This window comes from Geitlerinema sp. CS-897 (assembly GCF_028368005.1).
Lineage (GTDB): Bacteria > Cyanobacteriota > Cyanobacteriia > Cyanobacteriales > Geitlerinemataceae > Baaleninema > Baaleninema simplex.
Genome location: NZ_JAQNCQ010000374.1, coordinates 1 through 42,662 on the forward strand (window position 1 = coordinate 1; position 42,662 = coordinate 42,662).

Annotated in this window: 25 protein-coding genes and 1 pseudogene; 20 read left to right on the forward strand and 6 right to left on the reverse strand. The window is 52.0% G+C overall.

The genetic code is table 11. The features are described 5' to 3' along the window. From hpsE to POG22_RS23600, 3 genes are all read left to right on the forward strand, one after another. A partial coding sequence (hpsE, locus tag POG22_RS23590; protein ID WP_498907346.1) for a hormogonium polysaccharide biosynthesis glycosyltransferase HpsE occupies positions 1-959 on the forward strand: 959 nt, incomplete at its 5' end. 23 nt (positions 960-982) lie between these two features. Continuing rightward, a complete protein-coding gene (locus POG22_RS23595) occupies positions 983-2,143 on the forward strand; it encodes a glycosyltransferase family 4 protein (RefSeq protein WP_498907347.1) in 1,161 nt (386 codons plus the stop codon). A gap of 193 nt (positions 2,144-2,336) precedes the next feature. Continuing rightward, entirely contained in the window at positions 2,337-3,521 is a 1,185-nt protein-coding gene (locus POG22_RS23600; protein ID WP_498907348.1) for a glycosyltransferase family 4 protein, read from the forward strand. A 97-nt stretch (positions 3,522-3,618) separates the two neighbouring features. On the opposite strand, the gene htpG is transcribed toward POG22_RS23600, so the two are convergent. Then, positions 3,619-5,595 (reverse strand): Hsp90 family chaperone protein, encoded by a 1,977-nt coding sequence (htpG, locus tag POG22_RS23605; RefSeq protein ID WP_498907349.1) that lies wholly within the window; start codon positions 5,593-5,595, stop codon positions 3,619-3,621. A 134-nt stretch (positions 5,596-5,729) separates the two neighbouring features. After that, positions 5,730-6,578 (reverse strand): sulfotransferase family protein, encoded by an 849-nt coding sequence (locus tag POG22_RS23610; RefSeq protein WP_498907350.1) that lies wholly within the window; start codon positions 6,576-6,578, stop codon positions 5,730-5,732. Positions 6,579-6,752: 174 nt separating this feature from the next. On the opposite strand from POG22_RS23610, the gene POG22_RS23615 reads away from it, so the two are divergent. From POG22_RS23615 to groL, 14 genes and pseudogenes are all read left to right on the forward strand, one after another. Next, complete coding sequence (locus POG22_RS23615; RefSeq protein ID WP_498907351.1) at positions 6,753-9,761, forward strand: glycosyltransferase; 3,009 nt, start codon at positions 6,753-6,755, stop codon at positions 9,759-9,761. Positions 9,762-9,803: 42 nt separating this feature from the next. Continuing rightward, positions 9,804-11,057 carry a sulfotransferase domain-containing protein gene (locus POG22_RS23620; protein ID WP_498907352.1) on the forward strand — a complete coding sequence of 418 codons (1,254 nt, stop codon included), beginning with the start codon at positions 9,804-9,806 and terminating at the stop codon, positions 11,055-11,057. A 55-nt stretch (positions 11,058-11,112) separates the two neighbouring features. Next, positions 11,113-12,711: a tetratricopeptide repeat-containing sulfotransferase family protein gene (locus POG22_RS23625; protein ID WP_498907353.1), complete on the forward strand. Its 1,599-nt coding sequence runs from the start codon at positions 11,113-11,115 to the stop codon at positions 12,709-12,711. 34 nt (positions 12,712-12,745) lie between these two features. Then, positions 12,746-13,012, forward strand: a pseudogene (locus tag POG22_RS23630) (hypothetical protein); the annotation flags it as partial. A gap of 45 nt (positions 13,013-13,057) precedes the next feature. Then, the gene (locus POG22_RS23635) at positions 13,058-14,563 is read left to right on the forward strand and encodes a sulfotransferase domain-containing protein (RefSeq protein ID WP_498907368.1); all 1,506 of its coding nucleotides are present in this window, start codon (positions 13,058-13,060) and stop codon (positions 14,561-14,563) included. A gap of 25 nt (positions 14,564-14,588) precedes the next feature. Further along, a complete protein-coding gene (locus POG22_RS23640; protein WP_498907354.1) occupies positions 14,589-16,406 on the forward strand; it encodes an ABC transporter ATP-binding protein in 1,818 nt (605 codons plus the stop codon). Between the two features lie 46 nt (positions 16,407-16,452). Next, positions 16,453-17,445: a glycosyltransferase gene (locus POG22_RS23645; RefSeq protein ID WP_498907355.1), complete on the forward strand. Its 993-nt coding sequence runs from the start codon at positions 16,453-16,455 to the stop codon at positions 17,443-17,445. Between the two features lie 227 nt (positions 17,446-17,672). Then, complete coding sequence (gene rpmB, locus POG22_RS23650; RefSeq protein WP_026097996.1) at positions 17,673-17,909, forward strand: 50S ribosomal protein L28; 237 nt, start codon at positions 17,673-17,675, stop codon at positions 17,907-17,909. 436 nt (positions 17,910-18,345) lie between these two features. Then, on the forward strand, positions 18,346-23,610 hold the full coding sequence (hpsA, locus tag POG22_RS23655; RefSeq protein ID WP_498907356.1) for a hormogonium polysaccharide biosynthesis protein HpsA: 5,265 nt from the start codon (positions 18,346-18,348) through the stop codon (positions 23,608-23,610). Between the two features lie 49 nt (positions 23,611-23,659). Then, positions 23,660-24,388, forward strand: coding sequence for a type IV pilus modification PilV family protein (locus POG22_RS23660; protein ID WP_498907357.1), 729 nt, complete (start codon positions 23,660-23,662; stop codon positions 24,386-24,388). 84 nt (positions 24,389-24,472) lie between these two features. Beyond that, a complete protein-coding gene (locus POG22_RS23665; protein ID WP_498907358.1) occupies positions 24,473-25,549 on the forward strand; it encodes a PulJ/GspJ family protein in 1,077 nt (358 codons plus the stop codon). A gap of 50 nt (positions 25,550-25,599) precedes the next feature. Then, positions 25,600-26,175, forward strand: a complete 576-nt coding sequence (locus POG22_RS23670; RefSeq protein WP_063716291.1) for a pilus assembly FimT family protein — start codon at positions 25,600-25,602, stop codon at positions 26,173-26,175. A 79-nt stretch (positions 26,176-26,254) separates the two neighbouring features. Continuing rightward, positions 26,255-27,262, forward strand: a complete 1,008-nt coding sequence (locus POG22_RS23675) for a glycosyltransferase family 2 protein (protein WP_498907359.1) — start codon at positions 26,255-26,257, stop codon at positions 27,260-27,262. A gap of 251 nt (positions 27,263-27,513) precedes the next feature. Continuing rightward, positions 27,514-29,196: a chaperonin GroEL gene (groL, locus tag POG22_RS23680; protein ID WP_498907360.1), complete on the forward strand. Its 1,683-nt coding sequence runs from the start codon at positions 27,514-27,516 to the stop codon at positions 29,194-29,196. 739 nt (positions 29,197-29,935) lie between these two features. On the opposite strand, the gene POG22_RS23685 is transcribed toward groL, so the two are convergent. After that, positions 29,936-30,313, reverse strand: coding sequence for a hypothetical protein (locus POG22_RS23685; RefSeq protein ID WP_498907361.1), 378 nt, complete (start codon positions 30,311-30,313; stop codon positions 29,936-29,938). 36 nt (positions 30,314-30,349) lie between these two features. Between POG22_RS23685 and POG22_RS23690 the strand changes: the two genes are divergently transcribed. From POG22_RS23690 to POG22_RS23700, 3 genes are all read left to right on the forward strand, one after another. Next, positions 30,350-32,377, forward strand: coding sequence for a PAS domain-containing sensor histidine kinase (locus POG22_RS23690; protein WP_498907362.1), 2,028 nt, complete (start codon positions 30,350-30,352; stop codon positions 32,375-32,377). 122 nt (positions 32,378-32,499) lie between these two features. Further along, positions 32,500-33,711 (forward strand): RNA-guided endonuclease InsQ/TnpB family protein, encoded by a 1,212-nt coding sequence (locus tag POG22_RS23695; RefSeq protein ID WP_498907363.1) that lies wholly within the window; start codon positions 32,500-32,502, stop codon positions 33,709-33,711. A 28-nt stretch (positions 33,712-33,739) separates the two neighbouring features. Next, positions 33,740-35,083: a GTP-binding protein gene (locus POG22_RS23700; protein WP_498907364.1), complete on the forward strand. Its 1,344-nt coding sequence runs from the start codon at positions 33,740-33,742 to the stop codon at positions 35,081-35,083. Here POG22_RS23700 and POG22_RS23705 read toward each other — a convergent pair. From POG22_RS23705 to POG22_RS23715, 3 genes are read right to left on the reverse strand one after another with little or no spacing between them, the layout of a single operon-like run. Next, positions 35,080-37,857 (reverse strand): two-partner secretion domain-containing protein, encoded by a 2,778-nt coding sequence (locus POG22_RS23705; RefSeq protein ID WP_498907365.1) that lies wholly within the window; start codon positions 37,855-37,857, stop codon positions 35,080-35,082. The two genes, POG22_RS23700 and POG22_RS23705, sit on opposite strands and share 4 nt — an antisense overlap. Before the next feature lie 18 nt (positions 37,858-37,875). After that, complete coding sequence (locus POG22_RS23710) at positions 37,876-40,161, reverse strand: carotenoid oxygenase family protein (protein WP_498907366.1); 2,286 nt, start codon at positions 40,159-40,161, stop codon at positions 37,876-37,878. A gap of 2 nt (positions 40,162-40,163) precedes the next feature. Next, a complete protein-coding gene (locus tag POG22_RS23715) occupies positions 40,164-42,434 on the reverse strand; it encodes a carotenoid oxygenase family protein (RefSeq protein ID WP_498907367.1) in 2,271 nt (756 codons plus the stop codon). Positions 42,435-42,662: the final 228 nt, after the last annotated feature.

Genomic DNA, 42,662 nt, shown 5'->3' on the forward strand with positions numbered 1-42,662 from the left:
CCTCTCCCCCTCCCGACTTCACCGTCGCCATCTGTACTTATAACGGCGAAACTCGTCTTCCCGAGGTTCTCGACGCTCTCCAGCAACAGGAAGGAACGGAGGAAATCGCCTGGGAAGTGTTGGTGGTGGACAACAACAGCGACGATGGCACGCCGGATGTGGTAAACCAGTATCGTAAAACCTGGGGGCGATTGCGATACGTTCGCGAACCGAAGCAGGGAACGGCTTACGCCAGACAGCGGGCGATCGCAGCGGCGAACAGTCCCGATTTGGTGGGATTTCTCGACGACGACAACATCCCGGCGAAAGACTGGGTGCGTCAAGCCTACGAGTTTGGCTGTCAACATCCCGAAATTGGGGCGTATGGGGGAAACATTCATGCCAAATTGGATGAAGAGCCGCCGGAGTATTTCGATCGCCTCAAAATCCTCTTAGCCGTGTACGATCGCGGAGATCGACCCTTTTGCTACGCCCGCGATCGCAAACCTCGCATCGTTCCCGCCGCCCCCGGTTCGGTGGTTCGCAAACAAGCTTGGCGGGATTGCGTTCCCCAGCGACTGCTGTTACAGGGACGAGATGAAAAAAACAAAACTTATATCGGGGCTTGTGAGGATTTGGAAACGCTTTTTTATATTCAAAACAGCCGTTGGGAAATTTGGCATAATCCCAAAATGACAGTGTTTCACCATATTCCTCCCCATCGCCTCGAACGGGAGTATCTCCTCAAAATTTCTCGTACTTCAGGATTGTCGAATCACGCTCTGAGGACTGCCCGACTGTTTCCCAGACACCGTTTTTTAATGGTTTTTACGATTCCATTTTATTGGATTTCAGATACCTTAAAATTAATCATTTTTTGGATAAGATATCAGCATCAATTTTCAAAAAATATTTTTAAGGCTTGTGAATTTCAATCTCGTATCGGTCGATTTTTGAGTCCGTTTTTTATTGTTTTTTAATTAAAACTCTATCGAGAGACGCTATGAAAATTGCTTACGTGACCATGTACGACGTTCTCAATCGCGAAAGCTGGCCGAAAACCCAGTTAGGAATGTGTCAAGCTGGGTATTCCATCGCCCAAAACTTAGAAATATTAGGCTGCGCGATCGCCTACGTGGGAGGACTCCGTAAAAAACCCTCGATCGTGACGAAATTAAAATGGGAATATTATCGGCGATCGCAAAACCGAGATTACTACCGCTGGGCGGAACCTGCGATCGTCAAAGATTTCGCCCAACAGATCGATCGCCAACTCCAAGATCGCGAGTTCGATGTGATTCTCTGCGGAGAGAATGCTCTTCCTCTCACCGATTTAAAAGTTTCTAAACCGCTCGTTTTATGGACAGACGCACCCTTGGCGGCGTTAATTAATTACTATCCTTATTTAAGCAATCTCTGTCAAGAAACGCGAGATAATATTTATACGTTTGAAAAACGCGCTCTCGATCGCTGTCAGAGAGTAATTTACGCCTCAGAGTGGGCGGCACAAAATGCCATCGAAACCTACAACCTCCCCAAACACAAAGTTCGCGTCGTTCCTTGGGGAGCGAATTGGGACGTACCGACAACTCGGCGAGAAATCGAACTAGAAATTTCGCGGCGATCGAGTCAATCTTGTAATTTGTTATTTTTAGGTGTTGAATGGGATCGCAAAGGAGGGGAAATCGCGTTAGAGGTCACTCGAACTCTCAATAACATGGGTTTGAACGCAACGTTGACGATTGCAGGAAGTCCGCCTAAATTGCCCCTTCCTGAATTTGCTAAATATGTCGGCTATTTGAATAAAAATACAAAATACGGACGAGAAACATTAAAAATTCTTCTCGAAACTTCTCATTTTTTAATTCTTCCCACACAAGCCGAATCCTATGGCATGGTATTTTGTGAAGCTCACCAATTCGGATTACCTTGTTTGACCACAAACGTCGGTGGCGTTCCCTCGATCGTGCAACATGGCATTACCGGATTTACGTTTCCTAAAGATGCCGAGATTTCTCGCTATTGCGATGCGATTTTTAAAACGTTTAACGATTCGAGTGGATATTATAAAATGGCGATGGCTGCGTTCGATCGCTATGAAAAACTATTAAACTGGCAAAGTGCCTGTCAAACAGTCAAGAGTATTTTACAAGAATTAATATAAACACCAGATCCCCGGCATCTCAAAGATGCCGGGGATCTAGCCGATACTCCATTCTTTCAACAGCGGTTTAGCCAACCCTGACAAACCCCTCTCTGTGTCCTCTGTGTCTCTGTGGTGAAGACTTCTTGAAACCCAGCTTATCGGCAATCATAAAAGTAAAACTGTCAATGAATTCAAAAAAAACTTAATTTCAATGCCAAATCTCGCCTATTTAACCGAATTCGATCTCACAAACTTTAATCCACAACACTGTCCGAGAGACAAACTAGGACATTGGGGAAAGTGCGATCGCATCTATCGCGCCTTAACCCATCCCAAAACCCCAATCTATCCCGTCGGAAATCTCGATAAAACCCGAGAACGTACCGCCATTCTTCCCAAAGTCAAACGCCGCGTTTATCAAACCCTATTCAAAACTCAATATTTCACCTGGACAGAACCGAAATTCAATCAAAACTATGCCCGACAATTTCAAGAAAAGCTGAATAAATTCAATACAAATATCGATATTCTTTTGACTTCAGACAGTAATCTAATCGCCTATCTCGACAGTCCCAAACCCTTTGCAATTTGGACGGATACCCCCTACGCCGGACTCACCAACTTTTACCCAGCTTATCAAAATCTTTGCCACGAAACCCAAAAACAGCTTTACAACATGGATCGATTGGCGTTAAACAAATGCCAGTGGATTTTTTTCGCCTCGAATTGGGCAGCAAATATCGCTATCAAAACCTATCAGCTTCCTCCCGAAAAAATTCATATCGTTCCCTTTGGCGCAAATTTCGACGTAAACCCTCAACTAAAAGACATCGAAGCGGCGATCGCCTCGCGTCCGCAAACCCCCTGTAAACTTCTATTTCTCGGTGTCAATTGGGTTCGCAAAGGAGGAAACCTCGCTCTCGACGTCGCCAAAACCCTCGATCGCCACGGAATCCCCACCGAACTGACGATCGCCGGATGTCGTCCCCCCAGAGAGACCTCTCTTCCACACTTCGTTCGCTGCGTGGGATTTCTCGATCGCACTATAGAAAGCGATCGTCAAACCCTCGATCGCCTCTTCGCCGAATCCCACTTCTTTATACTTCCCTCCACCGCCGAATGTTACGGCCATGTTTTCTGCGAAGCCAACGGGTTCGGCGTTCCCTGTCTCGCCAGCGATGTCGGCGGAATTCCGACGATCGTTCGCGACGGAATCAACGGAAAAACCTTCCCCCTAGACGCCTCCCCCTCCGACTACTGCGACTTTATCGCCGAAGTCTTCTCCACCCCCAACCGCTATCGCAGCTTAGCATTATCCGCTTTCAACGAATACCAAACCCGCCTCAACTGGGATGTCGCAGCGAAGCGGGTTCGGGAGATTTTGATGAGGAGATGAAGAGGTGGGGTAGGGTGTGTGACGCGGCCGAAAAATTCGGCTGAAATCCGGTCAATGAGACCTTACCGCGTCACGTACCGCCTCCACACAACACCAATTAAACCGCTTTATTCGTCAACTGGGTGAGAACCTGGTTCGATCGCATCACGAACTGCTTCATTCCCTCCGCATCGAAACCTTTCTGAGACATCAACGCCAAATCGTAGACGTGATGACAAATCAAATTCGCCAACTCCGCAGACGGCGAACTTCCCTCAGAAACGATCGCACCCTGACTCAACGACGCTAAATTTTGAATCATCGGGTGAGACGTGTTGACGACCAAAATATGCTCTTCAGGAAACTCCGCTTTTTCCTGTTGCAACATCGCCGTCATATCCCGCAAGCGACGCATGGCTTCCGGTAACAACACCATCGCCGGAGGCGTACCTTGAGGATCGTCGGCTTTCAGCGATTCCGTCCGAATCGTCAATTTCGGCTTGTTCAACGCTTTCTCGAACAGTTCCTTAATCTGTTCGCTGCGGGTTTTATTGGTGTTGGGATCGACGATTTCCGTATCTTTGTCTTGGCTGACGAGATTTTCGTCGAGTTCCGAATCCACCCGAGAAAACTTCACCTCAGAGCGATCGCGTTCCAAATACCCGATGAAGTGAGTGTCGATGAACGAATCGAGATAGAGAACTTCCAAACCTTGGCTTTTATGAAGTTCCACATACGTCGCTTGCGACGCCGGATCGGTGCAGTAATAGACTCGATTTTCGTGGCGTTTCTGATTGCGTTCGAGGTACTCCTCTAACGTGGTGTAAGACTCGCCATCGTAGACGATTCCACCTTCAGCCGAAACATCTTGCCACGCATCTCCTTCTGTTTCCACTTGAACGGTGGGTTTCTCCTCATCGCTACCGCTCAAATTCGCCGTCGTGCGATAAATCAGAATATCTTCGACTTGCTTTTTAAACTTCTCGTCGTTGATATATCCGAACTTGACAAAGGTTCCCAAATCTTTCCAGCATTTGACATACTGGTCTTTGTCTTCCTGGTACAGTTCTTTGAGGCGATCGGCGACTTTCTTCGCGATGAAATCGGCGATTTTGCGAACCTTGCGATCGACCTGTAACGCCGACCGAGAAACGTTGAGGGGAATGTCGGGACTGTCGATGACGCCGCGCATCGGCATCAAAAACTTGGGAACGATTTCCTCGCAATGGTCGCTAACGAAAACCTGGTTGCAGAACAATTTAATATTGCCCTGGGTGACATCGACATCCGGTTTCAGTTTGGGGAAATAGAGAATTCCGTTAATCTCAAACGGGTAATCTGTTTTCAGGTGAACCCACAACAGCGGTTCGTCTTGGAACGGGTACAAATAGCGGTAAAATTCGAGATAATCTTCGTCGCTGAGGTTTTGAGGGGACTTGCGCCAAATGGCTGCTTGTTGGTTGAGAACTTCCCCTTCAAATTCGATGGGAACCGGCATGAAATCGCAGTAGGTTTTCACCAGTTGGCGAACGCGAGAAGATTCTAGATATTCCGTTTCCTCGTCTTGTAACGTCAGGGTCACGGTGGTTCCGACTTCAGTGCGATCGCTGTCCGTCAACTCGAATTCCGGCGAACCGTCGCAAGTCCAGTGAACCGCTTGTGCGCCATCTTTGTAAGAACGCGTGTCGATTTCGACGGTTTTGGCCACGATGAACGAGGAATAAAACCCGAGACCGAAATGGCCGATAATCGGTTGGTCTGCGCCACCTTGATATTTTTGCACGAATTCTTCGGCACTGGAGAAGGCGACTTGGTTGATATATTTTTTCACCTCGTCAGCAGTCATCCCGATTCCTGTATCGGTGACGGAGAGGGTTTTCTTATCTTTATCGACGGTAATGGTAATTTTAGGATTGTCCGTGTCGCCGTCGTATTCTCCCGCAAACGCCACCATTTTTAACTTTTCGATCGCATCGACGGCGTTGGAGACGAGTTCCCGCAAGAAAATCTCATGTGCGGAGTAGAGAGATTTCTTGATAATCGGGAAGATGTTCTCGGTATGGATTGTAATGTTGCCTTTCTCGAGGACAGTCATAGTACCGTTAGATGAAGGTAAACGTTGCTTCGATCTTTATCTTCTGAGATTTTCGGCCGTTGAGCTTCAGGCGTTCTCCGTCCCCATCGATTCGGTTTTCCCCACCTTTTCCTTAAAACGAGGCGATCGCTGCGTTAGGTGTCGGCGTGGCTGGGAGGGGAAGACGGAAGATCGATGTAGAGGTGAGACAGTCCGGCTTCGGCGATGCGATCGAAGACGTATTGCTTTTGGTCGTCATCGAAGACGCGATCGAAGCGATCGGACTTCTGCGGTTGAATGGCTTGAGAGACTTTATGCTTCCATTTTTCGCGATCGCGCAACAGCGACGCGGAAGTCGTTTGGTAGTTCGTCAGCATACTCGGGTCGAAGGGAACCCCCAAAAACTCGCAGAGGGGAACGAGAACGGCTTCGGGATCGCAGACGAGGTCTTCGTAACGCACTAAATAATGATTCTCTTTTTGAGAATAGGTTAAACTCCGCTGTGCCGTTTCGATCCAGCGATCGACGCAGTAGTCTAAACTACTCGCGCCTTTCCACCACTTCGGATACTGACGAGACACTTCGTACATCGACGCCGCAACTTCCGGTCCGTTGCGAATAATATGAATGACTTTTGCATTCGGAACGTAGCGTTCGATTTCGTCGAGATGGTCGATATGTTCGGGCGTTTTTTCGACAATAACGCTTTTTTGAGATTCCCAAGCTAAATCGTGAAGCAACCCAAAAAATACGCGTGTATACCACCCAATCCAACCCACTTTAGGCAACCGCCGAGCCATCTCGGGTCGGTTGAGATCTTTGGTAAAAAAGGCTTCGAGAACGGGGTAGAGTTGTCGGGAAACAATTTTGTATTTTTTTCGCCTCGGTTCTCGATGGGGTTGCAAAAAAATAAAATATTTCGTTTCTGGAAACGACATAATTTTCGGATGAGCCGCCAATAGACTTTGGAGCAGTGTCGTCCCCGATCGCGGACAGCCAACCACAAATACTGTTGGTTTTGCTTTAAAAAAACTTAACATCAAGATCCGAATTTTTCCCGATTTCAATTTATATAATTGCACGTAAGATCGTGGAAGAGTGCATCTTTTAACTTTAACTCCAAGATCTACAGCGAAATCCGAAGAGAACGTGCGAACTTCAACTTGTTTTCTGCCCGCATGACCTTAACGTCTGTCATTATCGCCAGCGATCGCGACGAGATCTCTCTTCTCCACGAGACCCTCGACTCTGTTTTACACCAAACGATCGCCGAGCAGCTCGAAGTGATTCTTCTCCACCGGAAAACCGAGGATAACGGTTCGGACTGGCTCTCCACGATCGACGACTCGCGCGTGCGCGTGGTGTCTGCGGGAAACCGAGATCGGGTCAGTTGTTGGAATCTCGGACTTCGAGAAGTTTCGGGAGACACCATCGCCTTCATTACAGTCGGCGATCGCTGGACTCCGGACAAACTCGAACGACAACTCGACGCCCTCGCCAACCATCCCGAGGCGGAACTCGCCTACAGTTGGGTCGAATTCGCCGACGAAACCCTCACCTGGAAAAACCGCCACCAGGAACTTCAGGGGAACCTCTGGCCGTACCTGCTGGTGTGGGATTTCCTCGAAACCCCCTCCAATCCCCTCGTTCGCAAAACCGCCTTCAACGCCGTGGGAGAGTTCGACGAAAACCTCAACACGGCTGCGGTATGGGATATGGGGTTGCGGTTGGCCCGTCAGTTTCCCTTCGCCTGCGTTCCCCACGTCGATGTGGTTCGTGGAGACTGGGGCGATCGTCGCGACTTGCAACAGTGGGAAACCGACAGTCTCGCCGTCCTCGATCGCGCCTTCGCCGGAGAAACCGAATCGATTCAGTCGCTCCATTGGAAAAGCCAGACCAATCTCTACAAACATCTGGCATACTGGGCGTTTCGCCGTCCGTTCGTTCCCAAAAACCGCGAACTCGCCTCTCGCTATTTGCGCTATCTGGCCGAGAGCGATCCGGCATTTCGGGACGAATCGGAGTTCGTCAGTGCTGCCCTTCTCGCCGCCAACTCGAACTTAGACGAAGATTGGTTGACGGAGGTGGGAAAAACCTTCGATCGCAGCTTTTTTCTCGAGGCGATCGCGCGATCGCCCTACCCGAAAATCTCCGTCGTCGTCCCAGCTTACAACTGCGAAACGACCGTCAGAGCGACCCTCGACTCCCTCTTCAACCAGACCTTTAAAGACTTTGAAGTTCTCGTCGTCGATGACGGTTCGACCGACAAGACCCTTGAAATCTTACGTCTCGTTGAAGACCCGCGTTTGAGGATATTTTCCTATCCCAACGCAGGGCCCTCTGCCACCCGAAATCGTGGGTTCAACCAAACCCTTGGCAAATACATATCATTTCTCGACGCAGACGACCTCTGGATACCCGACAAACTTGCCGCACAATTCAACGCCTTAGAAGCCAATCCCGATGCAGCAGTAGTCTATAGTTGGACAGATTACATTAACGAGGCGGGACAATGGATTCGAGCCGGGAGTCACTTAACCGTCAATGGTGATGTTCTCTCCCACCTGTTGATTGGGGATTTTTTAGAAAACAGTTCTAATGCTCTGATCCGTCGTGAAGCCGTAGAAGCCATCGGTGGTTTTAACGAAGCGTTAATCAGCGCTCCTGACTGGGATTTTTTCCTGCGTCTAGCCGAACGATTTTTATTCATCTGCGTTCCCCAAGCTCAAATCTTGTATCGTTTGAGACTACAATCAATGGCTGCCAACGTCGTCCGTCACGAACGTTACTGCTTAGAAGTCCTCGATCGCGCCTACCGTACCGCACCCCAAGCCTTTCAATCCCTGCAATCGCGGAGTTTGACCAACCTCTATCACTATCTCACCTATCGCGCCCTACAACCCCCCTGGACGGCCGAAACTTGCCAAGCTGTCGTCGGCTTCGTCGAAAAAATTCGCCACCACGACCCCTTTGCCTCCGAATACAGCCATCTCCTCGCCAATATCGCCGCAGCTGCCACGGTTCACAGTAACCTATCCCGTCCCATTGCCCAGCGACTTTACCCCGACACCGATCCGGGGTTTCGTACTGAAGATCTGTTTCAATACACGCGATCGCACCCCTATCCCGCGATCTCGGTGATTATCCCGGCCTACAACGCTGAAGACACCATCGCAGAAACCATCGACACCGTTTTACAACAAACCTTTACAGATTTTGAAATTATCGTCATCGATGACGGATCGAGCGATCGCACCGTCGAAGTGATAAAAAGTATCGACGACCCGCGCGTCAACGTGTTTTCCTATCCCAACGCCGGCCAAGGTGAAAGTCGCAATAGAGGCGCCTGTCACGCTCAGGGAGAATTTTTTGCCTTCCTCGACGCCGACGACCTCTGGACGCCCCACAAACTTGAAGATCTCTATAACGCCATCGTTAAGTGGGAACAACCAAGCGACCCCGAACGGCAATATGAAAACCGCAAACCCGCCGTCGCCTACAGTTGGGTCGATTGGATCGACGAAGACGGCAAGTACATCGCACGGGGATGCGATTATACTTGCAATGGGTACATCTATCCCAAGTTATTGCTGAGTGACTTCATCGCAGGCGGCTCCAACGTTTTAATGTGGCGGGGTGCCTTTTACCAAGTACAGGGATTCAACCCGGATTTCCCACCAGCCGAAGATCGCGATATGTGGCTGCGTCTGGCGGAAAAATTCCATTTCGTCGCCGTCGAAAAACCGCACTTGCGTTACCGCCAAGTTCCAACCTCCCAATCAGCCAACGTCGAACGCATGGAGCGATCGCAGTTACGGGTACTCGCAGCGGCGTTTCGTCGCGCCCCGACGCAACCGCCCTTTGTCGAAGATCCCGATATCCTACCTGCCTACGAGCGACAAACCTACGCCAATTCCTATAAATACCTGACGTTTAAAGCCCTCGATGGCGAACCCACCCAAGCCAGAGGAAAGTTAGCGGCTCGGTTGTTTTGGACGATCTTAAAAAACGAGCCGCAGTTGTGGCAAGAGCGACGGTTTGTCTTAAAGTTTTGGTTGCGAATTGCAGCGACAGCGTTCCTTCCGCCCGCGTGGACGCAACGCATTCTCGATCGCTTTCCCACCTTTCCCAAACTGCATCGCGAACTCTTGTTTTATACCAAAATGGACGCCATCGTAGATAACTAGATTATGGGCAGTCAAAGCATTCACATTTGTACACGATCGATCGTGAGACACAGGATTCGAGAACTCGGGGAACGAATACGGTTTGTCCTGACTGTCTCGTTCCGACCCGCAGCAGCGTATTTGCGATGGGGGCGCTTCCTCGAAGCCGCCCAACGGGAGACACAAGCAGAACTCGCTTATCGCAAAGCACAAATCCACAACCCTAGCGATTTCACGACAACTCGCGCTCTAATCGATTTATTAAAACGGCGAGAGGCTTGGAACGACATCGCAGAGGTTTACCTACAAGCCTTAGCGGCACAACCCAAAAAACGCTGGTGGTACGAAGGTCAGCTTTGGACAACTTTAGAACGTACCGGACAGCTTCCGGCTGCTGCCGAACGGTTACAGAAAGCCGTACAGAACGTCCCCGATAACTTCGTAGTTCGTCTCAACCTCGCTGAAACCCTGACTCGACAGGGCGATCTCGACGGTGCGATCGACTGTTACGAAACCGCCAATCGTATGAAGTTTAAATGGTCGTATCCGAATTTAGTTTGGCGTCCCCAGCAATTTCTCGAACCTCGCTTTATTATTATTGGGGCTGCCAAGTGCGGTACGAGTTCTCTCTACTCGTATTTAGCCGCACATCCCAAGGTCTTGCCTGCAGCCGTTAAGGAAATTAATTTTTGGTCGCAACGGTTCGATATTCTGAGAGAGAGCCAGCCCGATCGAAGTTTAACTTGGTATCTGGCGCATTTCCCCGCCGTCGCTGAAACGGAAGGATTTGCCACCGGAGAAGCGAGTCCGAGCTACTTTGCCTCTCCAGAAGCCCCTAAACGCTTGTACGAAGCTTTTCCCAAGGTTCGACTGGTAGTTTTACTGAGAAATCCTGTCGATCGAACCATTTCCCAGTATTACGACCGAGTCCGTCGCCACCAAGAACACCGACCTATCGATCGGGCGATCGAAACGAGTTTGTCAGGTCAGTTCGCGACGGAGTCCGAATCCTTTTTAGCAGATATATATTTGCGACACAGTCGTTACAGCGAACTTTTGCGAAACTGGTGGAATTGGTTCCCTCGCCATCAAATTCAGGTGATTCGCAGCGAAGATCTTTTCGAGAGACCTAACGAGATTGCTAACAGCGTATTTGACTTTCTAAATCTGCCGAGTTGTCATAAAAATACGTATCATCAATACAATGCTGGAAGTTATCCAAGCACCGATCGCTCGATTCGCAAACAGCTCATGTCTTACTTTAAGTCAGATATCGAACAACTCGAATTGGATCTCGGTCGAACGTTTCATTGGTAGCGATCCTTCTCAGTTTGAGCGTCTCTCTTCATTCAGCGTCTAATCTATAACACTCATGACTATGCTTCAATTGAAAACCTATCTCAAACATTTTTTTAAGCCAAGGCAAAAGCTTCCCCTCGCCGTAAGATTGCTTTTTTTTCGTTTCGATGTTCGCCTACACCCACGAGATCCCTGGAAAAATTACTATTTAGCGAAAACGCTGTTACAGCTTCGACGTTGGCAGGACGCTGAATTTTATTACCGTCGTGTTACCGAACTCGATAGTTCTATTGCTCTGGCTCATCACGAGTTAGCAGACGTATTGCAGGCACAAAGTCGTTTTTCCGAAGCCGAATTAGCATATCGTCACGCTCTCGAGTGCAACGATCGATTTTTTTGGTCGTATCACAATCTCGGTGATGCACTGCGGAAACAAGAAAAATGGTCTGAAGCCGCTGAGGCTTACGAAAAAGCCTCGCATTTGAATGCCAACTTTTTGCCGACTTACGAAAATTGGAGTCAGGTGGCTGTTCGTGCTCGACGCTGGGAAGATGCGATTCTTGCCTATCGGCGAATTTTAGAATTTCAATCTGATAGCTTTCAAATTTTTTATGATTTGGCAGGATTGCTACTAAGATGCAATCGCACATCAGAAGCAGCCGAGGTATATTTAAAAACGATCGAACTCGATTCAACATTTCCTTGGTTTTACCATCATTATTTTTGGCGAACGCTCGAGGCTGAAGGCAAGCTACAAGAAGCTGTTAATTGTTATCAAAATGCTCTTAAAAAATATCCTGATTCTATGGAGATTTATGTTAACTTGGGAGAAGCACTAACTCATCAAAAGAAAATTCCAGAGGCAATTACGTATTATCGAAAAGGCTTGCGTCGTCAGCTCCAAAACGAACGCCCAGAAGTATTAAAAAATAAATGGGAGCCTGAAAAGATGCGCCAGCCTGATTTTATCATCTTAGGCGCTCAGAAGGCGGGAACTAGCTCTCTCTATTTTTACTTAAGTAAAAATCCCAAAATATTGCCACCACTGCGAAAAGAGTTAGAGTTTTGGTCTTGGAAATTCCATCGCGGAATCGATTGGTATTTATCGCAATTTCCTCCCTTAACACCAGACTCTCAATTTTTAACCGGTGAAGCCTGCCCCGGATATCTTGATTTTCAGAACGCTGCCGAACGTCTTCATGAATATTCACCGAGTACGAAGTTTATTATTTTGCTGAGAAATCCTGTCGATCGAGCTGTTTCCCACTATTACCATTGGATACGTCGCCATCAAGAAGATAGACCCTTCAAAACTGCGATAGAACAAAAGATCGGGGAGATTGAAAAGAAAGGAACGGTTTGGAACCAACATAGCAATTATGTTGCTCGTGGGATATATATTGAATTTTTAAAACATTGGTTCTCTATATTTCCACGAGAAAAATTCCTGATCCTACAGAGTGAAGACTTTTATAGCAATCCCGCCCAAAGTCTCGAGGATGTTGATAATTTTTTAGGCATTCCTGTGTCTACACTTTCGAGCTATAAAAAACACAATGCAGGATCTTATTCTCCAATCGATCCGGGCGATCGAAAATATCTTAGTGATTTTTACAAGTTCTATAACAAAGAACTTGAGGAATTACTAGGTATTCAGCTCAACTGGACTTGATAGATTTTTTGTTGTTACAAAAAAAATAAAAATCGTGACTTTCCAAAAAATTAAATTTCACAGCTTAAAATTTCTGTACGATACAGCAATTTTAATCAGATATAAGCCTTCACTTTTTTATCAAAAGCTTGGAAAGCTTTGGCATGAAATTGGAGAAGTAGAACGCGAGATCGAAGCTTATCGCCATGCCAGTCGTATCGATCCCCAAAATGCTGAATTACATCGTTATTTGGGGGACTTATTTTCTCGGAAGAAGCAATGGCATGAAGCTGCACAGAGCTATAGAGCTGTAACTCAGATCGATCCTAACGATTTTCAGACTTATCAGAATCTTGGAGACGTGCTGTTGTCACAACAAAAATGGCTAGAGGCTGAAAAGGCGTATCAAAATGCTATACAACTTAACAGCAATTTATTTTGGGCGCATCAAAAGCTTGGCGATGTACTCATCAAACAAAAAAAGTGGTTAGATGCTGAAAAAGCATATCAAAATGCCATCCAACTTAACGATACATTTTTCTGGTCGCATCAACAGCTCGGACTAGCACAATTCAGACAAGAGAAATGGCAAGCAGCAGAAGTAGCATTCCGTCGCGCCCTTCAACTCAACACTGATATTCCCGCAACCTACGCAAAACTCGGAACAGTTTTGGCACAACAGCAACAGTGGATCGCAGCACTCTCTGCTTACATCGATAGTGAAAAAAGACGCTCGAAATCTAACAGCGAGTATTTAGAAAAACTCATAGAATACCGACAGCAAATCGAACAGCAGTCAGATTCTTGGGAAACTTACCGTAGTCTTTTCTATGACCTTGGAAAACAGAAAATTTGGAAGGGTGCAGTGGCGGCATTTTGGCAAGCCATCAAACGTGAACCCGAGTATGGGTGGTGGCGGTACGAGCGTTTGTGGAAGCTAACTGCTAAATACTATCGTTTGTCGGAATTCGAGCAACACTTCAAAACAAGTATTGCGAACTTCCCCGACAATCTCGATAGTTATCTTAACCTAGCTGAAGTTCTGACTCGCCAAAATCGAATGTCCGAAGCGATCGATTGCTATCGCAGCTTCTCGAAACGCGAAATCTTTAAACGCTATCCCAATCTGCCCCCCGAAACTTCCCTAAAAGCTCCTCGTCCAGATTTTATTATTATTGGCGCTCAGAAGTGTGGCACAACCTCTTTATATTACTATCTCAACGAACATCCAAACCTGTTTCTGTCGCTAAACAAAGAAGTTCATTTTTGGTCGATTAATTATGAAAAAGGATTAGATTGGTATCTCGCGCATTTCCCCCCCGTTCCTGAGTCAGAATATTTGTTGACGGGTGAAGCCAGTCCAACCTATTTAGACTTCCCCCAAGCCGCCGATCGCTTGTCTCGAGAGTTTCCCAACATGAAACTAATTGTCTTGTTACGGAATCCCGCCGATCGCGCTATATCCCACTATTACCATTGGGTGCGACTGGGGAAAGAAGATCGATCGCTCGAAACTGCGATCGAAAGCCAACTTCAAGAGATCTCTAACCTCGATAATTTTTTCGGTTTGCGGGATAACTACATCGCCCGAGGAATCTACCTTGATTTTTTTAAACACTGGATGCAGCTTTTTGCCAGAGAACAGTTTCTCGTTATCGAAACTGAAACATTCGATCGCGATCCTTGCACCACTCTCCAAACCACCCACAAATTTTTAGGTGTTTCTCCCCTTGCCCTTAAAGAATACGAACGATACAACAGTAGCGCCTACAGCTCCAATCACACAGAAATTCGGCAAAAGCTGGCAGAATTTTATCGTCCCCACAACCAAAAGCTCGAATCGTTTCTAGGCACGACCTTCAATTGGTCGTAACCCACCCGTTACCTTCCCGACCTTCATGCGTACCCGTCAGCTCCTACAATTTGAATCTCAGCGCGTCATCCACCTCGGACGGGCGATGCGTATCGTCTGGGAAAGCGGCCCCATCTGGACGATCGCCCGCACCGCACTGACGATCGTTCAAAGCTGTCTTCCCATCACGCGCCTTTACATTATGAAACTGCTCCTCGATGCCATCACCAGTGGCTTCGACGCGAGCAATCCTGAAGCAGCCTTTGCCAAAGTCGCTCCCCTCGTCATCGCGATGGGGGTCGTCAACCTCACCGGCGCGATGTTAAGTTCGATCTCGACCCTCGTTAACCAATACCAACAGCAAGTCGTTTCCGATCGCCTCCTCGAAATCATCCACGACCACGCCCTCAACGTCGATCTCGAACACTACGAAAACCCCACCTATTACGACATCCTCGAACGGGCCCGCAGCGAAGCCAACGGCGTCCCCCTGCGACTGCTCAACCGCCTCCAACAAGTTGGCAGTAACCTCGTCCAACTCGCGACGATGGGCGCGACACTGCTAACGTTTAACTGGTTAGTCGGGATCGTCCTGTTCGTTCCCGTGATCCCGAGAATTCTCGTACGCGTTGCCTTCGTCCGAGAAATTCACCGCTGGTTGAAAAAACGCACCGCCACCCAACGGGAAGCCGGATATTACAACAGCCTCGTTCTCAACGACCAGCACGCCAAAGAAATTCGCCTGTTCGACCTGGGCAAACTCTTTTCCGATCGCTTTCGGCGGTTACGGTGGCGGTTGCGGAAAGAACGCTTAGAAATTACGTTTCGACGCACCACCGCCGACTTCTTTACCACCTTAATTTCAGTCGTCGCAACCTGGGCAGTCTACGCCTACATCGCCTACCAAACCGTTCAAGGTAACATTACCGTCGGTGACCTCGTTCTTTACAACCAAGCCTTTCGCAAAGCTTACGATGCCCTTTGGAACATTCTGCAAGGCGCTGCCGGACTGTACGAAGACAACCAATATCTGTCGTACTTATTTGAATTTCTCAGCATCAAACCCAAAATCGTCGATCCCCCCTACCCCAAACCCGTTCCGCGTCCGATGCAAAAAGGACTGGCCTTCGAGAACGTGGACTTCCATTACCCCGGTAGCGAACGGCAAGCCCTGAAAGACGTTTCTCTAACCCTGCAACCGGGGGAAGTCATCGCCTTAGTTGGCGAAAACGGTTCGGGCAAAACGACTCTGATCAAGCTGCTCTGTCGGCTGTACGACCCAGACGGCGGACGCGTGACCCTCGACGGCATCGACGTCCGCGATTTCACCGTCAAAGACTTGCGGCAGCAAATTAGCGTCATTTTCCAAGATTACGCCAAATATCACCTCACGGCGCGGGAAAACATTTGGCTCGGGAACGTGGACTGTCCCGCCGACGACGAACGGATCGTGGCGGCCGCTCGCCGTGCTGGAGCCGACGAAGTCATTCAAAGTCTGCCTCGCGGCTACGATAACATTCTCGGCAAGCGGTTCGAGACCGGTGAAGAGTTGAGTATCGGTCAGTGGCAAAAAGTCTCGATCGCCCGAGCGTTTTTGCGGAACTCCCAAATTATCGTTCTCGACGAACCCACCTCCGCCCTCGATCCGAAAGCGGAATACGAAGTCTTTAAGAAGTTTCGAGAATTGCTACAGGGTCAGTCTGCCGTTTTAATTACTCACCGACTGTCTACGGTCAGAATGGCCGATTGCATTTACGTCCTCGATAAAGGACGCATCGTCGAAAGCGGACCTCACGAAGTTTTGATGGAACGCCAAGGCATTTACGCGCGACTGTTCGAGACACAAGCGCAAAACTATCGGTAACAGTGCGATCGCGATCGAGCTAGCGCGACAGGACGCGGAAACAGTCATGATTTTAATTTCAGTGGTGATTCCGGTATACAACGGCGAGGCGACGATTCGAGCGACGATCGCGTCCGTTCTCGACCAAAGTTTTCGCGATTTCGAGCTAATTGTTATCGACGACGGCTCTACCGATAACACCGTCGAGATCGTCAAAGCGATCGCCGATCCGAGAATTTCCGTGTTTTCCTATGCCAACGCCGGACAAGCGGAAAGTCGCAATCGCGGCGCGAAGTTAGCCTCGGGAGAGTTTCTGTCGTTTATCGACGCCGACGATTTATGGACGCCAGACAAACTCGACGCGCAACTTCAAGCGTTGAAAGATCGTCCCGACGCTGCGGTGGCCTACAGTTGGACGGCACACGTCGATGAAGGCGATCGCTTTTTTCGCCACGGCCCGCGTCTGAGTTTTGAAGGGAACGTCTACGAAAAACTGATAATTAACGATTTCGTTGGAAGTGGGTCGAACGTCCTCGTTCGCAAATCGGCGTTTTTCGACGTGGGGGGCTTTGAAACCTCGTTTCCTCCTGCCGAAGACTGGGAGTTGTGGGTACGTTTGGCGGCCAAGTATCGGTTTGTCGTCGTACCGAAAGCGCAGATTCTCTATCGGACGTTGACGCGATCGGCATCGTTTAATGTAGCGAAGATGGAAGCCTCGAGTTTGAAAGTCATCGATCGCATTTTTCAAGACGCCCCAGAGTCCTTAAAACAGTTCGAACCCCTGTGTTTGGGACATCGGTACAAATATCTCACGTATAAAGCCCTCGATCTGACCCCCGAACGAAAACGGGCGCGATCGGCGTTTCGGTTTTTAGCCTTGGCCTTATATTTCGATCGCGACTTGTGGCGGCGGCGAGTCGTTTGGAAAGTGCTGCTGCGGACGACCGCCACACTCTTGTTCCCCGAACCCTGGATGCGTCGTCTCGTCGAGCAGTATCCCAAACCGTTCGATATCGAAGCACTCCTGATTCATATGCGCTTTCCCGACGACGTTCGATAGTCCTGTTTTCCTGACAGAACAACCGCATTCACTCCATTTGTAGGGTGGGCAATGCCCACCACACGCTACATTTAGTGTGGTTAACGTTTAATTGCGTAAGTCCAGCCTGACCAACACCGCGAGCCGCTCCGGGGGCGATCGATGATATGATGAGAGACTGGGCGTTTTGTGTCCGAGCGCCACTCGATCGCAGAGTTGACGATAATTTAACTCAGGAGAATAGAAATATGGCTCGCAGATGCCAAGTGACCGGAAAAAAAGCCAATAACGCTTATGCGGTGTCTCACTCTCACCGTCGTACTAAGCGTTTGCAAGAAGCGAATTTGCAATGGAAAAAAATTTGGTGGCCTCAAGGCAATCGCTGGGTGCGTCTGCGCCTATCGACCAAAGCCATTAAAACCATCCAACGTAAAGGTCTGGCGGCCGTTGCCAAAGAAGCTGGAATCGACTTGAACAAGTTTTAAATCGAGCCGAAAACGACCGATTTTAAGCCAATCAGCGTCAATCGAACCGGGTTTTACGATCGGTGAAGCCCGGTTTTGCTGTTACAGGACTTTCCCAGAAAGAAAAAGGGAACCTCACGTGCGATCGCCTCGTCTCGATGCACTAGAACCGCCAGCCGAAACCCTCTCGAAACCACTACGCAAAAGAATACAGAAAAACTCGTAGAAACCCCGATCGATCTCAGAGACAAGATGGGTAAGCTAAGACAGAGAGTCAGTAAATTTTCGATATTGTCGCTCCGTGTCAGAATGCGCTAACACTGAGATAGTCTCCCGCACGACAGAGTCGGGAGGTCGATCTTCGTCCTGACCCCCCGGAGAATCTTCTTTCAGGTTGCATCGTTCGTTTCGTCTGGGTTCGTGTCACCCTAGCATCTGCCGAGTCAGCCCGAGACCTATGGCTAAATACCCCCCGATCGCTATGTTGAAGCGTTGGTTGAGAAACACGCTCAAACGGGCCTATGCCGCATTCGCCCAGTTTTTGCGTCGTAACTTCTTAGAACCGCTGTTTTCCCGACGCCGCCGCCACAGACGCCTAAACCCTTCGGGATTCGTGCTTCCTACAGCGATCATGCTGCTGCTCGTCATGGCGCTCGTGGTCGGTGCCATTCTGCTGAGAACCGTTACGCGCACCGAGCAAGCTATTTTAATTCGCCGGGATCGAGTGATTTACAACGCTGCTACGCCAGCGATCGATCGCGCGAAAGCCAAGATCGAGTATATGTTCACCCAGGACGAGCGCATTCCCCAGGGGATTCCTTCCGAAGACTTGCTCGAGCGGATCATGTTGAACGTCGAAGAAAATCCCGATCCTAACGCCCCCTCCATAGATCCCTACACCCTACCTAAGGAACAACGCTTAGACATCGATGGTGACGGAGAAGAAGATAACGCTTGGTATTTCTATGTCGATGAAAATGGCGATGGTACGCCAGATGATGAAAATAACAATGGCGTTCCTGATTTGAGGGTGGCCTACTCTGTAATCTGGAACACCCCTGATGACGCCACAGACCTAGCTGAACAAAGCGACGACGATCTCACCGCACGAGCAGGCAGACGTGAAGTCCGACAAGGACCTTATGGCGGGATACCCAAACCCGGATGCGAACCGGCAGCGGACGAAGACATTAGTCGTATTGAAAACGGTTGGTTGCGCGATCCCGTCAGTACGGCAATTTTACTCAAAAACTTCCAAATCGATGCCTTTGCCATTGCCGATAACGAGGACGGAACGGTCACGACCTTAGAAGTCCAGCAAGAACGGCAAGCCGACCGAGGCAACAAGTGGGGAGCATGGTTCCGTAACGACCTCGAAATCTTTCCCGGTCGTGATTTCAAATGGAACGGTGCCATGCATACCGATGGAAGTCTAATTATCGGCCGCAACCAACCCCGGCGACTTCGCGTCAGCGTGTACGGCTATCTCGTTAGCGGACCTGGGTCTTGTCTCTATCAAGCTGGTCGATCGACCTCAGAAGTGACATTGGATCGATCGGTCGATCCCGAAACTGACGAAGTCTACGAAGGACAGATGGTCAGTGGTTTAGTTAACAGCAACGAATTTTCTCCTGGCTCTTACTTCCACTTATGGGATGAAAGCAATCCCCAACACCACGAGAACGATAGCGACCCACCTCAGACCTTTATCGATCCAGATACCGATTCCTCAAACAACTCAAGAAGCGTGATCGGGATTACTCTCGACCCGATTGTCTTATTCACCGAAGATCGCTCGGCATACCGTAATCCTAGCTATAGTGCCAGTAACGTTCGAGACGGGAATTTTGAAGCCAGCGACTTGTGGGGACGCGGCCGGATTTTTAACCAATCCGCCAAACGTCCTTACGTTGATGACTTCTATCGTGCCGACGATCGCTACGGTCCCAAACCCGGTTACGGTAGCGATTCAAATCTTCGTTTGAAAAGTATCGATGGCGTTGGACTTGGGGTCAAAACAGGAGAGCCGATTACGACGGCCATCAGCGACCTCACGCGACTTGAAGTCAGTACTGACGAAGATCCCAAAGATATCGGACTTGACGGCTACTGGGAACGACGAGCTTGGCGCGAAGGAATGCGCGTCATTGTCGGTCAGCGTTTAGAGCTGGGAAACGATCCTTTCGCGGGAACCACAGACCCCCAACAAATTGAAAAAGACGAAAAGCTCACGAACGATCGAGAACACGAATCCCTACAACGCCGAACCCTGCGCGACAACCTCGCGGCCGCGCAAACGACGGCTATCTACCATGCAGCAGAAGCAGCGAACGGCACAGACGATCCGCCAGTGGCAGCACTAGTCACCACCGTTCACCCCGGTACCGCCGAAACCCTCAAACGCAGTGCCATTTTCAACCCGCCTCAAACACCATTTACCGTCAAGTCCGACTATGGGTTGTTTAGTGGAACGTTTGGAGACACTCCTGAAGAACTGGTCGTAGACTTTTTAACGGGTCGTGGTACCAACGGTTGGCAGTTAGACTTACAAAACTTCGATGTCGGAAAGGCTGAGATGCAAGAAGCCCTAGACAATCTCGCCCATCTAGCCGGAGATATAGATGGAGCTTTTCCTGCCAAACAAGAAGCCGGGGAAATTCATCCCAATCCAGCTCTGACCCAGTGGGGTAACTTCTCGAACCTACGTCGGACTCTCAACGACGATCGCGACAGTTTTGCCGATTGGTCTAACAAACACACCGCCGCGTTAACCTTGGGAGCCTTAGCTTACAACATCAGCTATCTCGATGCCTTTGACTACGAAGATACTACCACCAACCAACCGGCTATTCAGCAGTTGCACGATGCTTTAACTCTTCTCGGAGACGGCGACACCAGCAACGGCGAAGTCAAACTCATTGAAGACCCAGATACCGGAAAAGTTCGGGTCGAAGTCTATCCTGACGGGTGGTCGAGTGGCGATCCGGTCGCCAACTTCGTTCTCGTTCCCGAAGGCTTAGACAATCCCGAAAACCTACGAGGCGTCGTGCCTCCCCCCGAAGCGTACATTGCCGCATTACCCCAAGACCAACAAGAATTAGCCCGCTTGTTAAATCTCAAAGAACAAGTGTATCGCGATCGGAAAATGGGATTCCGTCCCTCTCCCGATACCCCTGGTGCTTATCAATACTCCGCCAGATTTTTCGACGAAGATTTTAACCCCGATACCAGCGACGTCATCCTCGACGAAAACGATACTGACCAACTGGCAGTGGTTTTAGGACAACCTTGGGTATTTTCAGCCGAAACTGAAAGCGGAGATGTCCTAGGACTCGACTTAAACGGAAACCGCAACAGCGGTGACGACGACGCAGAACCCAAACCCGACAAAATTGTCTTTGACGATGGGGGCAATCTAGTCGCCATCAACGAACCTTCAAGTGCTGAAGATCGCAACGATGATGGAGATCTCCGAGATATTAACGAAGATGCTGACCTCGACGGTATTTTAGATTCAGGAGAAGATCTTAATGGCAACGGCGTCCTCGATACACCGTTCCAATTCAACTTTACCTGTGACGTTAGTACAGCGACGGGTAATAATTACTTTGGCTTCGGCCGACCGGATGACATTGCCTCAGAAAGCCGCTTCCTCCGGTTAGCCACGAGTTTATGCGGGATTAATGCCAACGAAGATCGCAAACTCGACGCCGATGGCGAACCCGATTACACAGAAGTTCTCGATGCTGTGTTTGGCGACGACACAGACGAAGAAGATGTCAACGAAAACGGTCGTCTCGACACAGTGGCGAAATATCCCGCTCTGTACTATCTGTTCCCCATTGACGACCACGACCACAGTACGGCCGCCGATGACCTGAACCTCGACGGAACGACGAACGAAAACGACGCTCAACCCGATGAAGTTTTCTATGTGGGAGATCCTTACGTTAGCACTGAAAACAGCAGTTTCACCTACAAGGCATTCGACGCCACCAAGCTGAGTGAAATTGCTCTCAAGCCTTTAGCGATCGACAGTTGGACGCTTCCCTATCTCAACGTAGACAATCCCAGTACGCTCTGTGATAACGACGCCAGTGCTACCAATATCAATCCTAACTGTCAGCAGTACAGCCTCGTTTACGATGGTGTTAACGGTAGTTACTATCGCGTTGGATTTAAAGATACTGCACTCTACAACGGACGGGAATTACAAAGCGTTCGCGTCTTAAATATGGATCTCGAACTACTGACCGACAAAGCCGGTGGTGTTAATGGCGAGATTAACGGCGATACCTGGCTGGCAGGCGGAAACAACGAAGAAGCTATTGATGGTGGCATTGTCTTCGCTTTCCGCGAAGACGGATTGCGCGAAGACGCCATCGAGCATCCTCCCGGTGGAAACTGTCGCACCGCCAGCGATATCGGTAACGGATGTAACACAGAGGTGTTTAGTGGGGATAAAGGCATCGATCCGCAAGTCAACCCCGATAACGGGATCAGTCCCAAGCCCGTTAACTTCGTCCCCGATCCCGATCGAAGAGCGCACGGTTTTCGAATCCTTAACGGTGAAGACATTTCTCGTCAGGGACGAGGAGGCTCAACTGAGTACGGTTTGACCCTAATCTCTGACAACTCCGCCTACATCCAAGGCGACTTCAACTGCCACAAATCCCCAGGCGGAAGTTGTGGAGATCCCATCGAAGAATTTAACTACACCTTGTCGGATAAAGAGGATTGGGGACCCGACGATTTTTACAACCGACGGAGTAATACCAACAGTCGAGACGGCCGGTTCGCCGATCCTGACAACGACAGTTGGCGTTATAGCGAGTTTCTCGTAGATGGTCTGACCGTTCTTTCTAAGAACTTCTGCGACGGGAGCATTGAAGATCCGTTTCTAGTCGTTCCAGACAAGGGGAGTACCCTCGATCCGGGAACGTCCCTGACCCAAGCATTAGGAGATTTAAATCGCAGCAATCTCGGTCAGTTAAACGACGTGTATGGATGCCGACAAACCCCCCGACAACACATTACGTCTTACTTAGCCTTTCCCCGTCCGAGGGATAATACGAACATTGCCGACAATAGCGTTTGGTTTCGGGAAAATCCCGCCGACCTCGGTTCGCCGCTTCAAATTTCCCACAACGGCAATCCCCGGCTGACGATCGATGCTTGGGACGCGCCCGATCCCTTTGAATACGATGGAGCGTACTTCGATCTCGATCGAAGCACGAGCTACGGACGTCCCGTCCAACGGGCGATCGTCCAAGCCACCAACGAACAACACGTGAACGCCATTATTATTAGTGGCATTACACCTTCACGGGAAAAACAATCTTATGGCGGTTTGCATAACTTTCCGCGCTTTATCGAAAATTGGGAGCAGAAAAACCTCTTTATGAGTGGGTCTTTCCTCCAACTCAACTTCAGTACCTCTTCTAGCGCTCCCTTCGACCAAGATGGTTGGGAACCTGACGCGACTCTCCAGGACGAGGAGTTCATCCAATACTATCTGGCGCCAAATCGCCTCTGGGGTTACGATGTCGCTCTCCAGTTAACACCACCCGGACCTGTATCGAGTCGTTTGGTGACCGTAGGTAGCACGCGTAGTGAATACTACACCGAACTTCCGGTAAACGATCCGTACATCAAAAAACTACGTTGTGCCTCCTCTGCCGATGGAGAACAAATCGATGCCCGCGTGACCGATTGTCCCTAAAAATGCAGACCTATCGACCCGAGCGATCGCAAGTTGAACGAACCAAACCATGAAAAACTTTAAGTTCGATCCACGATTTCAACGTTGGCACAATGCCTCGAACACCTCTCAGGCGGGGTTAACTCTCGTGGAAGGGTTGGTGGCCATTCTCGTAGTTTCCGCCGTCACAATTTCCATTACTCCAGCAATTTTCCTGGCTGTGGCGACTCGCGTACAGAACCGACGTGCCGAACAAGCTATCCAACTGGCTCACGGTCAAATCGACCAAGTGCGAGTGCTGATCGAACAAGGAATCCAGCCTGATACAGTCGATCGACTGCCTGCCCTCGTCGAGAGTTCCGATCTTTCTGCTGTGTCTGCACCGAGTAGCGCCTTCGGTTCTCTGCAATCGACGAACTTTGAATGTTCTAACTACGATCGCAATCCCACCCAAGTTCCTGTTGATAGTGCTTTACCTGTCGATATCAATGGAGATTGCGAGGAAGACTTTTTCGTGCAAACATTTCGAGGTGACGAGCAAACAATTCAAGTTGATTCAGAAGATTCTACTGCGCAAGTTCCTGTCGTGTTTAGGATGGGTGTTAGGGTTTATTATAGAAACGCTGAATTTGGGGCGCTCGAAACCCAGGAAGCCTCTTTAACCCTAACCACCGGTCAAGGGCAGCAAACGAAGCGCCCCCTGGCAGTACTACACACCACTCTCGCTCAAGCCGATCGCAGTCAAGCTCTTCAAAAATACTGTCAAATGCTGCCCGGTGGTACTAACTGTGATTTTTGATATCAACGAACGAGCGTTCAAGCATCACCGCTAACCTCCAAACCCCACTTTGTCTAACGCCCCCTTGTCCCTACCATCAAAGCGATGTCTCTTCTGTTTTTAAACCAACTGCTCGGCCGCTTTCGAGGCTGGAAAGAAGATCGTAAAACCAAAGGATTTACGCTGACTGAATTGCTAATTTCAATTATCATTGGAGGTTTGATCGTAACGGGGTTAATGAGCCTCGTTGTTGAGTTAATATCCACTGAAACTCGAGAAACGGCACGTACGGAAACTCAGCGTGAAATGCAAATGGCGCTCGACTTTATCAGTACAGATATTCGAGAAGCCGTCTACGTTTACGATGGCAAGTGTTTGGCTGATGAAGATTTAAGTGGAACGGAATCTCAAATATCAGATAGCTGTTCTGGACTTTTTAAAAACGGCTACGTGCCACGTCCTAACAGTGAAAGCGTTCCGATTCTGGCGTTTTGGAAACTCGAACCTCTCCCCAGCCAAGTCAGAGACAACTGCGTAAATTTAATTGGGACTGAGGCTTGCATTGTCGGACGAATGTATACCCTCGTAGTTTATTGGTTATCTCGAGAAAATACGGGTCTTTGGCAAGGAAAATCTCGCATCTTACGCTATACCCTTTCCAGATATGAAAATGATGGAGATTTAGTTTCTGGTTACGCCGATCCGACCGTCAATACAAGTTTTGAAAGATGGCCGCTTGATTTAGAAGGGAACAATCAACAAGAGGGAACTCCTCCAGATAATCGATTCGCAGTTTTGGTAGACTTTGTGGACGATCGTGCGCTAGGAGATATTCCCGAGTTAGTCGAAGCTGGGGGGGCAAGTATCGAATGCCCGGCAGAAGAGACGACGAACTCTCGGGTTCGCTATATCCGAACTCCCAGTGATTCGACTTTAGAACAATATGGTTTTACCAATATGCGTAATTTTTATGCCTGCGTTAAATTGCCCGAGAAGTTTACACAGAATAATAATGAAAATGAAGGAGAAAGTGGGGCGTTCAACCAAAAAGTTATCTTATTCTTGAGAGGTAACGCAGCAGGAAAGCCGGGGATTACAACAGCAAATGAAGGCTTTATGCCCGCCATTCAAACACAAGTCTTAAATCGCGGTGTTAGAAATAAAAAACCTCCCACAGATTAGTGCTTTTACAGTAGTGAAGTGCCAGAACCGACCCAGGAGAGCCAAGTCTTATGTATTCGCGATCGCGATCGACCCCCATATCTCACGACCCCAGAGCCGGATTTACCATCGTCGAACTGCTGGTGGTGATCGTCATGGCTGGCATTCTCGCCGCGATCGCCGCCCCCGGCTGGCTGGCCTTCGTCAACCGCCAGCGGATTAACTCCACCACCGACGCCGCCCTGCAAATTATGCGTACCGCACAATCGCGAGCGGTCACGGAAAACCGCGCTTGGGAAGCCAGTTTCCGCGAAGTTGACGGTCAACTTCAAGGTGCCGCTCACCCCGTTGAAACGAGTGAGGAGGCTTGGCAAACCCTGGTTCCCGAAGCGAGCGATCGCGTTTTTATTGAGAGAAGCTATACCGATCTCGTCTCTAGCACCTGCAAGGCGGGAGATTTCTGCGTGCAGTTTCAAGATCGCGGCATTATCGCCGATGATTGGTTGAACGAACAAACTGGAGACGACGATCGCCTCGGCCGCATCACCTTCGCCGCCACAGACAATCCCGACGGGACGAAACGCTGTGTCGTCGTCGCGACAATTTTAGGCACGATTCGCATCGATCGCGATGACGGGTGCGAATAAGTCTAGCCAATCAATCGGATCGAGTATTGGCGATCGAGTATTACAATGAATCTGACATTTTTCAGGTTCAGCGTCCCCGATGAGTGAGTTGTCCTCTTCCATCGAGTCACACCGCGAGATCGTCTCGAACGCTCCGGAAGTATCGGTCGTCGCTCCGATTTACAACGAAGTCGAGAGCGTCCCCAAACTGGTGGCGGCGATCGCCGCGACGATGGAGCAAACCTCAAAATCTTACGAAATCGTCCTCGTGGACGACGGTTCCACAGATGGTTCGACTGACTTACTCCAACAACTGGCTCGCGATCGCCACGACCTCAGAGCCGTTATCTTTCGGCGTAACTACGGCCAAACCGCCGCGATGGCCGCCGGATTTCGTCACGCTCGCGGCCAGATTATCGTGACGCTGGATAGCGACCTCCAAAACGACCCCGCCGACATCCCCCGCCTACTGACTACCCTCGAAGAAGGCTACGACCTCGTCAGCGGTTGGCGCAAAAACCGACAAGACGCCGCACTTACCCGTCTCCTCCCCTCAAAAATCGCTAACTGGATTATCGGTCGCGTCACAGACGTTCCGCTGCACGACTACGGCTGTTCTCTCAAAGCCTACCGATCCGAAATCGTCGCCGACCTGAACCTCTACGGCGAACTACACCGTTTCCTTCCCGCGTTAGCGTTTATCGAAGGGGCGCGTATCGTCGAAATTCCCGTGTCTCACCACGCCCGCCAGTACGGTACAAGCAAATACGGCTTAGGGCGAACCTTCCGCGTTCTCATGGACTTGTTGACCGTCTTCTTCATGAAGAAGTTTTTAACGCGTCCGATGCACGTTTTCGGCTTTTTCGGAATTACCTGCACCGTCGCAGGTATCGCGTTGGGGGCGTATTTAACCTTTCTCAAACTCGGCTTGGGTCAAGACATCGGCGATCGCCCCCTGTTAACCCTCGCCATTCTCCTTGTTCTGGCGGGAATCCAACTGTTCAGCTTCGGACTGCTCGGGGAACTGGTGATGCGAACCTATCACGAATCCCAAAAGCGACCCATCTATCGCGTTCGCGAAGTCATCGGTAGCAATGAGGTGATGTGATAATGAGATGAGGTGTACATTGGCGGTGCGCCTCTTTCAGGGAAGAGTTAAGAGTGTAGAGTGAAGAGTTAAAGAGGAATTTCTACTCTACACTCTGCCCTCTGCCCTCTACACTGATAAACACGCACCCTACCCCTGTCTTCACTGGCGACTGGTGACTGGCGACTGTAAAAGTACGGTTTCCACGAATTAGCACTCGATACCCCAGAGTGCTAAGTTGAGTAGTTGGAGTCGCTCAACTACCCATAATCATGGCAAAAATCGTTTCCTTCGATGAAGAGTCACGGCGTTCGATCGAACGTGGAGTCAACGCCCTCGCCGATGCCGTGCGAATTACCCTCGGGCCGAAGGGTCGAAACGTCGTTCTCGAGAAAAAATTTGGCGCGCCGGATATCGTAAACGACGGCATCACGATCGCCAAAGAAATCGAACTCGGAGATCCCCTGGAAAACGCAGGAGCCAAACTCATTCTCGAAGTCGCCTCCCAAACCAAAGATATCGCGGGAGACGGAACGACGACCGCTACCGTGTTAGCCCAGGCGATGATTCGCGAAGGTCTCAAAAACATCGCCGCCGGAGCGAATCCCGTGGCGGTCAAACGGGGCATCGAAAAAACCGTGGCGAAACTCATCAAAGAAATTTCCGCCGTGGCCAAACCCGTAGAAGGTGACGCGATCGAACAAGTGGCTACCGTCTCGGCCGGAAACGACGAAGAAGTCGGACAGACGATCGCCCAGGCGATGGACAAAGTCACCAAAGACGGCGTCATCACCGTAGAAGAGTCGAAATCCTTAACGACCGAACTAGAAGTGGTCGAAGGGATGCAGATCGATCGCGGCTACATTTCCCCCTACTTCGTCACCGACAACGAGCGTCAAGTCGTCGAGTTCGAGAACGCTTACATTCTCGTCACCGACCAAAAGATCGGCGCAATTCAAGATCTCGTCTCCGTTCTCGAAAAAGTCGCCCAACAGGGCACCCCCCTCCTCATCATCGCTGAAGACGTCGAAGGCGAAGCCCTGGCCACCCTCGTTGTCAACAAAACCCGAGGCGTCCTCAACGTCGCCGCGATCAAAGCCCCCGGCTTTGGCGATCGCCGCAAACAGATGCTGCAAGACATTGCCATTCTCACCGGCGGTCAAGTCGTCTCCGAAGATATCGGTTTGAGCCTCGATGCCTTGACCCCCGAGATGTTGGGAACGGCGCGGAAAGTCAGCGTGACCAAAGACACGACGACGATTCTCTCAGAAGACAACCCCCGCAACAAATCCGACGTTCAAAAACGCATCGAGCAACTGCGTAAAGAACTCGAAAGAACCGATTCCGACTACGATTCTGAAAAACTGCAAGAGCGCATTGCCAAACTCGCCGGTGGCGTTGCCGTCATCAAAGTGGGGGCTGCCACCGAAACTGAACTGCGAAGCCGCAAACTCCGTATCGAAGACGCCCTCAACGCCACCAAAGCCGCCGTCGAAGAAGGTATCGTTCCGGGAGGCGGGACGACCCTGATTCACTTAGCTAAGAAAGTCGAAGACTTCAAAACTGGCTTGAGCGACGAAGAACAGATCGGCGCGAATATCGTCGCCAAAGCTCTCGAAGCCCCGCTGATGCAAATCGCGAACAACGCGGGCGTCGAAGGATCGGTCATCGTCGAAAAAGTCCGCGACAGCGACTTTAACGTGGGCTACAACGCCCTCACCGGCCAGTTTGAAGACACCATCGCGACGGGCATTATCGACCCGGCAAAAGTCGTGCGGTCTGCCCTACAAAACGCCGGTTCCATCGCAGCGATGGTGCTGACCACGGAAGCCCTCGTGGTAGAGAAACCCGAGCCGAAATCCGCTGACGCCGACGCTGGCATGGGCGGCATGGGCGGCATGGGCGGCATGGGCGGCATGGGTATGGGCGGTATGGGTATGGGCGGCATGATGTAAGTTGCCTGCCAAGACGCGATCGCCGATCGCCCGTTTGCGATAATCAGATGGCAAGTCTGATTACAATAAGAGGTGAGGAACTCGAGTTCTTCACCTCTTAATTATTTGAACGCGATCGCCCAAAATCGATTTAATACGGATTCCGATAAGCTAGGTTTCAAGAAGTCTTCACCACAGAGACACAGAGGACACAGAGAGGGACTTGTCAGGTTGGGCAAAACCAGTGTTTGAGTCCGAGCGGAGTCGAAGCGAGCGAAGTCGAAGCATTGAGATTCGGATTCCGTATAAGTCCTGGTGTACGGGGAATTTACGACGAAGGCTGCAAAACAGAATTTTTAAAACTGGATTCCGCATAACCAAGTCGCACGTCGATCGCGGCGCTGAATTCGTCTAACTTTAGCCCGGTCACACGAGCGAAGTATTCGACCCCTCGAGAATCGGCATCGAAGCCGAACGTCGGGCAAGCCGTCTTACACTTCTGCCTAACGCTCCTCGTCAATCGCAGGTAGCCCGGTATAATTTGAATAGTTGGGATGGAGATGTAGCCGTGGTGGGCAAATTCTCCCGCTGTCACCAGGCTAGACACCCCCTACCAGCATTGTCTGGTAGCCCTGCCCCACTAAACCCCAACTGCTGTTTTTTGGGAGGCGATTTCGAGAAGTGGAGTGGGAGAGCCAATCCAATCTCGACCCCTTGCAACACAGGGATCTGCCAGGGTCGCCAGAAATGGCTAGGGGAGTCAGTCGTCCAACCAGAGGCGAGGTAAGACTGGGCTATGCTCGGAATAGAACGGCAATAGCTGATGAAACCAGCCGAGTCGGTTCGAGCGTCTCCTCAAAGAGAGAGCGATTCTCGGACTAATGCCTTTGTCTTGCCGTTGCGGCCGATCTCCCACCGGTCTCAAGAGTCGCGATCGCTCGCCGCAATCGAGAGAGCCAGACTGCACGTCCGAGGCGGAAGGGCATCTCCGAGGTTCCCAGGCTAGAGAGAGAGTTGCCACCCTAACGCAGTCAAACGGCGAGTCGAACCGCTCGAGGAACCCCGAAGCACGATCGCCAGCCGTCGATTGTGGGAGGATATTGAAGATCGGGCGATCGCACGCCGGGAAGTTCTGCATCTGGTGGTATTCCACGAGCCTAGCCACGAGTACGCCATGTACGTCCCCGAAAATCGAGAGTTGTTCGAGCTATTTTTAGAACACAGTCCCGTCGCGATCGCGATGGTCGACTGTCACATGAAATACTTATGTGCGAGTCGCCAGTGGCGAAAGCTTATGGGCCTAGACGACAAGCCACTACAGGGGCGATCGCACTACGAAATCTTTCCCGATCGCGCCCGACGGTGGAGATCGATCCACCAGCGCTGTCTCCAAGGTCGCACCGAACGCTGGCAAGACCGCCACTTTATGCCAACCGACGGGTCGTACCGATCGCTCAGTTGGACGATCCGCCCTTGGTCGGACAAACAAGGCAACATCGGCGGACTCATCTTAACCTGCGACGATATCAGCAAACCCAAACAACTTATCTCGAAGGCTCGGCAGGCCCGACGCGAACTGCTCGAAAAGCTCGAGCGAGCTGAAGTCGAACTCAAACGGGAACGAGACGAACGACAGCGTCTCGACAGCACCCTTCCCATGAGTCAAATCTCCATCAACAAAGCCGGAGATGCCGTGTTTTGGTTCGCGCGATCGGGACAGATTTTCTACGTTAACGACGCCGCCTGTCTCTCCTTGGGTTACACCCGCGACGAACTGTTATCGCTCACCATTCACGATATCAACCCGGACTTACCGCCAGAAATCTGGCCCGACTACTGGGATCAAATTAAAGAATTCGGCTCCTTTACCCTCGAATCTCGCCACCGAACTAAATCGGGAAAAGTCTTCCCCGTCGAAATTACCATCAACTCGCTGGTGTACGAGGACGAAGAATATACCTGCACCTTCGCTCGCGATATTACCGAACGCAAACGCGCCGAAGCCGAACTCTACCAAGCCACCCTCGCCGCCGAAGCGGCCAACCAAGCTAAAAGTTCGTTCCTGGCCAACATGAGCCACGAACTGCGAACCCCTCTCAACGCCATCATCGGCTACAGCGAAATCCTCCAAGAAGAAATCGAAGACATGGAACTTGACGATGAGGAGATGAGTTCCGATCTCAAAAGCATCACCACCGCCGGACGCCATCTGCTCTCGATCATTCAAGACATCCTCGACTTCTCCAAAATCGAAGCCGGAAAAATGGATATCGTTCCCGACACCTTCGAGGTAGCGCCGCTGGTACAAGAACTCGAGGCGACCGTGCAGCCCTTGGTCGAAAAAAATACGAATACGCTGCGAGTCGAGTGCAGTCTCAACCTGGGGAAAATGCACGCCGATCGCACCAAAGTCAAACAGGTCTTGTTAAACCTCCTCAGCAACGCCGCCAAATTCACCGATCGCGGCACCATTTGGTTGACGGTCAATCGCCAAGAGTCGCCCTTTAGCGCCATCGCCGAAGACGAAGACCGGGATACCTTCGACGAACCCGTCGCCGCCGAGGAACCGGGATGGATTTGCTTTCGCGTCAGCGATACGGGAATCGGCATGACCCCCGAACAAATTCAAAGCATCTTTCAACCCTTTACCCAAGCCGACCAATCCACGACGAAAAAATATGGCGGAACGGGGCTGGGACTGGCCATCAGCCGTCGCTTCTGTCAGATGATGGGGGGCGATATTAGCGTCGAAAGCGAGCCGGGAGTCGGTTCGACGTTCGTGGTCGATTTACCCGCAAATACCTTCTCTCGAGACGGTTCGTCCGGCGATCGCGCCTCAGAAGATAGTACCCTGTTGGGAGACGACGCGCCGCTTCTCGAAGAAACGGCGGAATTACTGGGATTGCCCGAATTCGCCAACGTCAGTCTGGAGGATTTCGAGGGAAATGCCGATACAGGTAACGCCTCCGAAGAGATGCCAGACGACTTTGAAGACGACGACGAAGATGCTTGGGGGTGGAGCGAGGAACCCGTTCTCAGCGGCGAATTGCTGGGATTGCCCGATTTATCCGATCTCGAGGTCGAGGCGTGGGCTGGAGAGGACACCGACCCAGAGGCGTCCTCTGAGGGCGATCGCGCCACGGCGGAGTCTTCCGAGTCGGAGACCTTCGAGCCGGAAGAATTTGAAGAGCGATCGCCTTAACCGTCGACCCGACGCTGCCGTTCGTCCCCTGCTGAAACCCGTCCTTCACGAGAACAATTGAGACCCGAGCGGCATAAGAGCGCCGAGTCTCAATTGTTTTCACCTAGGTGTATAATGATAGTATGGAACAGCAAGTCTTAACAATTGTCTGCAAACTCAACCCGACTCCAGAGCAAAGCCGCAAACTCGAGGCCACTCTGGAGGCGTTCGCTAAGGCTTGCAATTTTGCTAACCAGACGGTCAACCCTAAAATTACGAACAAGAATCGCATTCAAGGAGAAGTTTACAAAGCGATTCGAGAACAGTTTGGATTAACAGCTAACCTGGCGGTTAGAGTTTGCGCCCGAGTCGCCGCCAACCGCAAAACAGCAAAACTCAACGCTTCGACTTCGCTCGCTTCGACTTCGCTCAGCGTTGAGTCCGAGCGGAGTCGAGGACTCAAAGACCGACCCATCAAACAGTTCAAACCCACATCAGCAGATTACGACGCACGGGTATTTTCCTATCAGGAAAAAAAACAAACCGTTAGCCTGTCTACGGTTGAAGGTCGAGTGCGAATTCCGCTAGTCTTAGGAAACTACCAGATTGGCAAACTTAAGGGGAAAACTCCTACCTCAGCAACCCTCTCCAAACATCGAGACGGGAAGCTGTATATTCACATTCAAGTCAAAGACGACGTACCGCCACCTCAGAAACCCAAGGATGTTATCGGTGTCGATCTCGGACGTAGAGATATCGCTGTCACCTCCGAGGGACAAAGCTGGAGTGGGGAGTCTGTCAACAGAATCCGAGAGCAGTTCGCCCGAGTTCGAGCCTCTGTCCAAGCGAAAGGCACCAAGGGAGGCAAACGGCTTCTGAAACGGCTATCGGGAAGAGAGAGGCGTTATCAGAGTTGGGTGAACCACAATATTTCTAAACAAATTGTCCGTCACGCCAAGGACACTCAGTCGATTATCGCCCTCGAAGACTTAACGGGAATACGAGAGCGAACCAACCGCCAACCTCGCAGTAAGACCGAACGCCGCCGTTCAAATTCTTGGGCGTTTTATCAACTGCGGCTGTTTATCGACTATAAAGCCATCAAAGAAGCTGTCGAAGTAATAACGGTTCCACCGGCGTATACCTCGCAAACCTGCCATAACTGTCTGCATATTCATCCCCAAAAAGGAAAGTCCTACCGTTCGGACAAGACTTTCAAATGCGCACATTGCGGGTGGAAAGGAGATGCTGATTTGAATGGTGCAACGATGATTAAACGCTTGGGGGAGTCTGTAAGCCTTCCCAAAACGCGCAACCCTCTATCTTGCTCCTTGCTAGGTAGTGTAACGGGTTAGTGCGAAAGCCCCGCGTCTTTAGACCGGGGTGAGCTTACCGATCGCTCTGACGACCTCATCGACCGTGCGAGACTCTCAAGATTTCGATTTTCATCGCGCTCGTGCCAGCCTGACAAAGACTCTGGCTCGATATACCCAGCCGCCCCGTTCGCGGCCGACCGATCGCAACACCCAACTCGAACGATACTTTCACGATCGACGCGACGTCGTGCGAGCCAACCTCGACAAACTCGACCGTCAAATCCTGCGTATCGCTGCCTTCGGCGCGGTCAGTCGGGGCAAATCCGCCGTTCTTAACGCCTTGTTGGGTCAAAATCTGCTCCCCACCGGACCGCTCAACGGCGTTACTCAATGGCCGCGATCGGTTCTCTGGCTTTCCCCGACCGATCGCCGTTCGTCCGACTTGCAAGTGGAACTGATCGATACGCCGGGATTGGACGAAATCGATGGCGGAACCCGTTCCGATCTGGCGCGGGAGGTCGCCCGACAGGCCGATGCGATCTTATTCGTCGTCGCTGGAGACGTGACGCGTACGGAATACGCCGCCCTGTGCGATTTATGGCAAACCCGAAAACCGGCCCTCTTGGTATTCAATAAAACCGATTTGTACCCGAACTGCGATCGCGAGGCGGTGTACGAACAGCTTCGCAGTTTGGGCAACCGTCAAGGCGTCCCCCTGCGTCCCGACGAAATCGTGCGGGTTGCTGCCGACCCCAAACCCCTACGCGTGCGCCACGAACGCCCCGACGGTCGAGTCGAGGAGGTCTGGGAAACACCGCCGCCGGACGTGAAAGAGTTGAAAGAAAAATTGTTAACCCTGTTGGCGCGAGAAGGGCGATCGCTACTAGCCCTCAACGCACTGGTTCAGGCACGAGACGCCGAACTCGAAATGGTGAAAACGCTCGTCGAACTGCGCGATCGCGACGCCGACGAGCTGATTTGGAAGTTTACCCGCTACAAAGCTGCTGCCGTCGCCCTCAACCCCGTCTTCGTCCTCGACGTTCTCGGGGGAAGTCTGGCGGATTTAATTTTGGTGCGATCGCTGGCGCATCTCTACGACCTGCCCATGACCAATTACGAGGCGGGAAAACTCCTCAAAACGATTCTCTTGGGGGCTGGGGGGTTACTGTTGGGCGAAACCCTCAGCAATGCCGCGTTCGGTTTGGGTAAATCGGTCGGATTCGCCGGTTATGCGGGGTCGGCCGTCGCCCAAGCTGCCATCGCTGGCGTGGGGACTCACACCGTCGGACAGGCGGCAAAAACCTATTTGGAACGGGGAGGAACTTGGGGACCGGCCGGAGCGGACACGGTGATTCGCGAAATTCTCGATCGCGTCGATCGCGACAGTTTGCTGGCTCGCCTTCGTCTTTAAGGCTCTTGCTGCGCTCTCGTCCGAGTACTGCATCCCCCCCATCGAACTTGTGGCAATCGTTCGAGATTGCGTGCCGCCGTCTCTGCCACGAGAACGACTTCGCCGTTGTCTCCTTGCCGCCAACCCGTGGCCTCGATGAGGGGTTCCCGACTCGGCGCGATCGGGCGATCGCCAGCGGCATTACTCTGTTGGTCTGCCGTCTCGGTTTGTAAAGGAAGAGAATCGGGGTGACGCCACAAGCGCGTCGGCTGGAGGGGACGAAGCGGATTGGGAGGAAGACCGCCCCGTCCCAACACGACGAAGCGACTTCCCGCTCGCAACGCCGCACAGCGATCGCTGACGAGTCCCGAGACATCGACCGGCGCCTCGACCAGTTCCACCAGTCCCGAGTTCGTATCGATATCGGGATTTTGAATCTCCACCACACCGCTAAATTCCGGCCCTAACTCCGAGGTTGCCGTAATATCGCTTTCGGGAGTGAGTCGCGCTCGAAACTGCGTGCCGAAAATCGCTCGGGCTGAAATTTCGACCCGTCCGCCCCGTCCCGTTTCCGCGTTGGCCGTAATGTCGCTGTTTTCTAAGGCCGTCAGCGTTTCCGTATCGATAACGATATTGCCGCCGTCGGCGTTTCCGGCATTCGTCGCCACTTGACTCGTGCAGCGCAAGCGCAGGTCGTCCGAGCGAATTTCAATATTGCCTCCCAAGCCCGACAGCGTGGACGCACTGAGGGACGCTCCGTCGTCGAGCCAAACGCGATCGGCCGCGATCGCGAGTTGTCCGGCGTCCCCCGTTCCTAAACTCGTCACCGTCACCTGTCCGCTGTCGCGCAGGTTCAACCGTTCTGTTGCGATCGTTAACTGCCCGGCTCGACCCGCCAGACCCAACGCGGCGAACTCCGGCAACGGTGTCGATCCCGACGAAATACGACTCGGAAACATCGCACCGCCGTCGCCGATGGCAAACCCCACCACATCGACCGATTCCGTCGCCCGTACCGTTAGCTGTCCGCCATCCCCCGCACCAGCAGTCAACGCCGCGACCTGTCCGCCGTCGCGCAGGCTCAACCGCTCTGTTTCTACCGTCAACCGACCGGCAGGGGCGAGACCGAACGTGCGACTGCCGAGCAAGCTCAGAGCGCCGCCGAAAACGGTTCTACCGCGTCCGACGACTTCCACCGATTCCGACGCGCGAACGGTTAGATTGCCCGCCGCACCGCCGACGGGAAACACGGGATTGCCGCTGGAGGTGTCGATAACACCCCCGTTCCGCAGGCTGAGACGCTGGGTATCGATGGTAACGTCTCCCGCCGGGCCGGTACTGGCAAAGCTAACGGACACGATACTGGTGGCTAAAATGGTTCCCGGTGGAATGTCGAATACCTCGACCGATTCGGTGGCGCGAACGGTGACGTTTCCCCCCGACCCCGTTCCGATGGTACTGGCCGTGATAAACGCCCCGTCGCGTACGATGAGTTCTCCGGTATCGATGGTTAAGTTGCCCGCATTACCCGAACTGAGCGTAGCGCTCGATAGGGCAGATCCGATCAGTTCGACCGATTCGGACGCTTCGACGGAAATATTCCCACCGGCTCCCCGTCCAAACACTTGACTGGCGACGATCGCACCGGAAACGGCTTGAAAACGCCCTGTCGAAATGCGAACGTTTCCGGCACGCCCCGACCCGACCGTTCCCGTGAAAATGCCGTTTTGTCGGTCTTCTAAGGTCAACTGACCCTCTAAGGCTTCGCCGACAAATACCGCTTGAAAGGGTTGAAATCCCCAACCGGCGATCGAAACGAACTCCGACGCCCGGATGTCGATCGCCCCACCGATACCGGTTCCCGAGGTGGCACTGGCAATTAACGCACCGTTGTCGAGGGTGAGGCTTCTGGCGTCGATCGCAATTCCCCCTCCGTCGAGATTCCCCAAGGTATCGGCGAGGATCGTCGCGCCGGACAGTCGCACGTCGCCACCGACGAGGCGAACGATGCCACCGGCTTCGCCACTCGCGTCGAGGGCGGCGGCGTCGGTCAACAGGATGCGACCGGGAGTTGAGGGGAGAGCGATCGCGTCTAAGGTCGGCGCGAGCGGTCGGGCCGTATCGGTCGCAGCCGCGAGATCGATCCGGCCTTGGGGTGCGGTGAGAACGCCTCCCTCGACGCGAATCTCGCCGCCGATAAAGCTTAGGGTTTCGCCAGTCGGGACTTGCAGGCCGACGGGAATATTGCTGGCATCGACCCCGCGAGAACGGTGGACGATCGCACCGGGAGTCGGTCCTAGCTGCACGCCCAACGGTACGTTTACGCTCAGTAAGGGAGAACTCGTCGGATTGGTGGCACTAAATTCGCGACCGTCTCCAAACGTCCAACTGTCCCCCGTGCTGGCGAAAAACGACCCGCCCACGTCGAGGCGAGCGTTCTCCCCGAAGACGATGCCGTTGGGATTGAGTAAATATAAATTGGCGGTGCCGTTGGCAGACAACACGCCGTCGATCGCGGACGCTTCGTTTCCCGTGACGCGAGTAATAATATTTCGGACCTCGATCGCGTTATTAAAAATCGCTTCTGTATTTTCTAATACAGAAAAACGATCGAAACTGTGAAACAAATTCTCTCCCGCTCGAGTTCCACCGTTAATTTCGACGCGATCGTCAACGGCGATCGCCGTTGAATTCGTCGGAAGCGTGGCATCGGGGACGATTTGCGCCGAAGCCGATGCGGCGAAATGCCAAAAACAGACGGCTGACAAGGCCGCTTCAACGAATGGATGTTTCATCGCGATCGCGTATTCGATTTATTGATTGAATCGTCGGTAAATCTCGTCAAACAAGGCTCGAATATTTCGGGCAATTTGCGGGCTTCGCCCTCGGGTGAGAAGCCACAACACGATGTTATTCGAGTACGCCTCGGTCACTTGCGACACGAGCCAATCGAAGTCTTCAGAGACCCGATAGTCCGGGCGAGTCCAGTCAGATTCGGGCAAGTTCGCCAACCAGGTCGTATGAATCGTTAAGCCAAAATTCAATTGAGGGTGACTGAGTTTGTACGAGGGGCCGTTTTTTAAATTTTCCGCATCGAACACCCAAAGTTCGCTGTTCTCAGAGGAATTGAGATCGGTGGTTTCGCCATCGCACGATTGCAATCGGTCGGAACTTACCACATTACAAATAATATAACCATCCGTCGCACTCGTGGCGTTCGGTCGCGGCACGAATTGAGGAGAGTTGGGATAGTATTGCCGATCGAACGAGTAAGAATCGATCGCCGTCACCACCTCATCGGGAGAAGCATTCGGTTCTAAAAGCTTATCGCGATCGATCCGAAAATGCGAGAGGACGACCGGGGCGTACTGCTCGGACTTCAGCAGTTTTAATATTTCTTCCGTTGCCACGCGACGATCGCCCCCCTCGGCATACAAGCCGTACACTAAATTCGTCAATAACTCCGGCCAAGCCCCGCCGCCAGTCCAATACAAATCTTCAATGCGATCGCTCGGAAACTCGTCGCGAAACGCATACAACCCGATATAAAACGTTCGCGCGATCGCCTCGGGCAGATTTAACTCGCACTGGCGAACCTGTTTCGTATCGAGATCGATGGCGATCGCAGCTGGGGCGTTGATATCCAAACCCGCCGTCATCATTCCTGCCAACGACTTCAACGTTTCGTCGAGTTCGGGGTCGTCGAACACCGAACTGTCCTGACGATGGATAAACTCTGCGGGGTCTGTTTTATAGTTCATCCCGGCGTGAAGCACGATCGCGCCGTCGCTGTCGTCGTAATCCGTCAGATAGTGCGTAAACGGCCCGTCCACCGTCACCTTCTGCGCGACGACGGCTTCCCCAGACGGAACCCGCTGTAACTGCTCCCGTTCGACAAGATACAGGTCTGTATTCGGAGACTGAGGATAGGTCAACCGTTCGCGTAGCCATTCGATCCATTGTCCGGCCCGCCGCTTGACCGTCTGCGCCGCCTCTTCAGGATTTGCCCCGTCGAGATCGTGCCACAGTTGGGACTTCCACTGTCGAGTGCGTCCGAGGATCGAACTCGGTAGCATATCTTCCAACGCTAACTTAAACGCCGTATCGGCCAAAACTACGTAACGTCGCGTTACCCCGAGCTGGTGGCACGATTGACGAATCTTAACCGGCGTTCCGTCTTCGAGAACCAATTGCCACGACTCGACGGTCGTTTTCCCCGTCCAGCGCATCAGGTGAACCGCGTCGTCGCTGGCCCGTTTCGACCCTTGGCGGATAGCGTGCCATCGCTGCCACAATTGCAACAACGGGTCGGTGACGAATGAGTGGAGGATGTCCCATCCCGTGACGCGATCGCCGTTTCTCCACGGAAACAGTCGCGGTGCGTGCAAAATGGTTTTCAACGATTTCTGCACGTTGGCGATGAAGAATTCTCCCGTTTTGGGATCGAACGCCGGATGGGCCGAACCCATCACCGGACGGAACGGATAGGGAATCGGACTGCGGTTGAGGGGATGCCAATGACGGTTTTCGCCCACGGGAGCGAGGAGTTTCAGCGATCGCGGATCGATTTCGTAGGGACGACTGGCATCGTTGGTCACGACGAGGCGATCGCACGGGTCGCCGGGAAAACGCACGGGAACGAAAGCAGTATTAATTTGGTTGCACAGCCCCAACTCCAGCGAAAATCGCGAAATCCCCAAGTTCCAAAATCGTAAGGTGTGATAGGGCGAGTTCGGAGCGTGGGTGAGGGCGTCGGCGTAAAACGACGGCGGTTCGACCCGTCGCGTCGCCAGCCACGCCTTCCCCGTTGTGCTGGCGGTCGTCGTGCGGTGGAAGTCGAGGCGATAGACCATTCCGTCGCCGTTGACCAAGGGCGTCCACCCGTCGGCAGAGGGGAGAACGACGCTCGGATCGCCTTCGAGGTGGGGCGAATCGACCGATCCCACCGGGCCGATAATGAAGACGTGACCCTGTAAGTCCTCTGGAATCGAGGTGGGGTTGCCGTCGGCGTCGCAAACCTTGAGTTCGAGGGGTGCGTCGTAAAATTCCGCCCGAGAGGTCGAGAGAACGGCTTTGGGAAAACGGGTAGAATGAGTCATGGTTAGGAATCGGGTCGCTCGAAGTGGGGAAAAACATCGTTCTCAAACAGCGATCGCAGTTCGGTTTCGATATCCTCGTAGCGGACAGACGATCCCTCGAAGCGGCTCAGTAGGCGATCGAGCCAGTTGCGATCGAGGTGGTCGAGCCAATCCTCGAAATCACCGCGCACGTCGTAGGGTCGCGGTTGGGGAGAACGAAGCTGTCTCAACCAAGTGGTATGGGCGGTAAACCCGAGGTTCAGCTTGGGATGGCTGAGTTTGTAGCGGGGCTGTCCGCCGTCGCGATCGAGATCGGCAGCGTCGAAAATCCAAATTTCGCTGTTACTCGACCAGTCGGGATCGTCGGAGTCTTCGGAATCGAGGCGATCGCCACGGATGGCAATGCAAACGAGGTAGCCGTCGCTGGAGTCTGTCGATCCCTCGCGAGGAACGAACTGGGCTGAGGTGCAGAAGTATCCTGGGGGAAGCTGCACGCGATCGGCGATCGCCACGTGCAGTTGCGGCGGCTCTCCGTTGGTTTCTTGGCGTTCGACGCTCACGCGGCAAAGTTGACCGGGAATTCCGGCCGTTTTGGCCTGTTCGATCGCCCGTTCGATAGGAAGAAATCGCGGTTCGTACTCCCGATACATCTGACATAAAAACTCCGTCAGCAGATCGCCCCACAAGCCCCAACTGTTCCAATATAAATTCTCGAAGCGATGGGGTTGTTGGTGGGTCGAGCCGTCGCGAAAGGCGTAAAAGGAGATCGACCAGGGATAGTCAGACAACTCTAACGCGTCGTAGCTGACATCGCTACGCCGAACGACGGTTCCGTTTTCGGCGTCGAGAACGTAACTGGCCAGGTGGTTGATATCCGTCGAAACCGAAACCATACCGCGAATTTTGTCCTCGAAGGCGGCGTCGGGGTTAGAAATGGGGCGATCGATCCCGTGGACGAATTCGGCGGTATCCCAGGCGTTCCCGTGAGCGGTGTGTAGCAAAACGTACTGCCCCTCGTCGCCAGCGTTTTGGTAATCGACGACGTAGTGAACGAGGGCTTCGTCGAGAACGACGTGGCGAGCGGTGACGGTGGGCGATCGTTCCAATTCCCGACGCGAGATGAAGTACAGATCGGTTTGGGCAGCTTGGGGAAAGCTCGAAATCTCCCGCCATACTTCTTCTGCCGATCGCACCCGTTCGATGTTGGGAATAAAATCGTCGAGGGACAGTTTGAGGCTCGTGTTAGCGAGGACGATGTAGTTCTCGGTAATTCCCATCTGGTGCAGCGTTTCTTCAATTCGGACGGGTTTTCCGTTCGGAAGGGTCACGCGCCAACGTTGAAGACTTTCGCCGTCTTGCCAACGGACGAGAAACAGATCGTCATCGCTGGTTTTGAGGAGTTTGACGAGGACGAATTGAAGAATGCTATCTAAGGTTTTGACGAGAGCGACGACGAGACCTTTGGGAATTTTCAGATCGTGCAGTTTGTACGTCAACCACAGGGTAAAGTCCAGTAAGCTATCGGCGGACTTGACGACGTTGACCATATAGACGGCGGGTTCGGCGGCGTCGAAAACCGAGTGTGCCGACGTCATCACCGGGGGAAAGGGGACGTACTGCCACTGTTTCATCGATAGCACTTGCGCCCAGTCGCGGTTTTGTCCGACAGGTGCCAGCAGTTGCAGCGATCGCGGGTCGATTTCCCACGGTCGTCCGATGTCTTCGGTGAGGAGGAGGCGACTTCCCGACTCGTCGAACTGCATGGGGATGAGGGCAGTATTGTTTTGGTTGCGCGATCCCCAACCGGGAGACAAGCGGGCGATTCCCCAGGTCTTAAACTGCCAGGGTTGGCGGAGGTGGGGGTATTTTTCGGGACGTTCGGCTAGGGCGCGATCGATCCAGTAACTCGGTGTGGCCACGAGACGGGAGGCTAGCCAAGCTTTACCGTCTTCTCGAATCGAGCTGTCAGGGGTTGTCAGATCTGGGGTTTCGTGGAAGTCGAGGCGATACACCATGCCGTCGCCGTCGAGAAGGGGCGACCAGCCGTCTTGTGAGGGTAAAACGGGATCGCGGCGATCGCCGTACAGGGGGGGAGAGTCTACCGAACCCACGATCGCAATGACGAACAGGTGTCCGCGCAGGTCGTCGGGCAGAGCGATCGCCTCCCCCGTGGTTCCGTCTCGAACGGTGAGCGACAGCGGTTCGGGCGTACCGTTGCCACCGTAGCGTTCCTCTCGGCTGACAGACAGGATCGCCTTGGGAAAACCCGGCGGAGACGAGGGGGTATTCATCATGGGTCGGAAGTCTGGATCGATGCACCCATTGTAGGGTAGAATGCCGCGATTATCGGTTTCTACGAGAGAAATTGTCCGAAAGATATTGTGGCTCTTCCGATTTTGTTATGCAAAAAAATACTAATTTAACCCCAATTCCGATATTTGAAATTCAAAGCCGAAATTCTGTAAAGCTTGCAGAACTTGACATAGAGCGATCGATTAATGTAGAATAAATTTAATTATTTA

Excerpts from the sequence above, each read along its gene's own strand:
- POG22_RS23595 (WP_498907347.1), top strand. The coding sequence starts at position 983 with ATGAAAATTGCTTACGTGACCATGTACGACGTTCTCAATCGCGAAAGC.
- POG22_RS23600 (WP_498907348.1), top strand. The coding sequence starts at position 2,337 with ATGCCAAATCTCGCCTATTTAACCGAATTCGATCTCACAAACTTTAAT.
- htpG (WP_498907349.1), bottom strand. The coding sequence starts at position 5,595 with ATGACTGTCCTCGAGAAAGGCAACATTACAATCCATACCGAGAACATC.
- POG22_RS23615 (WP_498907351.1), top strand. The coding sequence starts at position 6,753 with ATGACCTTAACGTCTGTCATTATCGCCAGCGATCGCGACGAGATCTCT.
- POG22_RS23625 (WP_498907353.1), top strand. The coding sequence starts at position 11,113 with ATGACTATGCTTCAATTGAAAACCTATCTCAAACATTTTTTTAAGCCA.
- POG22_RS23640 (WP_498907354.1), top strand. The coding sequence starts at position 14,589 with ATGCGTACCCGTCAGCTCCTACAATTTGAATCTCAGCGCGTCATCCAC.
- POG22_RS23645 (WP_498907355.1), top strand. The coding sequence starts at position 16,453 with ATGATTTTAATTTCAGTGGTGATTCCGGTATACAACGGCGAGGCGACG.
- rpmB (WP_026097996.1), top strand. The coding sequence starts at position 17,673 with ATGGCTCGCAGATGCCAAGTGACCGGAAAAAAAGCCAATAACGCTTAT.
- hpsA (WP_498907356.1), top strand. The coding sequence starts at position 18,346 with ATGGCTAAATACCCCCCGATCGCTATGTTGAAGCGTTGGTTGAGAAAC.
- POG22_RS23660 (WP_498907357.1), top strand. The coding sequence starts at position 23,660 with ATGAAAAACTTTAAGTTCGATCCACGATTTCAACGTTGGCACAATGCC.
- POG22_RS23665 (WP_498907358.1), top strand. The coding sequence starts at position 24,473 with ATGTCTCTTCTGTTTTTAAACCAACTGCTCGGCCGCTTTCGAGGCTGG.
- POG22_RS23670 (WP_063716291.1), top strand. The coding sequence starts at position 25,600 with ATGTATTCGCGATCGCGATCGACCCCCATATCTCACGACCCCAGAGCC.
- POG22_RS23675 (WP_498907359.1), top strand. The coding sequence starts at position 26,255 with ATGAGTGAGTTGTCCTCTTCCATCGAGTCACACCGCGAGATCGTCTCG.
- groL (WP_498907360.1), top strand. The coding sequence starts at position 27,514 with ATGGCAAAAATCGTTTCCTTCGATGAAGAGTCACGGCGTTCGATCGAA.
- POG22_RS23685 (WP_498907361.1), bottom strand. The coding sequence starts at position 30,313 with ATGCAGAACTTCCCGGCGTGCGATCGCCCGATCTTCAATATCCTCCCA.
- POG22_RS23690 (WP_498907362.1), top strand. The coding sequence starts at position 30,350 with ATGTACGTCCCCGAAAATCGAGAGTTGTTCGAGCTATTTTTAGAACAC.
- POG22_RS23695 (WP_498907363.1), top strand. The coding sequence starts at position 32,500 with ATGGAACAGCAAGTCTTAACAATTGTCTGCAAACTCAACCCGACTCCA.
- POG22_RS23705 (WP_498907365.1), bottom strand. The coding sequence starts at position 37,857 with ATGAAACATCCATTCGTTGAAGCGGCCTTGTCAGCCGTCTGTTTTTGG.
- POG22_RS23710 (WP_498907366.1), bottom strand. The coding sequence starts at position 40,161 with ATGACTCATTCTACCCGTTTTCCCAAAGCCGTTCTCTCGACCTCTCGG.
- POG22_RS23715 (WP_498907367.1), bottom strand. The coding sequence starts at position 42,434 with ATGATGAATACCCCCTCGTCTCCGCCGGGTTTTCCCAAGGCGATCCTG.